The organism is Dyadobacter sp. CY326, from assembly GCF_021390515.1.
GTDB lineage: Bacteria > Bacteroidota > Bacteroidia > Cytophagales > Spirosomataceae > Dyadobacter.
In genome coordinates, this window is the sequence record NZ_JAJUXI010000006.1 from 115344 (window position 1) to 173014 (window position 57671).

Here is a 57671-nt window from a genome sequence, read left to right on the forward strand (position 1 = left end):
TGCAGGATTAATGGGCGCCGGACGGACGGAGATCGCGCGCGTCATTTACGGTCTGGACAAACAGGACGGTGGCGAAATAAGCATTAAAAATCAGTTGATTATAAATAAAAATCCGCGTCAGGCCATTGCAAACGGAATCGGTTATGTGAGTGAAGATCGCAAGGGTTTGGGTTTTATTCCGGGCATGTCCGTCAAAGACAACACCACGTTGGCCAGCATGAACCGGCATAGGAAAGGGATTTTTGTAAATAAGGCCGCTGAAAAAGCTTTCACCGAGCGCATAATCGCCGATCTACGCATTAAAACCGCTGATATGAATCAGAAAGTGACTTATCTGAGTGGAGGCAATCAACAAAAAGTAGTCATTGGCAAAGTGTTACTGGCCACTCCCAACGTCATCATTCTGGACGAGCCAACCCGCGGCGTGGACGTTGGGGCCAAATTTGAAATATACAAACTCATCCGAAGTCTGGCAGATCAGGGAATTGCGATCATTATGATCTCGTCCGAACTGCCTGAAATCCTGGGAATGAGCGATCGGATTTTGGTTTTATCAAAAGGAAAACAAACAGCGATTCTTTCCAGGGAAGAAGCGACACAGGAATTAATCATGAAATACGCCGTCGCGTAGCGCAGCAATATGAATGCAACTTTTGCTTCCCGATTTAAAAATTTTGGTCAATACGGCATTTTTCTGGCTTTTATATTGATTTGCCTGGCACTCGCATTCAGCACGCCTCGGTTTTTTACAGTTCCCAATTTGATGATCATTGGAACACAGGTTTCGATCAATGCATTGCTTGCTTTCGGAGTCACTTTTGTGATCATAACCGGCGGAATTGACCTGTCGCTGGGATCAATGGTTGCTGTTGCAGGCGTAACTACCGCTTTGTTCGCGCATCCGGACACTTATCCGTTGTTGGTTCCGCTGCTGGCTGGTTTGGGTGCAGGGTTATTTTTTGGAGCGTTCAATGGTTTTGTTATTACAAAAAGCAAGGTGCCGCCGTTCATTGTCACATTGGGCACGATGACGATTGGTCGCGGTCTTGCATTGATTCTGAGCAAAGGCCGTCCCATCTCCAATTTGTCTGATTCTTTTAATTTCATAGGAGGCGGAAATGTCTTCGGCATTCCTTTTCCCATCATTATTCTGGTGGTCGCGTTCATTGTGTGTTCCATTATTTTGAACAAAACAGTTTTGGGTCGTTACATGTATGCAGTCGGCGGGAACGAGCCAGCCGCACGGGCCTCGGGCATTGACGTCACCAATGTGAAAATGTGGGTCTATACGCTCTGTGGGCTGCTTTCAGCTGTTGGAGGCATTTTGCTTACGTCCAGAATCACAACGGGGCAGCCCAATGCCGGCGCAGGCTTCGAGCTCGACGCCATTGCTGCTGCCATTATTGGAGGCACAAGCACATCCGGCGGCACCGGCACGATGACCGGAACATTAATCGGCGCGTTGCTGATCGGTGTGATCAGCAATAGTCTGGATCTGCTGAATGTGACGTCTTATTATCAGCAAGTTGTGATGGGCGTTATCATTATCGGCGCGGTTGTGCTGGACAGCATGGGCAAGAAAGATCGCTAAGCTTCAATCAACAGTTTACATTGAAATATGATGGTAAATCCGATGAAATTCATTTTACTAGCAGCATTATCCTTTGCAATTGCAGGTTGCAATCAATCTCAAAAAAGTGAAAGTGATGCAAGCGATTCAGGCAAAAAGCTTGTAGTGGGTGCGACAATGTTGAGCATGCAAAATGAATTCATTGTCAATGTCAGCGATGAAATGGAAGCCAAATCCAAAGAGTTGGGCGTTGAACTGATCACTGTGGATGCGGAACGATCGGCGTTGAAGCAAGTGGAACAAGTTGAAAGTTTCATCGCGCAAGGGGTGGATGCCATTATCATGAACCCCTGCGAAGTCGAGGCCAGTTCACCCGCAGTCAAGCTCGCCATGGACGCCAACATTCCAATTATCAATGTTAATTCAGAAACGTCTGCCAAACCGACCGCATTTGTGGGTTCAGACGACACCGAATCTGCAAGAATTGCCATGAAATATCTCGTTGAAAAATTAGGCGGCAAAGGGAATGTGCTTATCATGCATGGCTTTATGGGTCAGGCAGCGCAGTTGAAAAGGGATAATGGTGCAAAAGAAATATTGAAAGCCAATCCCGGAATGAAGCTCCTCGCCGAGCAAACCGGTAAATGGGACCGTGCCAAAGCCATGTCCTTGATGGAAAACTGGATTCAGTCTTTTGGTCCAAAAATAAACGCGGTTTTCGCGCATAACGACGAAATGGGAATGGGCGCCGTAAAAGCCCTCGAAGCCGCAGGTTTGAAAGACAAAGTAATTGTAATCAGCATTGACGCCATCCCCGACGCGTTACAATCCGTAAAAAAAGGCTCCCTAAACGCCACGATCTTCCAAAACGCTCAGGAACAAGGTGGAAAAGCAATAGAAACTGCTGTCAAAGCAGCGAAGAAAGAGGCGTTTGAAAAAGAAGTTTTGATTCCTTTCCAGTTGGTTACGAAGGAGAATGTTGGGGAGTATATGAAATGATTGAATGAACGATTTGGATTTTGACGAAAACGGATATCTAACCCCGTATGATATCATTGACATTGATTGGCTGCATCTCGAAGAAACGTTCGTGTTTAGTAGTGTAAGGACTACCATTTTTATTCAGTTCAAGAAGTTGGTAGCAGAACTTACCGCAATTGGTGGCAAAAAATTTGATATATGGATCGACGGGTCATTCGCCAGTACAAAGACCAGTCCCAACGATATGGATCTGGTTTGCTTTGTGGATGAAGCTGATTACGACCGATATCAAAAAGAGTTAGTTGCTATGCGAAAAAACTTTTCGCTGCTAGACATCTACTTTGTTAAGGTTTATCCACAAGAGCATTCAAGCTACTTTTTAACTAACTTTGATAAACTGGATTGGCTACATTTCTTTTCTAGAGATCGCCAGAACCGAAAAAAGGGGATACTGAAAATTAGAATTGAGTTATGAAACAATATGATCAGCTTCAAAGCGAAATTCAAATTACGCTGGAAAAGATAGCAAGAGCAAATGCATCTATATCCAGGCACATGGCCCAGGATGACCCGGATGAATTGGCGATCAGTCAGTTTGCAGATTTCAAGAAGCAACTAACCGAACACTTACTTGAACTTTTGGCGGAAATGGATATTAGAGTGAATCTGGCTGCTTGACGCAGAACTATCAAATTACTCCCGCTTTTTTCTTTCATTAAGAAATCTCAAATTAACGCCTTCAAGCTGCCTACGAACAAGTTAATTTTCATCTGCAGGAATTCCTCGGCTTAAGCGTTAACTTATTCTTCCCTAAACGACAAACAATCCTCGCTTGTTTTGGCTTGGTAATATTCTGATTTCATGCTTCATCGATTTCTTTCGCCGTTGAGACGTGGTCGTATCGATAAAGTCACTCTTTCAAATAAAAATTTCTGCTGAAAGTAAACCAGCTTGCCAAATCCCTTTTAATTTCAGCTGAGCTAGTCCTTAACCAATCATTTATTCAATGAACAGTTTTAATATCAATCGCCGGAGTTTTCTTCATGGTGCCACGGCGGCACTTGCGCTTTCTACATTTGGGGCGCGTGGGATGGACCTTATCAATCCTGCAAAAACACTTCGGGTTGGACTTATTGGCACAGGATGGTATGGCAAAAGTGATTTGTTTAGGTTGATTCAAGTGGCTCCGGTTGAGGTGCTTGCGCTTTGTGATGTTGATAAAAATCAGTTGAATGAGGCTGGGAAACTCGTAAGCCAGCGCCAGAAGTCGGGTAAGACGCCAAAGTTGTATGGCGATTATCAAAAAATGCTTTCTGAAAATGAGATGGATATTGTCCTCATCGGCACGCCCGACCATTGGCATGCGTTGCAAATGATCGATGCGGTGAAAGCCGGAGCGCACGTGTATGTGCAAAAGCCTATCAGCGTGGATGTGATGGAAGGGGAGGCAATGGTGGCCGCTGCGCGCAAATATAAAAAAGTGGTTCAGGTAGGAACGCAACGAAAAAGCACACCGCATTTGATCGACGCAAAAAAGAACATTGTGGATGCAGGATTGCTGGGCAAGATCTCTCACGTTGAAATGTGCTGTTATTTTCATATGCGCAACAACGGCAATCCGCCTGTGGAAGCAGTTCCTGAGTTTTTTGATTACGAAAAATGGACCGGCCCGGCTCCGTTACGGCCTTACGATGGCCTTCCGCACGTTCGCTGGTGGCGCACATTTATGGAATATGGAAATGGTGTTACAGGCGATATGTGCGTGCACATGTTTGACACAGTGCGTTGGATGCTCAAACTGGGCTGGCCAAAAAAGATCAGCTCAACAGGCGGCATTTATGTGCAGAAAGAAGGCAAATCCAACATTTCGGACACGCAGTCTGCTATTTTTGAATATGATGATCTGAATTGCGTATGGCAGCACCGCACTTGGGGTACGCCGAATAACCCGGATTATCCGTGGTCGTTTACATTGTATGGCGAAAAAGGAACGCTTTGGGCGAGCACCATGGCATACGATTTCATCCCGCAGGGCAAGGGTGAGAAAATCCATAAAGATGTAGTTTACGAAAAAGAAAAATATCCGGAAGATCTGACCGAAAAGGCAATCGAGCTGAATGCTGCTCCCGCGACGCGGCTGCATATGCTGGACTTTTTAAGCGCCATTGACAACAGCAGCAAGCCCGTTGCGGACATTGAAGAAGGACATATTTCTACGGCAAGTTGTATTCTCGCAAATCTTTCTATGAAAACCGGCCGACCCATTGTTTATGATCCGGTAAAACGCGAAATTGTGGGTGATAGCGAAGCGAATGCGCTTTTAGCCCGCCCATATCGAGATCCATACAAGCATCCAGACTATCGAAAAGTCTGACTTCTTAGCCGTAAAAGTTTGTGGTCCCTATAATTTCCCAGTAAATCGCGTCCGGCTGACCCAGGGCGCTTGTTTGTTTACAACCAATCTTGGTCAAACAATGTCCTACATCAGAAGGCAAGAGTGCAAACGTTTGCATAACGGGAAATAGCTGTTTCTGACCTGTTTAATGTATTAATAAAAACGTTTTTTTAAACTTATATACCAAAAAAATTTGTTTAAAGTTATATGATATTGTTATCCGAACGATTAAACTTTTGCCCTCGGAAACTGTCAGATTATTAATAAAACAAAACGTTCAAACAGAGATGAAAACCATAGTGAAGTTGATGAAATCCACCATTGCGGTGGTTGTGGCGGGTGCGCTCATGATGTCTTGCAGCCAGGCGCTGCAAACAAGTTACGATTACGATTCTTCTGTCAATCTGAAACAATTCAAAACCTTTAAAGTTGAGGCCGAACATAACATGGAAACGGACCCGCTTTTAGGAAGTGAATTGAACAGGAGAAGGCTTGGAGATGCGGTTGTGGAGGTGATGGAGGCCAAAGGTTATAAAATGGACACCAAAAATCCGGACATTATCGTGCGTTTTATGACCGATGTAAAAGACCGTCAGCAAGTGCGTTCTAACAACATGTACTCACCTTATATGTGGTGGTATGGTGGCGGAAACAACATTTCGACCTACAATTATCAGGAAAGCCGTTTTATCCTGAACATTTATCAGAAAAACAGCGACAGGATGGTTTGGCAAGGATGGGCTTCCGGAAAAGTGAAGGCGCCTACCAAAAAAGAAGACCGTGAAACAATGGTAAAAAACACCATGACGGACATTCTGAAAACTTTCCCGCAAGCCACGCAGGACACGTACAGCAGGAACTAATTTTCTTGCGAGCGCTGGCGCGAAGCCCCGCTTCGTGACAATTATTAACAGGCCTCCGGCCGAAGAAGCATCACGCTCTTCCGGCCGGAGGCCTTATAATATCAGCACGAAGCGAAGCTTCGCGCTAGCACGCCAGCGTGCATTAGCATATCATCTACTTGCTTTTTGCAATTCAGCCGCCAGCGATTTGTTATCCGGAAATTCTTGCGGAATCCATCTATTTACGATCTTGCCAGAACCGTCGGTCACCAGAAACGGATAGCGGATGTCTATTGCGTATTTCTCTTTCAGTAATTCAATGTTCTCGTCTGAGGCCCAGAGATGCTTTGCATTTGGTCTGTCCTTGGCATACTGTTTCCATGTTGAGAATGGAATTCCAGGGGCAACGGAAACATACACAAACGTCGCCTTGTCGGCAAGTTGATCTTCCAATGCTTTCATTCCCGGTTCGTGTTGTCCAATGCTGAACGAGAAGACCATACAAACAGGCTTTCCGGCAAGAGAAGAAACGGTTACTGCTGTGCTGTCAACATTAAGCAATGTTACATCTGCAAGCGCAGCGCCAGGTTGCAATGCTTGCTTCGTTGTGATTAGTTTTGAAATGTATTCCGCATTGGGCGATTGCGGAAAAGTTGTTTTATAATCTTCTAAAAGCGCCTGGCTCGTTTCAATGGAAGGAATCGCCGTTGCTGCGTAGTTAAGCCAATAGGTGAGCAAATATTCCTTTTGTTTCGGGTAATTTGCCAGCTTCTCTTTGCTGAATGCATAAACATCTTTCAACGCATCCGGACTGATCTCATAACGTGATTCCGAAGCCAATGGAAATTTGCGTGTCGAAGGAATTAATGCCCAGTTGCGCAGTTCGTCGCGGTAGGACTGGCTTAGCAATGCGTCGTCGGATAGTATTTTGAAATCGGTCAATGTCAAGTCTTCCAGCTCCTTTCGTTGCTTGTCATCCAGTTTGGTAACGCGGTTGCGGCGTAATATTTTCTCCTGGATCAATCGGCGGGTGAGTGAAGGTTCTGTTGCTGTTGTCGCCAAGACATAAGCCTCAAAACCTGGCGCAACCGGGTTGCCTGCTTTAAATTTTTCGAATGCTTCCAGGCGCACATTTTTCAAACTATCGCTTTGCTGAACAACGCTTTTATTGTCAATCTGCGCCGGTTTGTAACCAAAAACAGGCAAATATTGATACTGATTTTCCAGGAAGTAATTTTTCAGGAAAGTCTGATAATTGGCGTTTTTGCCAGAAAACGTAACATCTGCATTGTCAGCAAAAGTAATGGTAAGGTCATCGCCCGGTTGCACAAACAGCATCCACGTTTTATTAATGCTTCCGCCGCCATATTGCAACCGCATCATTCTCGGTTCAGGCAATTGGATAACTGCTTTTTCAGTTGTTTTATCTTTAAAATCTGTTGAAACAACCGGTTCCAACTTGACATCAGCCAGGCCAATGCCCAGATTGGGGTGAAAGTGAACGTCTTCCTGAACCAGCGTTGCAGTTACTGGGCCTTGTTTTGAGTTAGTGAGCGTTATAGTTGCAGTATTTTGAGCTTTTACCAATGCACTGGTAAACAACAGGATCAGTAATGTTACTTTTCTCATTTTGTGTATAATAAGTTGTTTGAGGTTGTTTTTCAAGTGTAAAAAGTGTGCCAATATACGTAAGAAACGTGCGTCATTGCCCGGCACTTCTTTTTAACTTAGCTTTTTAATCCTTGCTTTTTCGAATGAGTCGCGTATCCATTATTCAGTTCAATGACCTCCGCTCCCGCTTTTCCGGCGAGCTTTATTTTGACAATTCTTCTTTGCACGCCGCACAAAAGGCGATCTATGCGACAGATGCGTCGGTCTATCAGGAAATGCCATTAGCGGTTGCGCTTCCGAGAACGGTCGAGGACATTCGTCATTTGATTGAATTTGCAGGGAAAAATAAAGTAACGCTTATTCCGCGTGCAGCGGGAACTTCATTGGCAGGACAGGTCGTAGGAAGCGGCATTGTCGTTGATATCTCTAAGCATTTTGGAAAAATAATTGAGGTCAATGCTGCCGAAAAGTGGGTTAGGGTGCAACCAGGCGTGATTCGTGACGATCTCAACAAGCATCTGGCTGAATATGGCCTGCTTTTTGGCCCTGAAACTTCAACGGCCAGCCGGGCGATGATTGGCGGAATGATCGGCAACAATTCTTGCGGACTGCATTCCATCACTTGGGGTGCCACGCGGGATCACTTGCTGGAAGTAAAAGCATTGCTTTCCGACGGTTCAGAAGCCGTTTTTAATAACCAGTCAACGCAGGATTTTATAACAAAAATATCTCAGAAACAAGTTAAAGGGCAGCGGGAACAAGCGATTCTCGCCGGAATGTACGGCCTGGTTTCTAATCCTGTGGATCAGGAATTGATCAAAAAACAATTTGCAAAACCGACGGTTACGCGGCGAAACTCAGGTTATGCATTGGATGCGCTCGTGCGGGCTTTTGAAAAAGATCAAATCAATCTCTGCAATCTGATCGCAGGGTCGGAGGGGACTTTGTGTTTTGTTACTGAGGCCAAATTGGCATTGGTGGATGCGCCTCCTGCTTCTGTCGGAGTTGTTTGCATTCATACGGAGTCGCTCGTCGAATCGCTTCATGCCAATCGCGTCGCCATGCAGTTTGACCCAAAAGCTTCCGAGCTGGTCGACCGTTACATCATGGATTTTACCAAAGATCACACCGTCTATTCTCAAAACAGGTTTTTTCTGCAAGGCGATCCTGCGGCGTTGCTGCTGGTGGAATTTTGGGGCGAGACCGACCTGGAAGTTCAGTTGCAAGCCGAAAAGCTTGTCCATGCGCTGAAAAATGAAAACCTGGGTTATGCCTATCCATTGCTGTTTGGAGGCGACGCGGATAAGGCCTGGGACATTAGAAAAGCCGGGTTAGGCTTAATTAGAAATTTGCCAGGTGACACCCAGCCCGTTAACCTGATTGAGGACTGCGCGGTGGCGGTGGAGGATTTGCCTGCATACATTGCTGATTTGGCGGATTTATTGAAAAAACACAACCTGCACGCTTCCTATTATGCACATGCCGGAGCAGGCGAATTGCATGTGGAACCCATGATCAACCTGAAAACGGAGGCGGGTAAACAACTTTTTCGGCAGGTTTTGGCAGACACGGCAGCATTGGTAAAAAAATACAACGGATCACTTTCTGGTGAACATGGCGATGGCAGGTTAAGAGGCGAATTCATCCCATTTATGATGGGCGATGAGGTGTATGAAATGTTCAGGCAAGTGAAGCGGATCTGGGACCCGGATGGGATTTTCAATGCCAATAAAGTTGTGGATACGCCGCCGATAAATGAGTTTTTGCGCTATGAACAGGATAAGCCGCAGCCAGAGATCAAAACCATTTTCGATTTTTCCAAACAGGAAGGCATGCTTCGGCTGGCTGAGAAGTGCAGCGGATCGGGAGACTGTCGCAAAACCGAGCTCACGGGCGGAACAATGTGCCCCAGTTACATGGCGACGCGTCGGGAAAGAGACACCACGCGGGCCAGAGCCAATATTTTGAGACAATATCTGACGCCAGTCCATAAAAAAGAGCCGATTGTAGCCACACAGGACATGGTTAGGGAAGTGCTGGATCTGTGTTTGTCGTGCAAAGGTTGCAAATCCGAATGTCCTTCCAGCGTGGATGTGGGCAAAATGAAAGCCGAATTCACACAACAATATTACGAAACCCACGGCGTCCCGATGCGGAGCAGGTTGATTGCCAATTTTTCAAAACAAATGAAATTGGCATCCATTGCGCCTTGGGCTTTCAACGGAATCTTCGGTAATCCGGCATTGCGGAAAATTGCCAACAAAATGGTTGGCTTTCACCCGGAGCGTTCTATGCCGCATTTGCATGCGCAAACATTGCGAAATTGGTTCGAAAAAAGGCGCAAATCAAATCAGTCCTTCGAGCGGAAAGTGTTTCTCTTTTGTGATGAATTCACCAATTATAACGACGTTGAAGTTGGCAAGAAAGCGGTCGAATTGCTTGAAGCGGTGGGTTATGAAGTGATCATTCCCAATCACGTCGAGTCAGGAAGGTCTTATTTGTCCAAAGGTTTTGTGAAAGAGGCGCAGCAGCTGGCAATCAAAAATGTATCGTTACTTAATGATCTGATCACTTATGACACACCGCTGATCGGCATTGAACCGTCCGCAATCCTTTCATTTAGAGATGAATACATTGATCTGGTTCCGGCAGAGCAACGGGAAAATGCTGTCAGAATATCAGAGAATGCGTTGCTTTTTGAAGAGTTTATTGCGCGGGAAATTGACGCCAAGCGAATCACTAAAAGCGTTTTTACACAAAAAAAGCAACTCATTAAGTTGCACGGGCATTGCCATCAGAAAGCATTATCAACATTAACAGCATCCAAAAAGGCACTTTCACTTCCCGAAAATTATCAGGTTCATCTCATTCCTTCCGGATGTTGCGGCATGGCTGGCTCGTTTGGCTATGAAGAGGAGCATTATGACGTTTCGATGCAGATTGGAGAACTTGTGCTCTTTCCAACCGTTCGCCAGCAGCCTGAGGAAGTGATTATAGCCGCTTCCGGGACAAGCTGCCGTCACCAAATAAAAGATGGAACAGGACGTTTATCACAACATCCTGTCGAAATTTTATGGGACGCACTAATCAAATAGCAAACGCTTATTCTGTTTTACGGACATTCTCCATTATCGTGTCGGATGCAACGCTATCCGCAGTTGCCGCTCCTGACGCCTCGGAATTCTGTTCTGATGGAGTTTCAGACTCAGTAAAGTTCTCGTTATGATTAAAAAAGCCTCCCCAAAAAGCAATTGCCATTAATAAGATCCCCACACCCAATATCCACTTCCAAACATTTTTAGTATTCTTTGTGCCCCTAGCTTGATCGTCAGTTTCTTTCCTGTCCATGATTCAATGATTTAGTTTATCCGCACCGTTACCAAATTTATACCAATGGCTTTAAACAGCTTTTACATCGGTTTATATAACATTGTGTTGATAAAATTTCCCCAAACCAATGGATTTGAAAAAAATGTAATAAAACAGGTATGTTTGATGTTAACTTAGTTGAAAATTGGAAACACTCGCAGCAACCTCTTAACGATATTTGGCCATATTTATGAAAATCTCCCTCAATTGCCTTTCGCTGATTATTGCATTTTTCCTAGTAACAAGCATTGAAAGCAAGGCGCAGAACACACGCAGTTTTTTCTCGGTTACAGGCGGTTATAGCTTACCAGTTGGCGAATTAGCTCGTGAGAAACTTGACGATCCATTTGCCGGCTTAACCAGTTCCGGTATTTTTGGGCAGGCCAATTATGATTTTCGTGTTGCACGTTGGATCGGTCTTCGTGCTTCGGGAAGTATGAACATTAATAAGACGAATTCGCAACCGATATTGGACAAAGCCAATGACTATGCCCGGGTTCTGGGAGAAACATTCACCTGGCAAAGCGAGGTTTCGAATTGGAAACTGAATGCATTAATGCTCGGGCCCGCTTTGTACATTAACATGAATCGGGTGCAGCTTGAATTTCATGCACAGGCGGGAAAAGTTTGGGCGAACTCACCAACCGTTGATTTAATAGGAACTTCGGAAGCAGGTGGGGAACCGATTACGGTTAGTCTGAAAAAAGTGTCCACTTCGGCATTTGGGCTTGCCGGTGGCGGAAGTTTGCGTGTGCCGTTGTCAGGTGCGCTATTTTTCCAGGTTAATGCAGATGTGATCGGTGCGGAAGCAGAAATTAAAGATGTTTACATTCGCGCCGTTCGTGGGCCGCTTGAAATTGCGGATAAGATTAGTGAAAAGCGGTTTATCGGTGTGGTGAATGTAGGCGCAGGATTTGGATTTGCATTTTAATAAAGACATTCTCATAAATGAAAACGGGTCGGATGCCGCACGCATCTGACCCGTTTCATTTTACACACTTACCAATCTGCACTTACTTGGCGAACCAAAGTTTCATTTTCATATCATTCTTGCCACCCTGGCTGGCCAATGCCGCCGAAAAATTCTCGTAGTTCAACGATTCTTCCGAGCCTGGGTAAGGCATCCGCGTAGGAATGATATTCTGGTTTGTATTCAAAACCGGCGCTTGCAAAGCAGGAATTCCCGTTCTACGATATTCCGTCCAGGCCTCCAATCCTTGTCCGTAAAGCGCGATCCATTTTTGCTCCATGATTTGCGTAAAACCCGCTGCGCCTGCCTTTAATGCATTGGCAGTCAGATATGCTGGTGCAACCGTTAGCTTATATTGGGCGTGTGAGGCAGTGATTGCATCCGTGTAATTTTTCGCAACGTCACCCGCAGCCGCAATGCCTTTGTAGGCAAATTCAGCTTTCAAAAACAGCAACTCCGCATAACTCATGATCACGCCCGGGGCCGTAGGGGCCACAAAATAAGCGCCTACCCGCGATGTATTTTCCAGCCCCAGCTTGCCCGCCTCTGAGGAAGACAATCCGTTCGGAACACCCACATATGCAGGTTCAAGCGTCGACAGATTGGCGAAAACTGGCAATCTCGTGTCATTTAAAGCTTTGAGTTTGTTAACCAATGTCGCACTCACACGGTGGTCATCGCGCGTTTTGCGGTTAACATTCACGGGATTTTGGTTATTTGTAACGTCCAGATAATTAAGCTGAATGTTTTCCGCCACGGAACCGATTACCGGATATTTAACAGGATCACTCAAAATACGCGTAACTTCTGCTTTCACGTCAACTGGTGCATCCGCTTTATCGATCATGCGGCTTAGAATGCGCAGACTCAATGTGTTCGCAAACTTTTTCCATTTGGTCAAATCATTCGCAAAGAGAATATCACCGCTGATCGCGATGCTTTTGTCCGTTGTGTTAATGGCCTCGCCTGCGGCTTTCAATTCAGCGATCAAGCCCGCATATACATCTTTTTGCTTGTCATATTTGGGGAGCAAATTGCCTTCCAGTCCTTGTAAAGCGTCCTTATAGGGAATGTCGCCATAAGTGTCTGTCAGCAATGTGAAGACCCACGACCGCATAATGATGGCGACGGATTGGTAATTGACATTGTTGGTTTCTACACCGATTTTGTAAATGCGCTGATAATCAGCCAAGGATTCAATGTAAAGTCCCTGCCAACCAGCCGTGTACACGTCGCTTGACACCGTGTATTGGTCAATGTCAGTGTATTGGATCCTTGCCCAATGTTGTGAAAAGCCGTCGCCCACATCCATCCCGAGTGAACCGCCCCAGAAAATATCGACGGCGCTTTGAATGCCATGCGGCAAAAACAGATCCGCCGTTCCGGTTGCGGCGCTGTTGTTGTTGGTGTTAATCTCGTCAAAATCGCCTGTGCAACTCGCAAATCCCAATAAGGAAGCCGAAAGCAAACCTTTGAAAATGAAGGAATTTATATGTTTTTTCATGTCAATTCGTTTGATAAAATGTCTTATAAATTAAAGCTGATGTTGAAGCCCACTGTTTTCGTAGTTGGGATCTGGCCATTTTCGATGCCTTGCAGGTTACCATCATTATAATAGCTGGTTTCGGGATCAATGTGCGGCAAATTGCTTTTCAGCAAAGCAAGGTTACGCCCCACGACCGAAATCGCGATGTCACGGAAAGGCAGCTTGTTGAAAACTTTGCCCGAGATCATATAAGTTAATTTTACCTCACGCAGCTTCACATAACTCGCGTCAAAAATGGTGTTCTCATTATTAGTCAGCAAGTAATATTTATGGTGATATTCTTCTGATGAAATGCGCTTCTCATTCGGCACATATTCGGGCGCAGCAGCAGTTCCTTTATTAACCACACCGGCACCAATAATGCCTTCCTCACGACCCAATGTTGTCTCTTTCAAAACACCCGTGTAGCGACCAATGTTGATCGATTGAGAGAAGATGTCTCCGCCCGATTTGATATCAATCAATGTGCTCAAAGAGAATTTCTTGTAAGTAAATGTGTTGGAAATGCCGCCAATCCAGTCAGGCGTGAAACTTCCCAGCACGCGGCTTACGGGATCGATCATTGGATAACCTTGTGCATCGTAAACGATCTGACCATCCGGAGCTCTTAAAAACCCTTTTCCAAAAAATGTTCCGTAAGGCTGTCCGACGCGTGCTTCTACCGAAAGTCCGCGGAATGAGCTCGTTGTAGTTGCTTGTGTCAGCGAATTGTAACTTGTGTTCAGCTGATAAGTTGTAAGTCCTCCGTCAAGCGAAAGCACTTTGTTTTTGTTTTTGGCCCAGTTCAAACCAATGTCCCATTGGAAGTTGTTAAGCTTGACCGGCGTTGCAGTCAGCTGAATTTCAACTCCGGAGTTTTTGATTTTTCCTGCATTCAATAGTTTTGACAAAAAACCTGTTGCATTGGAAATGTTGACATCCAGGATCTGGTTTTTAGAAACTTTGCTGTAATATGTCACATCAATGCCCACCCGATTTTGCCATAATCTAATGTCCGTTCCAATCTCGTAAGAAGAAGTGATTTCGGGTTTGAGCTCCGCATTCAGCATCGCATTGTTTTCGGACAAGCTTGGCGTGCTTCCCCAGGCATTTTCGTATTTGTAAGTGCTCACGAGGCGATACGGGTCCGTATCGTTACCCACCTGCGCGACGCCCGCCCTGATTTTGGCAAAAGAAAGCACAGAGGATCTTACATTGAACATATCCGTGATAATCGCACTCACAGCCGCAGAAGGATAAAAATAGGAGCGGTTATCCGAAGGCAATGTGCTCGACCAGTCATTTCTGGCAGTAAGGTCTACGAAAAGATAATTTCTAAAACCAAGGTTAGCAGAGGCATAAAGGCTGTTTACAGATTTTTTGATAAAACTGTTTTCACCAACCAGTTTCTGGCGAGAGTTACCAAAATTATAAACCCTTGGAATGGCCAACTCGGTCGCGCCCATGTAGTTGCGTTGCGCGTAGTTTGTCCGGTGATTGCCTCCAACATTCGCAGTAATGTCAAATTCGCCAAATTTGTGCGTGGCATTTAAAAGGAAGTCTGAGTTCGATTCGCGAACAAAAATTTGCTCTTCATTATAAGCATCAAATAAATTAGAAGTTCCTATAACAGCCTGGCGGGCAGCGCTTTTTGTCTTGCGGCGATCTTCGTAAAAGTCTGTTCCCGTTCTTCCGGTCAATGTAAGCCAGTCTGTGAATTTATATGTTGCCGAGAAGTTTCCATAAAGGCGGTCTTTTTCATTGGCCCTTGTGCTCTCGTTCAGCAAATAATATGGGTTAGTCCAATAGTTGTCGTTCCAGTTGTTCTGGTAAATGCTGCCCGGCTTTTTGTAAGCGGTTAATTTATCCATATCCACCTGGCGGCCAAACCAGATGAAGTAAAGGCCGAAGTTGTTGCGGTTGTCGCTTCCGTCCTTAATGTAGTTTCCGGTTGCTCTTACGCTCAGTTTTTTGGTCAAATTCCAGCCCGCATTCAGGGAAACCGTGCGGCGTTTGTAATCTGTATTTGGCAAAATTCCGGTTTGGCTCAAATTGGTAAATGACAAACGAAAATCCGCTGTTTCATTGCCGCCTGTAACGGCAACGCTATTCGTATACGTTTTGCCGGTTTCGAAGAATTTGTCAACATTATCAGGGTGCGCGATCCAGGGCGTCGGCGTTCTCGTGCCGTCGGCTGCAATAGGCGAATCGAACTGAGGCAGCAATCTGCCATCCAATTTTGGACCCCAGCTTTCATCGACACCATCACCTTTTCCACCGCCCTTTCCATCTACATAGGAAAACAAGCCGCCCGCGCCTTGTCCATATTCGTTCTGCCATTCGGGCAACCTGAAAGGACTTTCGAATGCTGTGTTTGTGTTAAATGACACGCCAATTCCCTTTGTCCCTTTTCCGCTTTTGGTCGTGATCAGAACCACACCGTTCGCGCCGCGCGAGCCGTAAAGTGCCGCCGCGCTAGGTCCTTTCAAAACGTTGATCGACTCCACATCGTCCGGATTGATCGACGCCGCAGCATTGCCATAATCCACGCCCGTTCCCGAACCGAAGTTGCTGTTGTCCACCGGAACGCCGTCCACAACGAATAAAGGCTGATTATTGCTTCCGATTGAGCTCGCGCCACGAATGATCATCCGCGAAGACGATCCCGGCGCACCGTTGGAATTGGTTACCTGCACACCTGCAAGCCGTCCGGAAAGTGAGTTAACGAGGTTCGTTTCGCGTGCTTGTGTCAACGTTTTTCCGCTTACTTCCTGCACCGAATAGCCCAATGCTTTTTTCTCGCGCGCTATGCCCAGGGCCGTTACCACAATTTCGCTGAATTGCGTCGCATCCTGTTCCAGCTTAATGTCGAGTGTGGTTTTTGAGCCGATGGGAAGTTCGAGCGTTTTGTAACCAATGAAGGAAACTACAAGCGTTGCGCCAGCTGGGGCGCTCATCGTAAACTCGCCGTTGGCATCGGTTGTGCTTCCGCGGCTGGTGCCTTTAATGAGGATGCTGGCTCCCGGAAGATTTCCGTCGTCAGACTGCACCTTTCCCTTGATGTTCAGGTCCTGTGCAAAGCTTGCTCCGGAGAAGAGCAATAGCATTGACAGAAAGCCTAAAGTAAAGACTTTTCTCATAATTGGATTTTTAAGGAGTGAAACTAGTTAGGCAATATTTACACCGAATTATATTCTATTGAATCTGAAATTGGCACAATAAAAACTTAGATAAAAATCTTTTGGTAAAATATTAGTGGTGTCAATTAAGAATATTTGAAATATTATATTTTTCAAATAGATGTTTATATGGGCGATAATCTTTGAAGTATGGGGCGTCTGAATTGTTATATTTGCAATTCGGTTCAAGCTCCTTGAAGGCGAACCTGTGATCATCTGCGTATTCGAATATAGCTTTAAATGAAGGTTCTTAAATTTGGCGGCACCTCTGTCGGTTCGGTTGACAGCATTAAAATAGTAATCCGTATTCTTGAAAAAAACCTGGCGGAAGGAGAGCGCATTGCGGTCGTTTTTTCGGCAATGGGCGGTGTAACCAACCGGCTTATCGAGATCGGTAAAATGGCTGCTGCGGGCAATGCTGAGTACATGGATTTCTTGAAAGGTGTTGAGGAACGCCACTTTGCTGTTGTCCGCGGACTGATTCCGGTGAAGAGCCAAAGCAGCACTTTTGCTGCGGTAAGGGGCATTTTTAACGAGCTGGAAGATATTTTGAGGGGCGTTTCCTGGATTAAGGAGCTTTCCGAGCGGACTTTGGACCTGATCATGAGCTTCGGCGAGCGGCTTTCCACGCTGGTCATCACCGAAATCCTGAAAAGCAAAGGCATCGCAGCTGAGTTTTGCGACGCACGTCAGATGATTCACACCAATGCAACCTATGGAATGGGTGACGTGAATTTCGAGATCACAAACCGACAGATTCTTGAATATTTTGCAAAAACAGCTGCATTACAATGTGTTACAGGCTTTATTGCCTCCACTGCCGAAGGGGTCACAACGACATTGGGCCGCGGCGGTTCGGATTATACAGCATCCATTATAGCAGCAGCGCTGGACGCAAGCTCCATTGAAATATGGACCGATGTTGACGGCATGATGACGGCGGATCCGCGCAAGGTTGCCAATGCATTTACCATTCCTTCCATTTCTTATTCCGAAGCAATGGAATTGTCGCATTTCGGGGCGAAGGTCATTTATCCGCCGAGTTTGCAGCCTGCTTTTGCTAAAAATATTACGTTAAAGGTCCTTAATACATTTAATGTTGATTTTGAGGGCACTTACGTTCAGAAGGCTGCGAATGGCAAGGATTACGCGATTACGGGGATTTCTTCCATTGATGAGATTGCTTTGGTGAACATTCAGGGAAGCGGGATGATTGGCGTTGCGGGGATTTCCGGACGACTTTTTACAGCGCTTTCCAACAATGCTATCAGCGTGATTCTGATTTCCCAGGCTTCATCTGAACATTCTATTTGTTTTTCTATTGATCCAAAAAATGCCCAACGCGCGAGCGAAGTGCTTGAAAAAGAGTTTGCTGCTGAAATTTTATTGGGTTTTATCGACAGCATTGCCATTGAAAAAAGCCTCTCGATCATTGCTATTGTAGGTGAGGGGATGAAAAAAAGCACGGGCGTTTCCGGAAAGTTATTTTCTGTTTTGGGTAAAAACGGGATTAACGTTGTCGCCACAGCGCAGGGTTCTTCAGAGCTGAACATTTCGGTCGTAATTGCTAAAAGTGATCTTTCCAAAGCGCTTAATGCCATTCACGGTGTATTTTTTCAATCCGAAACGCGTTCGCTCAACTTGTTTATTGTTGGAATGGGGCTGATAGGAGGCACTTTACTAGGTCAAGTCAAGAATCAGACAAAATATTTAAGAGAAGAAAAACTGCTAAACCTGAACATTGCGGGACTTTCCAATACGAAGAAAATGTTGCTCGATCCGGACGGCATTCAACCAGACAACTGGCGCGACCGGGTGATGGATGAAGGTGTGAAAACGAGCTTGCCCGCATTTGTACAAAGAATGATCGAGCTCAACCTGCCAAACAGTGTTTTCGTGGATTGCACATCGGATAAGGACATTGTTCAATATTATCACATGCTGCTGGACGCGAGTATTTCGGTGGTTACGCCAAATAAGGTTGCCAATTCGGGCACTTATTCGGAATATGTTTCTTTGCAACGCACTGCACTTCAGCGTGGTGTGAAGTTTTTGTATGAAACCAATGTGGGCGCTGGCTTGCCGATTATCAATACAATTCAGGGTTTAATGGCTAGCGGGGACAAGTTTCTAAAAATCGAGGCAATTTTGTCTGGAACGCTTTCTTATATATTCAACAACTTTGGACCAGGGATTCGATTTGCGGATGTCGTGCGGGAAGCCAAAGTGAAAGGCTTTACCGAACCCGATCCACGCGAGGATTTGAGCGGGGCCGATGTTGCCCGGAAAATTTTAATTTTAGCCCGTGAAGTGGGGGTTCCTTTGGAAGCAGATGAGGTAAAGATAAAAGCCATTCTGCCAGGAAATTGCCTTAATGCACCGACAGTAGATGCATTTTTCCAGGAGCTTGAAATATCGGACAGCTTTTTCGCCAGCATGCAGGCGGAAGCAGAAGCAAAACAGGAAAAGCTGCGTTTTATTGCCACATTGGAGAATGGCAAGGCAAGCATTGAGTTGAAAACCGTTGACAACCAGCATCCTTTCTATACATTATCCGGAAGCGACAACATCATTTCTTTCACAACGGAACGTTACAAAGACCGGCCCCTGGTTATCAAAGGCCCAGGCGCAGGCGCAGAAGTAACCGCATCCGGCGTCTTCGCGGATATTATGAGCATAAGTAGTTATTTGGGGTAAAGGATTTTAACTTGCATAAAGTGTTTAAGGAAAACATTTGAGCTATGAGCACGAGGAAGATTCCAAAAGAGATATCCGCACTAACACAGGAATTTGTAAGCAAGGTAAGCCAGTTATACGGAAACCGGCTGAATAAAGTGATTTTGTTTGGCTCTTATGCCCGCGGAGAGCAGCATGAAGAGTCTGATGTGGATTATTTGGTTGTATTGAATGATGATGAAATCCGTTCATATACCGAGATCGATGTCTTATCTCCCATTTCGAGTGATCTGGGCCTAAAATACGGCTTTTGGATCTCAGCAATTCCTTACACCAACAAGAAATTATACTCTGGAAATACACCTCTCGGTTTTAATGTAATCCAAGAAGGCATCGAAATATGAGTGGAGTGACGCTGCCCAAAATCATTATGAAGATCGAAGAGTTGATCGAAGCGAGCAAAGACAATTATGAAGAGAAACACTTTGAAGCATGCGTAAATCGCTCTTACTATGCAATGTTCCATTCGGTTCAGGCATTTTTGTTTATTCAAAATTTTCATTCAAAAACGCACGTCGGAGCGCATAGCAAGTTTCGTGAACTTTACATAAAGACGGGCCTCTTAGACACCACTCTTACCGACAAATTGCAGCGATCCTTTGTGAAACGACAGTTCAGCGATTATGATTACGAAGAAGTCACAGAAGAACAAGCTGTTGAGGCTATCGAAGATGCCGAGGCTTTTGTGAAAGCGACTATGACATATTTAAAGCAAAACAACCATTTAAAGTGAATTCAGTAAGAGCTTTTGCGCCGGCTACGGTGGCTAATGTTGCGTGTGGGTTTGATATTTTCGGGTTTGCTATTGAGGCGCCGGGGGATATTGTGGAAATAAAAAAACGTGATGAGCCGGGCGTTGTCATTACCGAAATTACGGGAGATGAAGGCCGTTTGCCGCGCAGTGCTGATAAGAACGCTGTCACCGTTGTAATGCTGCATTTGTTAAAGCATTTGGGCATAACCGATTTTGGCTGTGAAGTCGTTTTGCATAAAAATATGCCTCTGGGAAGCGGAATGGGGTCTAGCGCAGCAAGTGCCGTTGCCGGCGTTGTGGCGATGAACGAACTGCTGGGTAATCCGCTCAGTCGCCAGGATCTGCTGCCGTTTGCTATGGAAGGCGAGAAAATTGCTTCGGGATCGGCGCATGCGGATAACGTTGGTCCGTCGCTTTTGGGTGGTTTTGTGGTGATCAGGAGTTACAATCCGCTGGATATTTTTACGATTCCAATTCCCGATGACTTGTATTGCACGCTCGTTCACCCGGACATTGAGATCAATACAAAAGACGCGCGTTTCATTTTGAGAAACGAAGTCTCACTTAAAAATACAATCGCTCAAATGGGCAATGTTGCAGGGCTTGTCGCGGGCTTAATGAAGTCTGATTATGAGCTGATTGGCAGATCCATGGTGGATGTGATCATTGAACCGGTAAGATCCATTTTGATTCCTGAATTTAAGGAAGTTAAGCAATCGGCCATAGCAAATGGCGCGCTTGGATGCAGCATTTCCGGTTCCGGGCCATCCATGTTCGCACTAAGCAAGGGCGCGACGAATGCGGAAAGCGCTGGAAAAGCAATGCAGGAAAAGTTTGCCAATGCAGGAATAGAATCCAGCATGCACGTTTCGAGAATCAATAAAAAAGGCGCGGCAATTCTGTAACTATGTGCCTTTGCGTGAACTTTATCATTTGTTTCAGACGTTAAATATTGACGAATACAAAACTTAGAAATACCATGGTTACTGTAAGTGATACCGCCAAAAATAAAATTGTTGAACTCCGCCATGCAGATGGTCATTTGGAGGATTATCAGATTCGTGTAGGCGTTTTGGGAGGTGGCTGTTCGGGTTTGACTTATAATCTTGAATTCAACTCCGAGACCAATCCGAATGACATGGTTTTTGAAGATAAAGGCGTGAAAATCATCGTTGATAAAAAGAGCATTCTTTACCTTGCTGGAACCACACTGGACTTTTCTGATGGCTTAAATGGCAAAGGTTTTCAATTCATTAATCCCAATGCAACCCGCACTTGCGGCTGCGGCGAAAGCTTCGCAGTATAACGATATTCTTAAAATATTTTATTTTTTAAAACGCGTTCTGAAAACTCAGGCGCGTTTTTTTTATAAAACCGAATCGCCTTAATTTGTCGCTCCAAGAAGCAGGCATACACATTAAAACAATTTGAATGAAACCAACTCTTTTGATTTTAGCTGCCGGCATCGGTAGCCGTTACGGAGGCATCAAGCAACTGGATCAATTCGGTCCGAATGGGGAGACAATTATCGATTATTCCTTATATGATGCCATACGAAGCGGTTTTGGTAAGGTAGTATTCATCGTGCGTCAGGAAATCAGGGAGAGTGCGGAGGTCATTTTCGCGCCCAAGCTTGAAGGAAAGATTGCATTTGATTTTGCAATACAAGGAGTGCAATCATATGTTCCGGAAGATCTGGGCAAGGTAGACCGTTTGAAACCCTGGGGAACCGGGCATGCAACATTGTGTGCATGGCCCAAGACGGAAACTCCATTTGCAGTGATCAACGCAGACGATTTTTATGGTAGAGACGCGTTTGCGACAATGGCCGACTTCCTGACCAACGATACCAATGAAAAGCAGCACGCAATGATTGGTTATGAGCTCAAACGCACTTTATCCGAAAACGGAACCGTCTCGCGCGGCATCTGCGTAGAAAGAGCCGATCACAATCTTGAATCTGTCGTGGAGCGGACCAAAATTTTCGAAGAAAACGGCGCGATTTATTTCGAGGAAAACGACATTAAAACGAAGCTAGCGCCAGAAACACCCGTTTCAATGAATTTCTGGGGATTCAAACCGGGCATGTTCCCAATCACAAAAGACTTGTTTGAGACTTACGCCAGAGAAAACATTGACACGCCAAAAGCAGAATTTTACATCCCAACCGTGATGACGCACATCATCAAAAACGGCCTTGGCGACTGCCGCGTCTTCCGCAGCTCATCCGACTGGTTCGGCGTAACCTACCCAGAAGACAAACCAGCAGTCCAAGCATCGCTAAACGCATTGCACACAGCTGGGATTTATCCTGAGAAGCTTTGGTAACGTTTGCGAAAGATATCTTTTAACGCAAAAAGACCTCATTTGAGGTCTTTTTGCTGAGCAAAATTTTCTCTCTCCCCGACTATCGGTTTATTGCCACTTTGTGTGACGTTTGCGTGCCATCCTTGCGACTTATTACCAAAATGTAAACCCCAGATTCGAAGCCCTTCACATCAACATGATTTTGAACGGTTTTACAAACTGATTTGCCGGTCGAAGTATAAAGTTGAATGTGACTAGTTAGCTCCGGATTTTCTGTTTCAATAAATAATTTGTCCGAAACAGGATTGGGATAAATGCGAACATTGTCTTTGAATGACTCGACAGACACCGCTTTACGCTTAACTGTTTCCGACATATTATCGACAACATCCTCCGGCGCAGGCGCACTATTATTCCCGACCAGATAAGCAGGTAAGTAGCGCCACGGGCCATAGAGCTGGCCGGTTAGTGCAAGTGCACGATCGTATTTCACTCTCACGCGTATTTTGGTTGAAGGCCCTTGTTTATCGACCAGATTTTTTAACTCCACACCCCCAATTCCCAAGTCCAAATAGGCACTTTGTGAGCTTGTGGACTGCGTGCTAGTGGTAATAACATTATTGCTACCCTTTGAAAATCCTTCACCCTTAGCTTTTGTCTCCCAGAGTAGTTTTCCTTTATTTCTCCCTAGGAATGACCTCGCGTAAAGGCTTGCTCCGAAGTTGGTTTGAGCCTTCTGGGATTGGTTAATTGGGGTTGTGAGATTTGAGTTATACAGGCGTGGGTTATTACGGACGCCTGCTCCATTATTCCCTTTATAAAGGGTCGCCCCATTAATTGCATTTCCAGCGTAAGCAAACATAGACCCAATCAATACATCGGAATAGCCATCTCCATTAACGTCTCCGGCACTAGAAACAGATGTCCCGGCCAATACGCCATCATCATCGCCATAAAAATTTATTAGATTAAGCGAAGAGACACCCGTAGGTGAACCAAAATAAAGAAAGGCGGCTCCTCGACCAAAAGGGGGGTGATTAGGGGCTCCTACAATGATGTCGCCATAGCCATCCCCGTTAAAATCACCTGCCTTTGATATAGAATACCCAAAGACTTCTACCAATCCAATCTCTATCTTGGTTTTCGACGAATTATTATTTATTCCATTCTGTGTGCCGTAGTAAGCGAATACGGCATCGAAATTTGGAGCACTTTCTGACTTAGGACAACCAATCGCAATGTCGGCAAATCCATCTCCATTGATGTCGCCTGCGCCAGATACACTTTCGCCAAAAAATTCATTCAGACTGCCTTCCAGGATGGTTGGGTTATTGGTTATTCCCAAAGCTGAACCATAGAAAAGATATGCAGCTCCGACCCAGCCTGACCCACCATTGTAATTTGCGGCTCCTGCAATGATATCATCAAATCCATCGCCATTAATATCTCCGGCACAGGCAACTGAACCTCCAAATTTTGAGTTTTTTTTGCCTTCCAATACGATTGCGACATTGGTGTTGATCCCTTGCGCGGAGCCATAATAGACAAAAGTAGCCCCGAGCTGTTGATTGGTAACTGGATTTGTATACCATGAATCACCCACTACAACGTCATCATAGCCATCCCCATTCACATCTCCGGCACCTGCCACACTTTCAGCAAATTCACGGTTTGTCTCAGGATTAACAGACCTCAAAATTGACGGGTTATTCTTATTAATGCCTTGACTTGATCCGTAATAAACGAAAGCCCCCCCGCCATCTGTTATGATCCCATTTTTAGGATCATGGTTTTCCTCAAAGCTAGTATCTCCAATTATAATGTCGTCATAACCATCACCATTCACATCTCCGGCGCTAGCAACTGACTCTCCGAAATACTTTTTTTCCGGAATGTTATCAATAATGGTAACACTATTAACGTCGATTCCTTGTGGTGATCCATAATATATAAAAGCCCCACCATAACTATGATATACCCCATTATCATAACCTGAATCACAGATTATGATGTCACCAAAACCATCTCCGTTTATGTCTCCGGCGGTAGTAACAGCTTGCCCAAAGTTACCACTATATGGAGATTCTCCATCTGTATATGGAATTCCGTAAAATTTTGTGGGATAACTATTAACGCCTTCGGCCTTCCCCAACCAAACAAACGCCGCACCTTCATCATTATGGCCATTGTCATAGACAATCGCCCCAACAACCACATCACTGTAACCATCGCCATTGACATCGCCTGCGCTGCTGACGTTGCTGCCAAATTGTGCGCCGGCCTGGTTGCTTTCGAGAGTGGAAACAGGATTTGCTGACAGGCCGGTTGATGATCCTTGGTAAATGAATGCGGCACCTTCATTGCTCTGGTCGTTGTCATAATACATTGCCCCAACAATCACGTCGGCATAACCGTCGCCATTCACATCGCCTGCGCTGGCGACTGAATAGCCTAACTGGGCTTCCACTTGATTCTTTTCCAGCACGACCGCTGGCGCAGCACTTACACCCTGCCCAGAACCATAATGTACGAATGCCACACCTTCATTTGTTTGGCCTTTGTCATACATGTTGGCTCCGAGAATGATGTCGCTGTAACCATCGCCATTGACATCACCTGCAGAAGCCACGGTATGCCCCAGATAAGCATTGGCCTGGTTACTTTCCAATATTGTTGCTGCTGCCGTGTTTAGGCCAAGCGCTGATCCGTGATACACGAAAACCGCTCCTTCGTCGGTTTGACCTTTATCATATGTGCGGGCGCCCACGACCAGATCGCTGTAACCGTCGCCGTTCACATCCCCAGCACCAGTGGCACAAAAGCCAAACATGGATTCGGGCTGGTTCTGTTCAATGAGCACCGGATTGACATTAAGCCCTGCTGCTGATCCATGATAAATAAATACAACCCCTTCATTGGCCTGCCCATTGTCATAGGCCCTTGCGCAAACTGCCACATCGCTATAACCATCGCCATTAACATCGCCAGCCATGCCAACCGCATTGCCCATGTTGGCTTCCGGCTGGTTGCTTTCCAGAACAAGTGATGCAGCTTTGTTGATTCCTTGTGCCGAACCGTAGTAAATGAATGCAGCTCCTTCATTGGTTTGCCCTTTGTCATAAAAGAGCGCCCCAACGACGATATCGCTGAAACCGTCCTTATTAATATCCCCCGCAGAAGAAACAAAAGACCCAAACCGGGCTTCTTTCTGATCTCCTTCGAGCATAACCACCGCTGCCGGGTCAATGCCGGAAGCTGTTCCATGGTAAACAAAGACAGCACCTTCGTCGATCTGACCGTTGTCATATTTTGAAGCGCTGACCAGGATATCGCTGTAACCATCGCCATTGACATCGCCCGCACTGGACACTGCGCCACCCATCCAGGCCCCAGCCTGATTACCCTCAACCGTCGCATTCGCATTGCCGGGATTGCCATTGACAACAATCGGGTCGATGGTGACTGGGTAGGCGGCGTCCTGAACATTGACGCTTAGCTTGACGAGGCCATCTTCGTAGCGTAGTGTTGCCGGAATTACTTTTCCATCTGCGTCCCAGCAGTTAACGTCTTTATAGATCAGACTTGCAATTTGCTCGCCGTTTTTATTTTCAGTAAAGAAGTGCAGTTCGTTGTTTTGCAGGTCATCCACTTTTAAGCCAATGGCTGACAATTTTACTTGCAGCTCTTTTGTGTCTTCGGGCGCGGAATCAATAATGAAATTCTGGCGGACGCCTTCTTCATTGTTGATGAATTCTTCGCTAAAACCTTTGTGTTTAATGACAAGCTTGTTGTCTATATGATCTGAAACTGCATTGGCTTGGGCAGAGAAGATCTTTTTCCCATCGGCCAAGATGCCTTCATTGACCAATTTCAGAGAAAAGTTGTGACCTGCCGAATCCACCCTGTTGTTAACTGTCAGCTCGCCTGGCTTGTAGTAAGCACGCAGGCGTTGCTTGCGGTTGGGGCTTTGGAGCAAGTTTTTTTCTGTGTCCAGCGAAATGTTGTATTCGCGCTTGGCAAGGCTTTGCTGGATGCTGGTGATGGTGCTGTCGTGGACGACATTTTGCTGATCCGGAATGCGCTTTGAATTCTTTGGAACGGGGTTGCCTGAGATGGGTTCGACAGCGGTCTGCCTCTGCATTTTTACTACATAAGCCGCCGTCAGCAGTAAAAATAACAATGCATAGATGCCCCTTTTGTAATGCTGTTTCATAGTCTGAATTTTAGATTCAATAAAAATCCGGAATGACATAAAGCCACTCCGGCAAATGTTATTGAATCAAAACTCTAGACTGTTAACCGATGAATAAACGGCCGTGACCAATGAGCAGAAGGAAAAAGATGCAAATAAAATCTCACTTCTGAACCAACGCTTCCATCATGCGCTCAGCCAAGAACTTGTTTCCTTCGTCTGTCAAATGCACCCTGTCGGAAGTTAGAATGCCTTTTTCTTTATTTTCTGGGTTGTTTTGGATCAGGTAATCCTGGAAAGATTTTCTTAGATCACAGAGTTGCAGGCTGTTGCGGGTGGCGATTTCGCGGATAAGTTTTGAATATTGGTTCAAGTCGCCGTCTTGTGGGTTCGAATTGTCATTTTTCTCGCCGATAACCGTTGGCGTACATACGATGACGCGGATGTTTTGGGCTTTCATTTTTTTGATAAGCGCCTCGTAAAATTTGACATATTTGTCGGGATCGGTTCCGGTTCCTGAGGATGTTTTGTGCCATACATCGTTGATTCCCACGTAAATGAAAACTACATCGGGCTTTTTTGATAGCACATCGTCTTCGAGTCTTAAATAAAGATCATATACTTTATTGCCACCGATTCCGGCCCCAATGAGCTCATATTGAGTGTCCTGACCTTTGGATTTGAGCGTTTCGGTCATTTTGGTGATGTAGCCGGTGGGGCCAACGCCCGCCTGCGTAATGGAATCTCCAAAAAATATAACGCGCAAAGGTTTGTCCTGACGCATTGCAATCAGAGGCAAAGCAAAAATCGCAATCTGCAAAAGTTTAAAAATGAGCCGCATATAAATTGATAAATTGTTTTTTGGAACAAAGGCCGGTGACATTTAAAATTACCCTAAGCAAGTTTTTGATTTGTCAATGTCTGATGAGCGCAACCCGAGCGGAATCAATGGGATAATGCAATGTGAATGTGTTCCCGGAAATCATTTCGGCTTCCAGATTCAATGGTAAAGTCAGTGTTCGAACTTTATTTTCGACCAAGGCGGTCACCAAAAGATGATTATCCAGCTTGACACAGCTAAGCACTTCTCCAAAAATTACAAAATCGCCGGTCTGCTGTTTTTCCCCTGAATATATTTCCCTGGGCGCACCGCGGCGGGCAACTTGGCCATTTTGAAGGATTGCAACCTGGTCTGCCAGCCGGAAAATTTCTGCAATATCGTGCGTGACGATTATGGTTGTAAGCTGATTTTGCTGGTGAAATTTCAAAAGCATATCCTGCAAATGGTAACGCATTTCGTAATCCAAAGCAGCGAAAGGCTCATCGAGGAGCAGTAACTCAGGTTTCCTCACCAATGCACGCGCCATTGCAACACGCTGCTGCTGTCCACCGGAGAGCTGGTTGGGTCGCCGGTTGGCGAGTTGGGTGAGTTCTGTTGCATCCAATAATTCGTTCACAACCCGATCGTCGCTCCCTTTTTTTAGTCCAAAAAGCAAATTTTCCTGAACCGTCAAATGTGGAAACAATGCGTAATCCTGAAAAACGAATCCAATGTTGCGAAGCTGCGGAGGCGTTTTCGTTTCGGATGTGGAATCGAACCAGACTTGTCCATTGAATGAAATTTTTCCGCTTTCTGGGGTTAGTAAACCTGCTATTTGCCTCAATAATGTGGTTTTTCCAGCTCCGGAAGGACCGGTTATCGCGAGCACTTGACCCTTTTTAAGCGTCAATGCAATGTCCATCGGCATAATGCCTCCAACGGTTTGCAGAGAATGCTTGATATGAATGTCAAGAAGGCTGTCGGACACGGAGCAGGCGGTTGTTAACTGAATAGACCAACAGCAAAATAACAAATGTAATCGCAAAAAGCACCATCGCATATTCATTCGCAGCGCCATAATTAAGCGCCTCGACTTCATTATAAATCGCCACAGACGCGACTTTGGTAACACCGGGAATGTTGCCGCCAATCATCAGCACAACGCCAAATTCACCGACTGTATGCGCAAATGTGATCACAAATGCAGTTAAGATCGCAGGCTTGCAATTGGGCAAAAGCACTTTTAAAAAAGTCTCCCATTCACTTTTTCCCAACGTGTAAGACGCCTCTCGCAATGACGCAGGAAGCGATTGCAGACCAGCCCGAATCGGATAAACCATAAAGGGCAAACTATATAAAACAGAAGCAATCACCAGTCCGGGAAAGCTAAAAACCAGCCGCATGCCGAACACATTTTCAATCCAGGCACCAAACCAGTAGGAGGGGCTGAATGCTAAAAGCAGATAAAATCCAATGACCGAAGGCGGCAGCACAAGGGGCATGCCAATCAGCGATTCAATGATCCCACGTCCTTTAAACTTCCCAAAAGCCAGCCAATAAGCCAATGGCAATGCAATCAAAAGCAAGATCAGTGACGTGATCGTTGCGAGTTTGAAGGTTAGCCAGAGGGGTTCGGGGTTCAAGTTAATGTTGAATGATTGAATGATTGAATGAGCGGGCGCCGCTGCGCTGAATGAGCGGGCGCTGTTGCGCTGAATGAGCGTGGGCTGTTGCGCTTAATGTGGGTTATTTGTAGCCGTATCTTTTAAAAATTGCTTTTGCTTTGGTTGAAAATAGAAATTTATAGAATTGTTCGCTGGTTTCTTTTTTTGGGGAATCTTTGCTGTGTTTCAGGAGGATGGCGGCTTGTTCGATGGGTTTGTGGGACGTTGAGTCAATGGTGATGTAACTGCCTTTTCCCTTCATTTCCGGGGATAAAACAATTGATAATGCATTGAAACCAGCTTCTACATTGCCAGAAATAATGTATTGGGCGGTTTGGGCAATGCTCTCTCCGTAGACCAGTTTGTTTTTTGTTTTGTCAAAAAGATTTTTCGCCTTTAAAACTTCAACGGCTGCAACGCCATATGGCGCTGTTTCCGGATTGGGGAGTGCTATTTTTTTAATTTTTGCATCAGCTAAAACTCCGAGGCTTAGCGAGTCTTTTGAAATATTTTTCGACCACAAAACCAATGTGCCTAACGCGTAAATCTTCGGTTGTTCTTCGGAACCGCCGTTTTTGAAGATTTCCAGTGGATATTTTGTGTCAGCCGAAACGAAGACGTCAAATGGGGCGCCTTCCCGGATTTGCGTGGTGAGCTTGCCGGAAGAACCCACAACAATGTCAATCTCTTTTCCAGATTCCTTCTCAAACTCCGCTTTTATCTCCTTCATCACATACTGCACATTGGCCGCGGTGGCAATCACAATTTTTTCGGACGGTTTGGAACAACCTGCCAAAAGCAACGGCAAAAAAAGAAGGAAGCGCTGAATGTTCATCCCGCAATTTAATGGATAAAGCCCGAATGTTCATTGCTTCCCATTGCGTTAAAAATCGTAAATTGCGCGCCATTTCAAATAAAATTTTGAGATGAACAATGGCGTAACCAGCCTCTACAAGTGTAATTAACAGTTAAATAATGATTATAGATACTGCCCAGCGCACCAAGCAGACGTCCGAATACTACTTTTCGGTGAAGCTTGCGGAAGTGCGCAAATTGATTGCAGAAGGACATGATGTCATCAATCTCGGAATCGGAAATCCGGATATGATGCCTTCAACCGAAACGATAAATGCTTTGTCGGAAGCGGCTCAGAAGCCGCAAGCGCATGGTTATCAACCTTATATTGGGACAGCGGCTTATCGGAATGCAATTGCAGACTATTACAATCATACATATAATGTTACGCTGGACCCGGCCGCGGAGATCTTGCCATTAATCGGTTCAAAAGAAGGCATCACGCACATTTCCCTGACTTTCCTTGATCCGGGCGACGAAGTGCTTGTGCCTGAACTGGGTTATCCGGCTTACCGGGCTGTTAGTCAAATGGTTGGCGCTGTGGTGAAGGAATATCCGCTTCGGGAAGATTTCGGCTGGCAACCTGATTGGAATGCGATGGAAGCGCTGGTTTCTCCAAAAACAAAGATCATGTGGCTTAATTATCCGCATATGCCCACGGGAGCGCCTGCCACGCGCGAATTGTTTGAGGAGGCTGTGGCCTTTGCAACGAAACACAAGATTTTGCTTTGCCATGACAATCCATACAGTTTGATTTTAAACAAAAAGCCGCCTATCAGTTTGTTATCAATTGAAGGCGCTAAGGAAGTGGCGATTGAGCTCAATTCCATGAGCAAATCGCACAATATGGCGGGCTGGCGCATGGGTTGGCTGGCTGCTGCAAAGCCTTATATCAATGCTGTTCTGACGATCAAAAGCAATGTGGACTCAGGCATGTTTTGGGCAATGCAAGAAGCTGCGGTGGCTGCTTTGCACAATTCGGATGCATGGCATGACGAGCGCAATGTGGTTTATCAGGGCCGTTTGGACGCTGCGGAGGCAATTTTGGAATCGATAGGCTGCACCTGGGACAAGCAACAGGAGGGAATGTTCCTTTGGGGCAAATTGCCTGATTCGGTTGAGTCGGCTGAGTCGCTCGTGAACAGTCTGCTAGTTGAAAAATATGTTTTTATTGCACCAGGTTTTATTTTCGGACCAAAAGGTCAGCGCTATATCCGGCTCTCGCTTTGCATGCCGAAAGAGCGCATTTGGGAGGCGGTGGAACGGATCAAGGCTTAACACATTGGTGTTCAATTTATAAAAGAATTGTAGAATGATACTCAGTATTATAGGAGTCGGTTTGCTGGGCGGGTCCTTTGCATTAAGCCTTCGCGAAAAATATCCGAATGTAAAGTTTGTCGGCGTCGATAATTCTTTGGTAAATCAAAAAATTTCTTTGGCAAAAGGCATTGTAGATGAGATCCTTACATTGGATGAGGCTTTGCAGATTGCGGAACTGAATGTTTTAGCCACGCCAGTGGACGCGATCAACAAGTTACTTCCCTACATGCTCGATCGCCTGCCCGATGGCCGCACGATCATGGATCTGGGTTCTACGAAGGAATTGATCTGCCAATTGGCGGACACGCATGCGAAACGCGGCCAATTTGTGGCTGTTCATCCAATGGCCGGAACAGAGAATTCCGGTCCCGGCGCGGCTTTCAAGGAGCTTTTGACGGATAAGAATGTCATTATTTGCGACAAGGAAAAGAGCAATCCGGAGTCATTGGGTCTCGTTGAAACATTCCTGCGTGACGTCGGGATGAAGATACATTACATGAAACCAGTGGAGCACGATCTGCATTTGGCCTATGTTTCGCATTTGAGCCATATCAGTTCTTTTGCGCTTGGGTTGACGGTTTTGGATAAAGAGCGGGATGAAAGAGCGATTTTTGACATGGCAAGCACAGGTTTTTCTTCAACGGTGCGTCTAGCGAAAAGCTCTCCGCAAATGTGGGCTCCGATTTTTGACCAAAATAAAAACAATGTTTCCAAGGCTTTGGGAGATTACATTGAGCTGCTGAAAAAATTCAAGGATGCCATTGACCAAAAGGACTTGAACACCAGTCTCAGCTTCATGAACCGCGCCAATGACATTGGACGCATTCTTGCGGGAATTGAGAAAAAGTAAAAATTATGTTTTGATATGTATTTGAAAAACAGCTTGTTATGAGCTGTTTTTTTGGTTTTCGGAACCATTCATGCAAACCGGGCTGTTAAACATGCACCCTTGAACGGGTTAATTCGCATCCGCTCTCAATCGAAAATAGATTATTCAATAAAACGATTAGAAATGACAAAAGCTCAGGCAGTTTTAGTAGCAGTAATGATTGCACTTAGCGTTTCCTTCGGATTAAAAAAATTCGACTCAGTTTCAGACCTCACGACTCCTAAACCAACATTAACGTTAAAGTCGGATTCCACAGCCAGACCACAATGGGCTGCATTGTACGACTCACTCGACCTTAAAAAACAAGGACTTTCGGAAACGGCATTCTATTACGCATGGTATGGATTTCAGAAAATGAAACTCAGCAATTCCGTGCTTGCGATCGCAGATTTTACGCAGTCATCGCGCAACAAGCGGCTTTATGTAATTGATTTGATTAAGAGAAAAGTGTTGCTGAACACCTACGTGGCGCACGGCAGAAACTCGGGTTCTGAGTTTGCAGAGCATTTTTCCAATGATAATTCTTCCTTCCAGTCAAGCCTTGGTTTTTACAAAACACTGGGCACTTATCAAGGCAAGCACGGCCTATCGCTTCGCTTGGAAGGCATGGAAAAAGGCATTAACGATCGCGCTTTGGAAAGGGCTATCGTCATGCATGGAGCGGATTATGTGAGTGAATCTTTCATAAAAAATACCGGAAGACTAGGCAGAAGCCTCGGCTGTCCGGCAGTTTCAATTTCCGATTCTAAGAAGTTGATTAATATGCTTTACAATGGTGCTGGACTATTTATTTATTCCACCAACCAGCAATATTTTAAGAAGTCATCGCTCTTGTCCGGCTTGCCGATCAATGAGCTTCGTCAAACCTTAGGCGATCCTTTTTTATACACATCTTCAAAGTAAAGTAACTCTCCTTTTGCATTACAATCCGCGCCCAAATAAAGCAGGAACACAGGAATTCTGGTTTGTAGTTTATGCCATTTCGGTGGGGTGGAAACGGTGTCTGGCTCGGTCATGAAGTCGTTATCGAGCAGCTTTGTTCCGGCCATGTAATTAGCGAGATCTGTCGGTCGTTGCACGCGCACGCAACCGTGGCTTCTCCATCTTGAATTGCTGTTAAACAAATATCTTGCATTGGTGTCGTGCAGATAAATCGCTAACGGGTTCTTGATTTCAACTTTCAGCAAGCCCAACGAGTTGTCTTCTCCCGTTTCCTGACGGAAGCGATAAGGAAACTTTTCAGCAGTCAGCTCTTCCCAGTTAATTTCCTCAGGATTAAGTGCTTCGCCCTTATTATTAATGATTTCAATGCGGTTTCTCGACAAATATTCAGGATCGCTCATTGCTTTTGGGAATATTTCCTTGATGGCAATGCTTTTGGGAACATTCCAATAAGGATGCGTCACAATGCTCGTTGCGTAGGTGTCGATCGTGGGCGTCTGCGTGTCGCTCTTGCCAACAACCGTCCGCATGGACAGCACATTTTGGCCTACAGAATCCATGGCGGTTAAATATGCGCCACGAATGTTGACCATGACAAATCGTGGTGCGCCTTTTGCCTGTCTGTTGATCCAACGGTAAGCATTCAACGCTTCTGCAACATATGCCGCGCTGTCAGGCTTGTTTTCCTTCAACAAACGCGCGTAATGGACTTTGAGATTGCGGTAAACCGGATAAACAGGTTCCAGCTTTTCCATCACTTTTGCGACCGATTCACCTTTTACCAGTGCCTCGGCAATATAACGCAGACGCGCTGTGTCTGCTGCGATCTTCTTTTCGGTGTAGCGCAATGCGGGTTTGTGGCCATAACCGGCTTCTTCGAGTAATGCAAATACAGGAGCAACGTCACCGCTGAGCGCAAATTTCTCGACGTTAATGCCCGCGCTTTTACTAAATTCGACTAGTTCTTGATAATGTTTTTCGCTGCTAAGTTCTTTTTCAAGTTCTTCCCGGGACATTTCCGTGGGATTTTTCTTGCAGGATTGGAGAATGGCAAGCGTAAAAAGGATGATGAGGGGGATGTATCGGGTGCGTCCGAGACCAGAAAGCATTTGCATTGTTTTGTATTTAGTTTTGATGAATCCCTACAATTGCCATGCTAACGAATGTTTCTACCAGAAATGCGGAAAGCGGCCAATTTATTTATTACAAAAGCCAGATTTCATTCAATGTTCGCAGGATGTAGATTTGGACACTGGGGAAAATAAGAAACAACTGGCGGTGACTTGTAAGGAGGATTTGAGCTGAGGTCACGCTTGAAAACTCCCATTTTATTAGATGAACTTCGGAGTTAGTAACCAAAAAAGCCAGGCATAAACCTGGCTTCAGTGACCGCGACGGGAATCGAACCCATATCTAGAGTTTAGGAAACTCCTATTCTATCCGTTGAACTACGCAGTCGAATTGGGGTGCAAAACTGGCAAAAAATCATTTGAATTACAAATGATTACTCTTCTGTTTCAACTGCTGTATAACCCAAGTCGAGCCAGTTCGGATAAATCGAGAAGTGCCTTTCCTTAACCATTGAAAACAATGTGTCCCTCAACTCTTCAACGTTTTCCTTCTTTTCTGCCGAAATAAACACAACACGATCCGCTTTATCGGCGATGTAACTTTTCTTCAATTGTTCTAAAACGCTTTCGGTCTGTTCAAGTTCCTGGCCCTCGTCATTATCCGCATTGAATGTCGGATTATAAAGGTCGATCTTGTTGAAAACCAGAATCGTAGGCTTATTTGCAGCGCCTATGTCTTCCAGCGTCTTGTTCACAACATCCAAATGTTCTTCAAAAGATGCATGTGAAATGTCAACCACGTGCAGCAAAATATCGGCTTCCCGCACTTCGTCCAAAGTAGATTTAAAAGACTCGATGAGCAATGTTGGCAACTTCCTGATGAAACCGACCGTGTCCGTCAGCAAAAATGGAATGTTCTCCATATTCACCTTGCGAACCGTCGAATCAACCGTGGCGAAAAGCTTGTTTTCAGCAAACACATCGGCTTTGGAAAGGCCGCGCATCAAAGTGGACTTTCCTACGTTGGTATAACCAACAATGGCCACACGCACGAGCCTGTCGCGCTCCTTGCGGCGCGTTGTGCTCTGGCGGTCAACCTTTTCAAGCTTCTCTTTCAGGAAAGCGATCCGATCTTTTACAATCCGCCTATCCGTTTCCAATTCCGTCTCCCCAGGACCACGCATCCCCACACCAACGCCAGACTGGCGACTTAAGTGAGTCCAAAGGCGAGTCAACCGCGGATACATATATTGATATTGCGCCAATTCAACCTGTAATTTAGACTGAGCAGTTTGTGCCCGCATTGCAAAGATGTCAAGGATCAGTAAGCTCCTGTCAATCACCTTAATGTCTTTAAAAACAGCTTCGAGGTTCCTTACTTGTGACGGTGTCAGATCATCATCATAAAGTATCATGTCGACCGGATTAGCGGTCACATAAATCAATATTTCTTCGAGCTTTCCTTTTCCGGTGTAAGTCCGGATGTCGGCTCTTTCCAAATTTTGTGTAAAGGTCTTAACCGTTTCAACGCCCAATGTCGTAGCCAGAAAAGCAAGCTCGTCCAAATATTCTTTGGTTTTTTCAGCCGGTTGTTTTTGTGTACTAACAGCCACGAGCACAGCAGTTTCCTGCTTTACGGCTGTTGAGTAAGACTTCTTTTTATCAATCATGCAGTGTTATTTTTGTAAGTAATCGTTCCGCAGGCCGCTATAATTTTTATGCCAAATTCGCAGGAAAGAGTAGAGAGGCAACGGTTTGCCAGAAGCAAAAGTTCATTCGGCCAGGCCGCGAAATTACATTTACATCTGAATTAATCCACTATTTTGTTTGAATAATAGAAAAACAGTTTTGTATATTTGCCCAAATTCTGCGAAATATGTTGGTGTTCATCCCCGGTTTACAATAACCACAAGCTTTTTCTAGTCCGCCTGCCGGATATCTTTTTGTGACTTTCGCGGGTCACGCAATTTCTTCTATTCATTTCAAAATATTTCATCCATGAAAAAGTGGTTTCAACTGCTTCGTCAGGCTGTTCGCGGCTCCGAAGAAAGTTTTACCGAAGGAAGCATCAACCGTGCCATATTCCTGCTTTCCGTCCCTATGATCCTCGAAATGGTCATGGAGTCCCTTTTTGCCGTCGTTGACATTTTTTTCGTTTCCAAAGTAAGCACAGAGGCCGTTGCCGTTGTCGGGCTTACCGAGTCTGTTATTACATTGGTCTATTCCGTTGCCATTGGATTGAGCACGGCTGCAACAGCGACCATTGCCCGTCGCATTGGTGAAGGAAATCCTGCACAAGCAAGGCACGCCGTTGGACAAGTTATCGTCATTTCACTGGCTGTTTCTGCGGTCACGGCAACCGTGGGGACATGGTTTGCAGGAGACATTTTAAGGATTATGGGTGCTGATCCTAAGGTCATTGCGATCGGGACAGACTTTGCAAGGATACAATTTTTGAGCAGTCCGGTTGTAATTTTGCTTTATTCTCTGAGCGGTGCATTACGCGGAGCCGGTTCGGCTGCCACAGCCATGAGGTCATTGATTGTTGCCAATGGTTTAAACATGATTTTAGGACCAATTCTAATCTTTGGACTTGGACCATTTCCTGAGCTTGGTGTCACCGGCGCGGCTTTGGCAACAGCATTAGGACGTTCAATCGGGGTTATTTACCAACTTTACTCACTGACCTGGGCCAAGAAATCCCTGGGTTTGCTGTGGGCGGATCTTCGTCCCAATCCGGAAACGATTGCGACAATTGTAAAAGTGGCAACTGGCGGCACCGTCCAGTTCTTGATCGGATCGGCAAGCTGGATCTTCTTGACGCGGATTTTGTCGGAGTTTGGCAGTGACGTTGTTGCTGGTTACACCATTGCAATTCGTGTGATCATGTTCACATTGCTTCCGGCCTGGGGCCTGGCAAATGCCGCTGCAACGCTCGTAGGGCAGAATTTGGGAGCCGGCAAACCTGATCGTGCTGAAAAATCCGTTTGGAAATGTGCATCTTATAATCTCATTTTCCTTGTTGGCCTGGCGGTTTTCATGTTTATCGGCGCAGAGCAACTAATCGGGTTATTTAGCCCGAATCCTCAGGTTATTGCCACGGGCAAAATGGCCTTGCGGGTACTCTGCCTCGGTTACGGCGCTTATGCATATGGAATGGTCGTTATCCAGTCGCTTAATGGGGCGGGGGATACGAAAACCCCGACTGTTTTAAATTTGGTCTGCTTTTGGGCAATCGAAATTCCATTTGCGTATGTGGTTGCCGTTATGCTTAATCTGGGGCCGATCGGTGTTTTCGCATCCGTTCCATTTGCAGAAACAATTCTTGCTGTGCTCGGGATCTGGCGGTTCAGACTGGGGCGCTGGAAGTTGGTAAAAGTGTGATGGAAAAGTCAGGGATGACGCCGGTCATCCCTGATAACCGGAAACAAAAGCGAGGCTGTTTTGGTTAACTTCGCAACATTACTTCAAATTATCCTTCATGAAAATAGAACAAATATACACCGGCTGTCTGGCCCAGGGAGCCTATTTCATAGTTTCTAACGGCGAAGCGGCGGTCATTGATCCTTTGCGCGAAGTGGCGCCTTACATTCAAAAGGCTGAGAAGGTTGGCGCAAAGATCAAGTTTGTATTTGAGACCCATTTTCACGCCGATTTCGTTTCTGGTCACCTCGATCTGGCGGAGAAAACCGGAGCAGAAATTGTTTACGGGCCCAATGCCAATCCTGCTTTCAAGGCACACATTGCTGCTGATAATGAGGAGTTTCAGTTAGGCGAGATTACAATTAAAGCATTGCACACACCGGGTCACACACTGGAATCCACGAGTTATTTATTATTTGATAAAAACAAAAAACCGACTGCACTTTTCAGCGGCGACACGCTTTTCATTGGCGATGTGGGCCGTCCGGATCTCGCCCAGAAAGGTGATTTGACGATGGACGATCTTGCCGGAATGTTGTATGAGAGCTTGCGTTCGAAGATTATGACATTGCCTGATGACATCATTGTTTATCCGGCGCATGGTGCTGGATCTGCTTGCGGAAAAAATATGAGCAAGGAAACTTCTGACACGCTGGGCAACCAAAAGCGCTTCAATTATGCTTTAAGGGCAGATATGACCAAGGAGGAATTCATCAGTGAAGTAACCGCCGGCTTGCCCGAACCGCCCAAATATTTTCCTGAAAATGTAAAAATGAACCGCGACGGTTACGAAAGCATTGACGATGTGCTCGAACGCGGCGACCAGGCTTTGTTTGCCGAGGCGTTTGAAGCGAAAGCGAATAACACCGGAGCGCTCATTTTGGACACGCGAAAACCGGAGGATTTTGCGAAAGGATTCATTCCCAATTCCATCAACATTGGCATCGAAGGCGGTTTTGCTCCCTGGGTGGGCGCATTAATTCCGGATCTGAAACAAAATCTGCTGATCGTGACTGAGCCAGGCAAAGAAGAGGAAGTTGTAACACGTTTGGCAAGAGTGGGTTATGATCACACCATTGGCTTTTTGAATGGCGGTTTCGAGGCTTGGGTTAAATCGGGAAAAGAAATTGATTCGGTTGAAAATCTTTCCGCCGACGATTTTGCAAACATTTATACAAATGAAAATCCGGAAGTGATCGACGTTCGCAAACCCGATGAATTTGCTTCCGGTCACATCGAAAGAGCCAAAAATCTGCCGTTGGATTACATTAATGACCTCATGGCTGAATTTCCTAAGAATAAAACGCTTTACGTGCATTGCGCCGGAGGTTATCGCTCCATGATTGCAGCCTCCATCCTAAAATCCCGCGGCATCGACAACGTCATCAACATCAAAGGCGGCTTCAACGCCGTCATCAAAACGAATGTGCCTGTAATGCAGGAGGTTTAGATTTAAACACAATTGATCAAGTGAACTTTTCAACAACTTTACACGATTAATGCTTTGTAATCTATTTAATCTATAATGTTATATGGATGTCCTTGAAATAATTCGTAAACCCTGGCCCTGGTTTATTGCGGGGCCTTTGATTGGGTTGACTGTGCCGGCTTTGTTGTTGCTGGGGAATAAGTCTTTTGGGATTTCTTCTTCGTTGCGTCACATTTGCGCGGCGGTGATTCCGGCAAATATTTCTTTCTTTAAATATGATTGGAAAAAAGGGATCTGGAATTTATTCTTCGTGACCGGAATTATCATTGGCGGTTTTATAGCCGGAATTTATCTTGCAAATCCCGACGAAATTGTAGTCGCTGATGCAACACAACAAACATTGCGCGGACTTGGGTTGACCGATTTTTCCGGTTTAATGCCAAAAGAAATTTTCAGCGCCGCCAACATTCTTTCGCTCAAAGGTCTCATTTTCCTTGTTCTTGGAGGTTTTCTGGTTGGTTTCGGAACGCGCTATGCGGGCGGATGCACGTCGGGACATTCAATTACAGGCTTAGCGACATTGCAATGGCCCTCGCTCGTTGCAACAATGTGTTTCATGATTGGCGGCCTGATTTGCACACACTGGATTTTGCCATTTCTTTTCACATTGGTTCTTTAATTGAGATATGGAAAAGTCAGAAAATACACTTGCCGCCGAGCTTTTGGAAGAAGACAAGGACGGCAGCAACACGCAAAAGTCAACAGAAGGCTTCACCGCAAACTTCAAATATCTGATCATCGGCGTGCTTTTCGGGATTGTTTTTGTGAAAGCAGAAATCGTTTCCTGGTTCAGAATTCAGGAAATGTTCCGTTTTGATTCATTTCACATGTATGGCGTAATCGGCTCTGCGGTGATTGTAGGCCTTATTTCGGTTCAGTTAATCAAGCGATTGAACATTAAAACCACTTCCGGTGAGGAAATCGTTATTCCGGACAAGACGTTCAGCAAAGGCCAAATTTACGGCGGACTGCTATTTGGAGTCGGTTGGGCAATTACCGGCGCTTGCCCTGGACCGTTGTTCGCGCAGATCGGAGCCGGTTATCTGGGCGTGATCATTACATTGCTCAGCGCCATTGCCGGCACCTGGACTTATGGTTTGTTGAGGCCAAAACTGCCTCATTGATCACAGTTTACGAGCAGCCAGGTAAAGCTGTTCATCACCCAATGTGAACGGATCGGCTTCAAGATTTCCGAATGTTCCGACAACTTCGAGTCCGGCAACTTCAAACATATAAGTGATTTCCGAAAGCGTATAAATATGCTGACGCACCGTATGCGTCACTTTTTCCGAGCCTGAGATGAATGTCTGTTCCGCTTCAATGTAACCGGCTTCGGCACGATAATCGTTTTCAGCAAGATAAATGATGTCGTCTTTGACAGGCATCCAGTTTCGTGTTTGGAAATTTGGTAAGATGCTCTCAGCCAGATTTTCGGTATGAATTACGATATGACCGCCTGATTTGACAGCATTGGCCATTTTTGAAATAAATCGCTGCATATCCGACCTCGGGAAAAAACTGAAACTATTGCCCACACAATATGCGGCATCAAAAGTCTTTTCTTCAAAATCACATTGCAAAACATCTTCGCAAATCACCTGCAACGGCAACTTCTGCTTTTTTGAAATCGCCTCTAATTCATCACAATATTCAGCGGAAATGTCAACACAAGTCAGTTTGCAGCCAGCTTCTGCAAGCGGAACCGCATGACGCCCATATCCCGAAAGCAAGTCCAAAACCTTGCTCCCTGCTTCAATTTCAAGCACATCGCGGAGAAAATCCACTTCAAAATCAGTGTATTCTTCGTCTTGATGCAGTTTCCAGGCGCGTTGCGGAAGTCCTTTGAAATATGAATGATACCAAGCCACAAGAGGAGTGATTTAATGAGCCGCAAAACTACAAAAAAAGCCGCCAGATGAATGGCGGCTTTGAACTAATAAACTTTTCAGCCTAATAAAATGCTAATGTGCGGCGGCCGTTTTACGACAGCAACTTGGCAACTTGTCATGCGCTTTTTGGTTCGCCGGCTGGTCATCCGCATCATAGCCAGAGTTCATAATGGTGGCTTTAATGGCTTCCGGAGTGGTTTTGTTCGGGTTGTATTTAACCGTAACCACTTTGTCTTTCAAATCCAGATTAGACTCTTTTACGCCTTTTGACAGTCCCAGGTTGCGTTCAATGCGCGCTTTGCACATTTCGCAAATTGCCGAAGTTTTGATTTTAATTTCCTTGTCTCCTTCGGCCTGAGCAATGTTGAGCCCGATAAAAAAGACGGTTAATATGGTTAAAATGGTCGTTCTCATGATTTCTATTGGTTGAATAATTAATGATTGTGTGCAGCAGAATCCGTTTCTGCCATGGCAACTTCTTGTAAATCCATTTTGCAGACAGGACATTTGCCCGCGTGTGCATAGGTTTTTTCGCCTTCGCATTGCATCGGGCAAGCATATGTTTTTGCAGCTGACACTTTGGTTTCGGTCGATGCATGCTCAGCTTTGTCGTCTTTCGCTGCGCAAGCCATAAAAACAAACATCAGCGACGCACATAGGACATTTTTCATGGTTATTGAAGGTTTTGTTTAATGTCAAATTATTGCCCGACTTTGTCAAGCGTTATCCTTGCCAACTTGCTTTTTTTGAATTCACCGGGCGTCATTCCGGTCACTTTTTTGAACTGATTGCTCAAATGCGCCGTGCTGCTGTAAGACAATCGCCAGGCCATTTCGCTCAATGTCAGCTCGTCATAGGAAAGCCACTCTTTCACTTTCTCAGTTTTCTGTGCAATGATATATTGTTCAATGGTTTGTCCTGTTTCGGTTGAAAAAAGGTTGCTCAAATACGAATATTCGTAACCGATTTTGTCAGACAAATAATCTGAAAAGTTTTGCTGCGCAGGCTTATGACCTTTCAAATATTGCACTTCCTCAATGATAAGCGTTTTAATATGCTCAACAATCGCAAGCCGACGGTCGTCCAGCAAGTCGAACCCATTGACTTCCAATGCTTTCTTCACTGACATTAACTGCTCAGGATCAATGTTTTGTGCCGTTTCAACTTCTCCCAATTCAACGGATGTCAATGTTATGCCGAGCTTTTCGAGCTCTTCCCGAACCACGCGTTTACAACGGTCGCAAACCATGTTTTTTATATGCAATTTCATAAGGCGCCCTGATTATCTAACTATTTTATAACGTATTCCGGCGTAAATCATTCGCCCAACCACCGGTCCCCACGCCATTCCTGTGTCAAAATTTTCTCCAAAAGGATCATTAGCGCCCATAATTGGATTCTTTTGTCTGAAATTAGCCAGATTTTCGCCTCCTAAATAAACATCCCATTTCGGAAAAGTGCGGGTAACCTGTGCATTCAAATTGTAAAACGAGGGCGACATGGTCGAGGCCGCATTGTCCGGAATGTGATGATCCGCAACGTGACCCATGTACGGAATGCGCTTTTTCCCGTTCCATTGCACCGTCGCATCAAACTTCCATTTATCATAAGGCAGCGCATAGCCAGCATTGAAGAGCACGCGGTCGCGGCTAACCATCATTCTCGGCAACAACACATTTTCGTCATACACATTCCGAATGGACTGTTTTACGTCAAAAAGTCGGTAAGCAATTTTGAATTCCAGGCGTTTGACCGGGGTTAAATTCGCCTCAGCCTGAAAACTGTTGGCATAAGCCTTGCCTTCCAAATTGTAAAAACGAATATAACGCGGGTCCTCCAAGTCAGCAACAAGCTGATTATCAAAGTTTGTTCGGTAAAAATCGACAATCAGATTGCCATTCATTTCGCCCAGCTTAAATTCCTGCGTTAAGCTCGCGCCGTAATTCCACGAAACTTCCGGACGAATGCTTTCCCGAAATTGCACAGCCCGCGAGCTAACCAGATTTCCGTAATATTCAGCCAATGAATTTGACACCCGAAAACCTTTTCCGGCCGAAGCTCTGAGCGTGGTCTGATCCGTCAAGTTGTATTTGAGGTGCAAGCGCGGCGTCCATTGCGTTCCATACAAGTTATGAAAATCAACGCGACCGCCCGCAACAAGCACAAACTTGTCCAGATTGTTATAAGTGTATTCAAAAAATGCTCCCGGAACCGACTCGTTTCTGGTCAATACAATGTCTTTATATCGCTCATTATAATTGTCGAGCAGGTAACTCAAACCGGTTTTATATGAATGGTTCGTGTTGCCAATGATCGATTGATAAATCAGATTTGAGTAAAGTGTTTTTTGCGTTCCGTCATAATTATTCAGGCCAAAATAGGACTTGGAATCATGCAATGAAGCATTTAAGATAAAACCCAATCCTTTGTAAGGCTTATCGGGAAAGAGCCTTGCGATCTTTGAAAAGAACTCATAGCGGTTCACCTTCGCACCGAAGCCATAATCTTGCGTGGTGCCTTTCATTTCCTTTTCAAAGCCAGTCTGACCGCCTAACCGGTCTTCATACAAAGCTTTCACGCCAAACTGCGCCATAACCTTTTCACTTTGATATTTCCAGCGATTCACCACATTGTATTGCGTGTAAAGCGGCATATCCAGAAACCCGTCACCGTTTTTGTCAACGCGATTGCGCAATGTGCTCGCATGTGTAAGCAAGCCCGTGCTCCATTTTTCGTTCAACTGCGTTGCCAAATTAAGATTCACTTCTGCGCGCCCAAAATTGTTGAGATAAGTGTTTAAATAAAGTTTTTCGCGCGTGTCCGGTTTTTGCAATTCTACATTGATTTGCCCGGTCATGGACTCATAACCATTCACAACTGAGCCCGCACCCTTGCCCACATCAATCGATTGAATCCAGGTTCCGGGCACAAAATTCAGCCCGAAAGTTGACGCCAATCCGCGGATAGAAGGGATGTTTTCAATGTTGGTTTGAATGTATGTTCCGTTCAATCCGAGCATTTGAATTTGCTTGGAACCCGTCACTGCATCGCTATATGAAACGGACACGGAAGCATTCGTCTCGAAACTTTCGGATAAGTTACAGCAGGCCGCTTTCGCCAATGCGCGGGTTGTTATGATCTCAGTTTGGTGTGGCGAAAGTCTGTCGATAGTCGAAGTGTTACCGCGAACAGTAACTTCATTTAACGTCTGATCGCTTCGCATAACCACTTGAAGATCACTTTCCGAGCCGATTTTAATGGTGTCGTTGCGAAAGCCAACGAAGCTGAAAACGAGCAAATTCGATTGTGTAACGCGCGGGATGCTGAACCGCCCGCTGGTGTCAGTGGATGTTGCCTGCGTCGTGCCGGACCAGTAAACATTGGCACCTGTAATGGGTTTCAAGTCCTTGCTGTCGGCCACTTGCTCATTAACCGAGCCGGTTATACGTTGTGCGAAAAGAGGGGAGGAGATGAGAAGAAAAATTCCTCCTGCCAGATATTTGATCATGATTGCATTGATTCATTGATAACAGAAAAGATGTCGTGCATTGCTTTGAAGCAAAATTTTTGCACCTAACCAGTTGAAAATCAATGAATCATATTAAGTATGACTGCAATTGGCAGCGCATACTTTTCCCATGAAGACGAGAAGAAAAGGAAATGTCGGGATATGGAGGCTTGTAAGCCGGAATTGTATTTTTGTATAAATCAAAAAAAGCAGAAGGCTGGGGAAGCAGATGGTCATTGTTCCAAACCTTCAATAATTTGACAATTTGCTGCGCATTGGAAGTCGTAACTTCTAGCTTTTCAAATGATTGGGTCTCTTTACAGCAATCCGTTTTTTTGAAAAAAGTGCCTTTTGCTTCGTTCAGCTTTTTACTTTTAGCGCAGCACGAAGAGGCCGATTTTTCTTTTAACGAATCCTGTTTTAAATCCGCAACAACCTGAACTGACTTGCCACGCACGAGGCATTCATGCTCAATAAAGGCAAAACCCGTGCTGCTCATCAGGACCAGGAAGGCCATGAAAACAGTGATCGATCGGTGTAAGTTGCTTTTCATTGTGCGTAGTAAGTCAGCTTATATAAGTCAAATATATCAGTTTTCAGGCGATTTCTTCGGCATTGTAACCCGCCGTTTTCATCAGCGCAGCAATTTCCTGAGGTGTTTTGCTGGTCTCAACCTTCAAGATCCGTTCTGGGCTCAGCAAGTCAACATTCCAGTTTTCAATCGCATTATCCTCATTCAAAAATGGCGTTACAGTCGCAACACAGCTGCCACATTTTATGTTCGTCTTAAATTTCAAAGTTTCCATCGTTGGCAAGAGATTGTTTCATTACTAATTATCACAATGCAAATATCGCCACACCCGGCTTGGCATTCATTACAGAATTATACAAATGCGTTACAGAGTTTTTGGTTTGGCAAAAACAGGCGCCTTCCCTAGCCAAAGCTTTATCTTTTTGATCAGATCCACTTTTTTTGGACGGGGTAACGAGTGAATTCAAGAGGGATGAAACAGCGTGCACGACGTTCTTCTATCCGACTCGCTTTCATTTCAAGCCAACCTTGTCCCATTGGGCACTGGGAAATCTGGGCTGGAAAGTATTACTTCTCCGTCGGGCAGTATGAAGCCGGTGGTGAGGACTTCGGATTTGAAATTGGCGATTTGCTTTGCTGGGAAGTTTGTAACGCACAAAACCTGTTTGCCGAGCAGCTGCTCTTTTGTATAGCGCGCAGTAATTTGGGCGGAACTGTTCTTAACGCCAATTTCTGGTCCGAGGTCGATTTTTAGCTTGAATGCAGGTTTTCTCGCCTTTGGAAAGTCGTCAACTTGAATGATGGTTCCTGCTCTGAGGTCAACATTTTCGAAATCTTGCCAGCTGATCGTCTCCATTGGTTTCGGCTTGGGGTGAAAGTGTTGGTTTTAAACTTTTTCAAATATCATTAAAAACCACTGCAACGCCGCTTTCCATTCCAGTTGCTGTTCATTCAAAACAAAAAAACATGAAAAAGCTCTTCACTGTCGTGACATTGTTGATTGCCGGTTTTGCAAGCGTATCATTTCAGGACAAAACCATTCCGTTATACATTGGGACGCAAGATAAAGGTGCAAATTCGTCCGTTTCGTTGTGCGAACTCAACACATCGACAGGTCAAATTACGCTCATTGACACATTTAATAACTGCGTTGGTCCGGGTTATGTGGCCATTTCGCCTAATAAGAAAAATCTGTATGCGGTTGGTGGAGATAAAATCGTCGCTTTCGCAATTGGCGGGGATAACAAACTTACTTACCTGAACAGCGAATTGTCGGCGGGCGCCGGGCCTTGCCATGTTGCGGTGCATCCTTCGGGAAAGTCGGCGTATGTGGCGAATTATGGTGGCGGCAGTTTTACAGCTTACGATTTACAGCCTGATGGAAAAGTTACTGCCCCTGTTTTTACGGAGCAATATTCCGGAACTGGGCCCAATGAAAAGCGTCAGGACAAGGCTCATGCGCATTTTGCCACGGCATCACCTGATGGGAAATATGTTTACGTAACGGATCTTGGATCTGACAAGATTTTGAATTATCTGGCCGATAACAAGGGCGGGGCGCTTAAACCGAATCCTGCACAGCCATTTTTCGCCGGAAAACCTGGCGCCGGACCACGCCATTTGATCCTTCACCCATCCGGCAAATCACTTTTCCTGCTCAATGAGCTCGATGCGACAATCACTTCCTGCTCCATTGACAAAAATGGCGTGATCAAAGCACTGAACTCATATCCAACAATTCCCGCAGATTATTCCGGGCCGACAAACACGAGCGCAGCCATTCACTTGCATCCGAATGGGAAGTTTGTTTATGTTTCCAATCGTGGGCACAATTCAATAACCGGCTTTAAAATTGGAGCAAACGGCGCATTGGAAATGATTGATCAGCAAACTAAGTCAATTGCTACGCCTCGGGATTTCAATTTTGATCCAAGCGGGAAATTCATGATTGTGGCTAACCAAGCGACTGATAATCTGGTTGTTTATGATGTGGATGCGGCTTCGGGGAAGCTGCGTTTTAAGCGTGAGAGCATTGGGGTTAAGAGTCCTATTTGTGTTGCTTTTTTGTAGCGGCCGGAGGCCTTGTAATGGGCGACACAAACCTGGAGGTTTGCGTCAGCGTGCCGTTGCGTTTTATAGTTTTCTTGCTAGTTTGTTTTGGTAATAGTTTAGAAAATCTTCCAGTTGCTCCACGGGCATTTTGCGGGCGATGATCTTTTTATTTTTGTCCAAAATATAGATCGTAGGCGTTGTTACGACGTCAAATTTCTTTAAAAAGTCGATCTGGTTTAATGCGTCAAAACCGTTTGGAACATCTTCCAGGTGATAATTTTTGATGAATGTTTTCCATTCTTCCATATTATGCTCGGTGGAAACGGTCATAATTTTGACACCATTTGCCTTATTCTTGTCGTAAAATGCTTTGAGTTTCGGAGCGGCTTCTTTGCAATGACCACAAGTTGGCGCGTAGAAGAAAATGACGCTGTAATTAGCATCCAGCGCTTGCACGCTAATCTTTTTACCAGTCGGGTCAGTCAATGTCAATGCTGGGAAAGTCTTGTTTACGAGCAAATCTTTTAATGTGTTGACCTTATCAGCAATGCGGACTTTCACATCTTCGGCCGTTCCCATTTCGCCGGAAAGATAATATTTGGTCGCCATATGCACCCAAACTGCCTCTGTTCCAACCGTTTTTGGGTTTTCGTATTGGTTTGTGATAAACAAGACGACCTGCGATTTTACATCTTTGTTAGTCGCCTTTTTCGCGAGCATATCCGCATCTTTAATCAGCGAATCGGGGGTTTGCACGACAAGGTTTTTAATGTAACGGTCCAATCTTGGTTCCAGAAACGGAGTGTTGAGAATTCTTGCGTCGCCAAAGTCGAAATTATCCCAATAATGCGCTTTGTAATAATTGAAAACCCAAACCGAATCCGCTTTTCCATTAGGCAACTTTGGCGCGGCAGGAACTTCCGGGTCGCTTGACATTTTTAGCAGCTTAACAGTGAATGTCTCAGCCTGCTCTTTCAATACTTTTTCGCGATAAGCCGTAAAATCGTCCTGCAAAGCCTTTATTTTATTTTTGGCATCGGCGCTGCCACTCTTTTTCAACGCGTCTATTTCCACTGCGCCGGCTTTCAGTCTCTTTTGATAAGTGTAAAAAAGCTCATTTTCCTTCGAGCCGGTGACTTTCATATTGCCAATTGCGTCAGCTGTATCCGTTTCAATCGAAAAGTTGGTCTCTTTACCGGAATAAACCAGCTCAATCCAGCTGCGGTTTCCCGGAAAAAGGATCACATATAATCCGCCCGGAAGCTCCGTTTTTCCTTCAAACACCATTTTCCCATTTGCATCGGCCTTAGCTGTGTCTTTCGGGACGAAGAGCGTGTTATTCCGGTTGTAATGGCCAATAATCAATGATGAATCCGCAAGCCCTTTGATGGTTGCTTCAATCCGATAACCCGCGCCGGTGCCCTGGGCAAAGCCTGTGGTTGCGACTGCTGTGAAAAGAGCCATTACTAGGAGAAAAGCGCGGTTGTAATTTTTCATCATCGTAAAAGTTGTTTGCTTATGAATGCTATATTTGGCCGGTTCAAACTTCGTGGAAGTCACAAAATTAACTTCACAACGATAACATCTGTCAGCATCTTATCCAAATGTTTTATTTTCTGTCCAAAGCCATAGATTTTATTGTCATGCCGTTGAGCATTGTCTTTTTTTTGCTCATTTATGGTTTGATTGTCAGTAATAACAGAAAGAGAAAATTGCTCGTTGCGAGTGCATTGCTGATCTTGTTTTTTATTTCAAATAATTTTTTGGTAAACAAAGCATTGAATTGGTGGGAAGCCAAGCCTGTCAATTTGAGTGAAGTCAAAGGCGTTTACGACGTCGGTGTCCTGCTATCGGGCGGATTAATGGACGCCAACGCGCCGGGAGAGGATCATGCAGTGCTTGGCAAACGGGGCGACCGTGTTTTGCAAACATTCTTGCTTTATAAAGCCGGAAAAATTAAGAAAATCCTGATCACCGGAACGAGCAACGATCAGCTGATGCTGGAAGGAAAAGGGGAAACGCGGTTGGCAGCTGCTTTAATGGTGCAATGGGGCGTGCCTGCAAGTGACATTTTATTTGAAGAAAAAGCGCGGAATACGCGCGAAAACGCAAAATTCTCTGCGCAGATTTTAAATAAAAAATATCCGGACGGAAAGTTCATACTCATAACCTCTGCATTCCATATGCGCCGGTCGGCCGGATGTTTTGCGAAAGCAGGCATTCAGGCTGCCACTTTTCCGGCCGACTTCTATGGAGGTTATTATGATTTACAATTGCAGGATTTCCTGATCCCAGATCCTGATGCAATCGCCTATTTCAGCATGCTGTGGCATGAATGGATAGGAAATGTAGTTTACAAAGTGATTGGTTACACCTGACCATTTGCACCTACACACTCAATATTTTAACCATTCTCAACAAATCTTCATTAATTGGCTTAGGAAGGCGAATTGTATCTTCAAAGGGCGTGTAAACCAGATCGTTATTGATAATTCCGGCCATTACATTTTTTTGTCCGCCAATCAAACCTTCCAATGCTCCAAGACCCAAACGGCTCGCTAAAATGCGGTCATATGCCGAAGGAGGTCCTCCGCGCTGCGTGTGACCCAATGTTGTTACGCGGATATCTGCATTTTCATCAACCTGCCCTTTGATTTTTTCGGCAACTTCCTGTGCGCTTCCTTCGTCATCGCCTTCTGCAACAATGATAATAGAAGAAGATTTGGAGCGGCTCCAACCTTGTTTTAGCGTTTCAACCACTTCGGAGATCGGCGTCAGCACTTCCGGAACCATTACAAGCTCAGCGCCGCCGGCAATGCCCGACTGCACGGCAATGTAACCTGAATCGCGGCCCATCACTTCAATAAAAAATATTCTGTCGTGCGAGCTCGCTGTGTCGCGAATTCTGTCAATGGCGTCCAAAGCTGTGTTTACAGCCGTGTCGAATCCAATCGTGTAATCCGTTCCGTACAAGTCATTGTCAATGGTGCCGGGAGCACCCACGGTCGGGATTCCATATTCGTTTCCAAATATCATAGCGCCGGTAAATGTGCCGTTTCCGCCAATGGCGACCAATCCTTCAATTCCCAGGTTTTGCAGATTGTCGTATGCTGTTTTTCTGCCTTCGGGAGTCATGAACTCCTTGCTTCTTGCTGATTTGAGGATCGTTCCTCCTCTTTGTACTATATTGCTAACCGAGTGAGACTCCATTTTGTAGACGTCACCGGCGATCATTCCGCTATATCCTCTTCTTATTCCAAAAACTTCGATCCCATGATAGCAGGCTCCGCGCACCACCGCCCTGATGCAGGCGTTCATACCCGGGGCATCTCCTCCTGAGGTAAATACTCCAATTCGTTTCATTTAATTTTGGGTTACTTCTTTCGTTCGCTCTAATAGGTGCTTTAAAATCTTAAAGGCACAATTTCCGCAAATTTATCCGGTATTTTCTTAAAATATACGACGTGATTTCGAATTCTATTAAAAAAATGCGGGATTAAGATTCGGATTTAACACTTCAAACATATATCAATACTTATATATTTGCGGCTGTTAATAGAAATTTAATATCGGATAAAAGGCAATCATCTAAACTTTTAGTGGTTGTAAAGTCATATTTGTGATGTAGCGCACAAGCGCATCACCCAAGAGTTGAAAACCCGTTAGCTTAACATTATTAAAATGAAAAATTTGATTTCTTGGCAGCGTGCCTGGCCTCATTTGGTTGCGGTTGTCGGATTTATGATTCTGTCCATTGTGTACGTTTCACCTGTTTTACAAGGCAAAAAGCTGACCGCACAAGACGATGTTCAAGCCAAGGGAGCTGCACGGGAAGTGCTGGATTATCAAAAACAAACGGGCGTATGGTCAGGCTGGACAAATGGAATGTTCTCCGGAATGCCTGCATATCTGGTCGCGGCCGATTATCCGACAAGCGTCTCGACCAAGCTTGGACAAGCCATTAACCGGATTTTGCCCGCGCCTGCCAATTATTTCCTGATTGGAATGGTCAGCGCGTACATTTTATTTCTTGTGTTGGGTGCCGGGGGCTGGCTCGCCGCAGTCGGGGCGGTGGCTTTTGCATTTTCAGCATTTAATGTCATCAATTTAGAGGCTGGGCACGTTTCGCAGGTGATTGCGATCATGTACGCGCCTGGCGTTTTAGCCGGCGTTATCCTGGCTTTCAGAAAAAACTGGCTGGCGGGTGCAGCATTGACGGGTTTGTTTCTTTCGCTTGAATTATACGCCAACCACGTTCAGATCACGTATTATCTTGGAATCGGGATCGTTATTTTTGTTATTATTGAAAGCGTTTCTTACATTAAAAAAGGACTTGTAAAAGAGCTCACGCTCATTTTAGCAGGGCTCGCTTTTGCTGCTGTGGTGGCAGTGGGCACGCATACAACGCGACTTTGGAATGCATTTGATTATACAAAAGAAACCATCCGCGGCAAGTCAGAACTGACGCCCCTGGCGACTGCAACAGGCGCTGCAAAGGGAACGGGATTGGACAAGGATTACGCTTTTACATATAGTTATGGGGTGGGAGAATTGTTGACTTTGGTGATTCCCAATGCATACGGAGGCACTTCTTACGGGCCACTTTCCAACACATCCGAAACTTTCAAAACACTGACTGGACGCGGTGTAGATGCGGCCTCGGCTCAGAATGTTATTCAGCAACTGCCGCTTTACTGGGGCGATCAGCCGATTATGGGCGGGCCAAATTATGTCGGCATCATTGTCTTTTTCCTGTTTGTCCTCGGTTTGTTTATTGTTAAAAATCCGATCAAATACTGGGCGGGCGGCGTCATTTTGCTCTACATTATATGGGCTTTGGGTAAAAGTTTGGCAGGAATTAATTACCTGTTTTTCGACTATTTCCCCATGTTCAACAAGTTCCGCGCGATGACGATGGTTGTGTCGCTGGCGCAATTGCTGATGGTGCTCGTGGGTGTGCTGGCACTGGCGACCATTGTTCAGAAAAAAGTCGAATGGAAAGAATTTCAAAAGTCATTTCTCATCACATTAGGCGTTACGGGCGGTGTTACATTTCTCCTCGCGCTGATGCCGGGCATCTTCTTTGATTTCCGGGCAGCGGGAGACGGGCAATATGTCGAGCAGTTTATGCAAATGACGCAGGATAAAGCATTTGCACAACAGATTATGAACGCCATAGTACAGGATCGGGCGGGATTAATGAAAAACGACGCGATCAGGAGCTTGATCTTCGTTTTGCTTGCGGCCGGACTGGTTTGGTTTGCGATGAAAGACAAAGTGAAACCGGTTATGCTGTATACTGTCATGCTGATTTTGATCATTTTTGACCTTTTTGGCATTGATAAAAGATATTTGAATGATGAGGATTTCGTAAGCAATTATGCCGCTCAGGGCATTACAACGCCTTCGCCAGCCGATGAGCAAATCCTGCGTGACCCTGATCCAAATTATCGCGTTTACGACCTGAGCTCGCGCCAGGGCCCGTTCAATAGTGCGGATGCTTCTTATTTCCACAAGTCGTTGGGCGGTTATCATGGCGCCAAATTGCGTCGTTATCAAGAACTGTTCGAACGCCAGATCGCAACGCAAAGGCCAAACACGAACATTCTTAACATGCTGAACACGAAGTACATCCTAACTCCGGATCAGCAGGGAAATAAAGTGGCTCAACCCAATCCTGAGGCTTACGGTCATGCGTGGTTTGTGAAAAGTTATAAAGTCGTCCCCAATGCCGACGCTGAAATGGCTGCATTGGATTCGCTAAAACCACGTGAAGAGGCAGTTTTGGATCAAAAGTTTGCAAGCAAACTGACAGGACTCACGTTGCAACCCGACTCAACGGATAAGATCAGCTTAATTAGTTATAAACCCAATGAGCTGGTTTACGAAAGTAATGCGCGGAATGAAGGCCTGGCTGTTTTTTCTGAGGTTTACTACAATGTCCGCGACGAATGGAAAGTTACGATCGATGACAAACCTGCCGACATGTTGCGGGCCAATTACATTTTGAGAGCATTGCGGGTTCCTGCCGGAAAGCACAATATTAAATTCAGTTTCGAGCCGGTTTCAGTTGCCGTGGGAAGCAAAATAGACCTTGTGAGCTCGCTGTTACTGATTTCACTCATTGCCGGAGCCATTTTTGTACAAGCCAGGAAAGATAAAACTGCATGATTATGACAGATCGTAAATATCCAATCGGGCCGTTTGCGCTGCAAGAAGATTATACAAAAGAAGAAATTGGCAATTTCCTCGAAATCATCAAAACGAGTGCTGCCAAATACAGAGAGTTGGTGCAAAACCTTGAAGAAGAAAGTCTTAGCAAAACTTATCGCGAAGGAAGTTGGAATGTTCGTCAGCTAGCACATCACGTCGCTGACATTGCATTGCTGCATTATTTCAGGATGAAAAAGGCAGTGACCGAGCCGGATTATAACGATGTTACGCTGATTAATATGGATGCCTGGGCAGTCACATCCGACTCGCTTGAAATGCCAGTCGCAGATTCATTAAACATTCTAGAAGGAACCAATCAGCGTTATTTCTACTTTGCAAGCGGTTTGGATGAAGAGGATTTTGCAAAAACTTATTTTCATCCTGTCAGAAAAATATGGCTAAATCAAAAACATGCATTGGCCATGTCGGTCTGGCATTTACAGCACCATTTAGCGCACATTAAGCTGGCGTTGGAAAGAGAATCGGCAGCGTAAAAAGGACAAAGGTAAATTCTGACTTTTATGCAAATGCGGCGCGCTGCTTACTTTCTCACAGGCTTCAAACCTTTCATGGCTTTGAGTCCGATTGCGGGCATTTTGACCGGAGGCGTCAGCAATTTTGACTCCTGTTCCGGTTCAATGTGTTTTTTCACGCCTGCTAAATATCGCTCCACAATGAATGCTTCTTCCCGCTCAAACTGAATCGAGGGCTCGTTCATATAGTCTGAAAGGTCATATAGTTTTTTGTGAAAAATCGCTTCTTCCAGGTTTCCATTGAAGTGATAATCATTCTGAAATCCATTGTCAAATTTGAAAACAATCGGTGTTCCGGCATTTGCAACCAGGCTCGCTGGCGCTCCTGTCAATGTGATCGGAATGTATGTTTTCTTGTCGTAAATAAATCCGCCGTGATTTTTCTTGATGTGTTCCCGCATATTTCGCGGCGTATCGCCCACAAAAAGCACATCCGCAAGCAAGATCATTGCCGCAGCATTAAATTGCGCAGTCGTTTCGATTACAGGGAGTGTTGAAATGCGGATTGGGTGGTTTGTCATCGAATATATATTGGAAAAGATAGAGTACGGTCTGCGAAAACAGCTTTTTATTTACCAAATATAACAGATTCAGGATTCGCTCGGTTTTTCCGCTTCCCTCCAGACGGGGTGAATGTCCTCGAACTGCTAATGCGCTAAATACATCTAAGTAAGCAGATCAACTCTGAACACTTCCTATAACGTGTCCAGTTTTCGGCTAAAACTGGACATGAGGCTAAAATCTGTCCATTTTTTAAACATATTAATGACACATGTTCAGTTTTTATTTAAAATTGGTCGTGTTAGATGATTTGTTTGGAAACAGGTGAAGTGAAATACAAGGCTGGCATGATAATGATCGTTTTTTCGCATTAATTACGCGTTCCAAGCACTTTTGAAATTTATAATTAAAAGATCCATGACAGTTAAAACATACAGATTTATAGCATTACTAGGCGACGGCCGAGAGCGTTTCAGTGACAAAGCATTGGACGAAGAATGGCCCACCGAGCCCATCGTCATTGATGCATTCGGCTTTTCGGACGTTTATCGATATTCGGGCGTCGTCTTTTTGAATGAAGAATGGTTTGCGAAATACAGTAAAAACTGGCGCACCAGCACAACTCAAATTGACGATCTCCTTGTTAATTTGATCAAATACACAGCCAAAGACGCTGAATCTGAAAACCTTTCAAAAATCAAAGCTTACCTGGCCTCGCCGCCGGAAACATTGGAAGGAGCACTCGAAGTCTGGAAAGGATTTTATGATCCGGAGTTGAAGGTGATTTGAAATGAGGATGAAGTTTGATTCTATTTGACAATCCCAAAACAACATTGCCCCGGGCTTAAGCCCGGGGCAATGTTGTTTTGGGATGAAATCAAAATTTATCAATTATATCCAGGATTCTGCTTCAACATGGCAGCTCCGTTCACTACACTCATATCGATCTGATATTGTGGGATGGGGAAATAGTTGTTTTTGCCGCTAGTGAATTTTCCTCCCGCGAGGTCGGTGGTGACTTTGGATTCGTAGCCGAAGAAGCTGTTGAGGGTTTTCTCGGCGGTTCCCCAACGAACCAGGTCGAAGAAGCGGTGGCCTTCCATGGCTAGTTCAATGCTGCGTTCGAAATAGATGGCTTTCAACACATTATCCTTGCCTTTTGCGGCTAATGAACCTGTTGGATAAGGTTTTATAACGTAGTTTGCGGCTGGTGTTGTGGAAAAGCCGGCTAGCGGGTTTTTGTTATCAATATATTTGTAAAGCCAACCGGTTTTGTCTGCTGCCCTCGTTCTTACGCGGTTTAAGTATTCCTCGGCTTTGGCCAGACTTCCTGCATTGGCTTCCGCCTCAGCCGCCATCAAAAGCACATCCGCAAAACGAATCACTAGCACATTAATGGCGTTTCCAGGCGCCCAGGAGCTTAAATCTGCATAGAGATCCTGCGTTTTTTGCCTGTGAATGTTCTTCTTCGGTGCATACGGACCGCCATAACGCTGGTCGCGGACCCAGTTCATACCTGGGAATAAGCCCCAGTCGTGGTAAGGCACGTCGCGGCGACCTACCGTCCAGTCGAGGCGTGGGTCGAGCGGGCCTGCGTCTGCTGCGAATGTTGCGGAAGAGGCAACGCCAAGGTCATTTTTTACGGCGTGACTGTTGAAGTCATCCACATAAGGCAACCCATTAGCATCTGTGCGATAGCTGTTTACGAGCATTTGCGACGGCTGGAAAAACCCGCAGCAGGCGAAGGGAGCGCCGGTTCCGTAAGGGAAATTGAGCATGCCACCCATGTTCGCGTTGGTAATGTCCAGAGTCCCGTCGTTGGCCACCATTTGAATTGCAAAAACAGATTCTGCATTGTTTTTAGTGGCTGCATCAAAATTGTCTTTGAACGAAACCAGGTCATATTTCAAACCATTAGAAGTCACGCCGCTGCTGATCACGGTTGCAAAAAGTGCTGCCGCTTCTGCATGTTTGCGCTGATACAAATAGGTTTTGGCAAGATAAGCGCCTGCTGCCCATTTGTTTGCGCGACCAACCAATGTCTGCGTTGCAGGCAGTTTCTCATAGGCAGCTTTGAAATCCGCCTCAATCATTGGCCAGATGTCCTTATCGTTCGGCTGGTTAAAATCCGTGGTGTTTTCATCGATCCACGGCACCATATTCCACATTTTTTTCAACTCAAAATAATAATGCGCACGAAGGAAAAGCGCTTGTCCTTCAATGTTCGCTTTATTGGCTTCGGGAAGGTCTGTTGCTAATTTCAGCACTTTCAAAACCGCATTGGCGCGTGAAACGCCTTCGTAAAGCGCACGCCATTTGGTGTTAAAAAAACCGTTATCCGCACCCGAAGCGAATGTTGCAATGGCATTAATTGGCGTTTGGTCACCGCCATCACTGCCTTTGTGCGCGTCGCCGCCTGGGATGGAGCCGTAAACCCAGTTATCCGGTGGCGCTTCCCAGCCGCTTCCACCATTAAAATCACCTTGTCCGTCCAGGGCAGCATAGGCGCCGGTGAGCAACCCGTCAACGCCTTTTTGGTTGGATAACACTTCGTCGCCCAGCGCACCTTGCACGGGTTTGTCCAAAAAATCGTCCTTGCAAGCCTGAAAAACCGGAAGGCTGGCCGTCAGACAGAGCACAATAATATATCGAAATCCCTTTTTCATGTCAGTCTCAGGTAAATGTTAAAAAGTAAGGTTAAGGCCCACTGTGTATTGTTTTGAAGAAGGATAGGAGCCCTCGTCAATGCCAAAAACGGTCGGGTTGCCATCCGCATTTCTGCTTACTTCGGGATCGAGGCCGGAATAACCTGTTAATGTGAACAAGTTCGTGGCCTGCACGTAAATCCTGAATTGCTGTGTTTTGATTTTTTTCAAAAACGCAGGCGCAAATGTGTAACCCAGCTGAATGTTCTTCGCACGCAGGTAAGAACCATCCTCTACGAAATAAGAGTTGGGAACATTAATGGTGCTGAAAGAACTTGAATTTTCCTGAATAGGCGCTTTTGCATTGTGGTTTTCAGGCGTCCAGGAATTGTAAAGCGCCGTTTGGCTCTTCGCTCCTGATCTTGACGAGTTGAAATCACTCCACCAAAGTGTCTGGTTCCAGATCTGATTTCCCTGAACGCCGTAAAGGAACAGGCTGAAATCAAATTGTTTGTAATTAAATCCAAGATTCAAACCATAGCTGAAATCAGGATTTGGATTGCCCAAAATCGTGCGGTCAGCCGCTGTGATCTGTCCGTCGCCGTTCGTATTTTGGTAACGGAAACGTCCCAATGCAGCGCCATCCTGAAACACAGAATTTTCGTCGCCCGTTTGCGCAACAGCCTGTGCATTGGCAGCCTCAATTTCCTCCTGAGAATTCCAGAAGCCAATCACTTTATAACCAAAAAACTGTCCGATCGAATTGCCAACCTGATTCCTAACAATAGAATGTCCGTCAAATCCGCGGCCTTCCAAATCGAAATAATTGGTGCTGTTGGTCACTTTCAAAATCTTGTTATTGTAAGTCGTGAAAGTTGCTGTTGCATTCAGTTTC

General features: G+C 45.4%; 51 protein-coding genes and 1 tRNA gene (2 of these 52 cut by a window edge). 27 read left to right on the forward strand and 25 right to left on the reverse strand.

Translation table 11 applies throughout. From position 1 onward, the window contains the following. From LZG73_RS13325 to LZG73_RS13355, 7 genes are all read left to right on the forward strand, one after another. On the forward strand, positions 1 to 631 hold the 3' portion of the coding sequence (locus LZG73_RS13325; RefSeq protein ID WP_233850165.1) for a sugar ABC transporter ATP-binding protein. 872 nt of this gene lie to the left of the window's left edge; only the last 631 of its 1503 coding nucleotides appear in the window; its start codon lies beyond the left edge, outside the window; its stop codon occupies positions 629 to 631. Between the two features lie 9 nt (positions 632 to 640). Then, on the forward strand, positions 641 to 1591 hold the full coding sequence (locus LZG73_RS13330) for an ABC transporter permease (protein ID WP_233850167.1): 951 nt from the start codon (positions 641 to 643) through the stop codon (positions 1589 to 1591). Between the two features lie 42 nt (positions 1592 to 1633). Next, complete coding sequence (locus tag LZG73_RS13335) at positions 1634 to 2569, forward strand: sugar ABC transporter substrate-binding protein (RefSeq protein ID WP_233850169.1); 936 nt, start codon at positions 1634 to 1636, stop codon at positions 2567 to 2569. Positions 2570 to 2573: 4 nt separating this feature from the next. Beyond that, the gene (locus tag LZG73_RS13340; protein ID WP_233850171.1) at positions 2574 to 3026 is read left to right on the forward strand and encodes a DUF6932 family protein; all 453 of its coding nucleotides are present in this window, start codon (positions 2574 to 2576) and stop codon (positions 3024 to 3026) included. Further along, a complete protein-coding gene (locus LZG73_RS13345; protein ID WP_233850172.1) occupies positions 3023 to 3229 on the forward strand; it encodes a hypothetical protein in 207 nt (68 codons plus the stop codon). The genes LZG73_RS13340 and LZG73_RS13345 overlap by 4 nt, the downstream gene beginning before the upstream one ends. Positions 3230 to 3557: 328 nt before the next feature. After that, positions 3558 to 4925, forward strand: coding sequence for a Gfo/Idh/MocA family protein (locus tag LZG73_RS13350; protein ID WP_233850174.1), 1368 nt, complete (start codon positions 3558 to 3560; stop codon positions 4923 to 4925). A 308-nt stretch (positions 4926 to 5233) separates the two neighbouring features. Further along, entirely contained in the window at positions 5234 to 5809 is a 576-nt protein-coding gene (locus tag LZG73_RS13355) for a DUF4136 domain-containing protein (RefSeq protein ID WP_233850176.1), read from the forward strand. Positions 5810 to 5959: 150 nt separating this feature from the next. On the opposite strand, the gene LZG73_RS13360 is transcribed toward LZG73_RS13355, so the two are convergent. Next, a complete protein-coding gene (locus LZG73_RS13360; RefSeq protein WP_233850178.1) occupies positions 5960 to 7417 on the reverse strand; it encodes a hypothetical protein in 1458 nt (485 codons plus the stop codon). Between the two features lie 125 nt (positions 7418 to 7542). On the opposite strand from LZG73_RS13360, the gene LZG73_RS13365 reads away from it, so the two are divergent. Then, positions 7543 to 10494, forward strand: a complete 2952-nt coding sequence (locus tag LZG73_RS13365; RefSeq protein ID WP_233850180.1) for an FAD-binding and (Fe-S)-binding domain-containing protein — start codon at positions 7543 to 7545, stop codon at positions 10492 to 10494. 7 nt (positions 10495 to 10501) lie between these two features. On the opposite strand, the gene LZG73_RS13370 is transcribed toward LZG73_RS13365, so the two are convergent. Next, positions 10502 to 10747 (reverse strand): YrdB family protein, encoded by a 246-nt coding sequence (locus LZG73_RS13370; protein ID WP_233850182.1) that lies wholly within the window; start codon positions 10745 to 10747, stop codon positions 10502 to 10504. 211 nt (positions 10748 to 10958) lie between these two features. Between LZG73_RS13370 and LZG73_RS13375 the strand changes: the two genes are divergently transcribed. Then, positions 10959 to 11699 (forward strand): hypothetical protein, encoded by a 741-nt coding sequence (locus LZG73_RS13375; RefSeq protein WP_233850184.1) that lies wholly within the window; start codon positions 10959 to 10961, stop codon positions 11697 to 11699. Between the two features lie 82 nt (positions 11700 to 11781). Here the strand turns inward: LZG73_RS13375 and LZG73_RS13380 are convergent, their stop codons facing one another. Then, positions 11782 to 13242 (reverse strand): SusD/RagB family nutrient-binding outer membrane lipoprotein, encoded by a 1461-nt coding sequence (locus LZG73_RS13380; protein ID WP_233850186.1) that lies wholly within the window; start codon positions 13240 to 13242, stop codon positions 11782 to 11784. A 23-nt stretch (positions 13243 to 13265) separates the two neighbouring features. After that, on the reverse strand, positions 13266 to 16403 hold the full coding sequence (locus LZG73_RS13385) for a SusC/RagA family TonB-linked outer membrane protein (protein ID WP_233850188.1): 3138 nt from the start codon (positions 16401 to 16403) through the stop codon (positions 13266 to 13268). A 279-nt stretch (positions 16404 to 16682) separates the two neighbouring features. Between LZG73_RS13385 and thrA the strand changes: the two genes are divergently transcribed. The 6 genes from thrA to LZG73_RS13415 all read left to right on the forward strand — a co-directional run bounded on the left by thrA (position 16683) and on the right by LZG73_RS13415 (position 22260). Continuing rightward, a complete protein-coding gene (gene thrA / locus LZG73_RS13390) occupies positions 16683 to 19139 on the forward strand; it encodes a bifunctional aspartate kinase/homoserine dehydrogenase I (protein ID WP_233850191.1) in 2457 nt (818 codons plus the stop codon). A gap of 44 nt (positions 19140 to 19183) precedes the next feature. Beyond that, positions 19184 to 19522: a nucleotidyltransferase domain-containing protein gene (locus LZG73_RS13395; protein ID WP_233850193.1), complete on the forward strand. Its 339-nt coding sequence runs from the start codon at positions 19184 to 19186 to the stop codon at positions 19520 to 19522. After that, positions 19519 to 19911, forward strand: a complete 393-nt coding sequence (locus LZG73_RS13400) for a HEPN domain-containing protein (protein WP_233850195.1) — start codon at positions 19519 to 19521, stop codon at positions 19909 to 19911. Before LZG73_RS13395 ends, LZG73_RS13400 begins: the two co-directional genes overlap by 4 nt. Next, positions 19908 to 20837, forward strand: coding sequence for a homoserine kinase (locus LZG73_RS13405; protein ID WP_233850197.1), 930 nt, complete (start codon positions 19908 to 19910; stop codon positions 20835 to 20837). The genes LZG73_RS13400 and LZG73_RS13405 overlap by 4 nt, the downstream gene beginning before the upstream one ends. A gap of 74 nt (positions 20838 to 20911) precedes the next feature. Continuing rightward, the gene (locus LZG73_RS13410) at positions 20912 to 21238 is read left to right on the forward strand and encodes an iron-sulfur cluster assembly accessory protein (protein WP_233850199.1); all 327 of its coding nucleotides are present in this window, start codon (positions 20912 to 20914) and stop codon (positions 21236 to 21238) included. Between the two features lie 125 nt (positions 21239 to 21363). Continuing rightward, positions 21364 to 22260 carry a sugar phosphate nucleotidyltransferase gene (locus LZG73_RS13415; RefSeq protein ID WP_233850201.1) on the forward strand — a complete coding sequence of 299 codons (897 nt, stop codon included), beginning with the start codon at positions 21364 to 21366 and terminating at the stop codon, positions 22258 to 22260. A 79-nt stretch (positions 22261 to 22339) separates the two neighbouring features. On the opposite strand, the gene LZG73_RS13420 is transcribed toward LZG73_RS13415, so the two are convergent. From LZG73_RS13420 to modA, 5 genes are all read right to left on the reverse strand, one after another. Continuing rightward, positions 22340 to 26452, reverse strand: a complete 4113-nt coding sequence (locus LZG73_RS13420) for an FG-GAP-like repeat-containing protein (RefSeq protein ID WP_233850203.1) — start codon at positions 26450 to 26452, stop codon at positions 22340 to 22342. A gap of 142 nt (positions 26453 to 26594) precedes the next feature. Further along, entirely contained in the window at positions 26595 to 27272 is a 678-nt protein-coding gene (locus LZG73_RS13425) for an SGNH/GDSL hydrolase family protein (protein WP_233850205.1), read from the reverse strand. 73 nt (positions 27273 to 27345) lie between these two features. Next, positions 27346 to 28239, reverse strand: coding sequence for a sulfate/molybdate ABC transporter ATP-binding protein (locus tag LZG73_RS13430; RefSeq protein ID WP_233850207.1), 894 nt, complete (start codon positions 28237 to 28239; stop codon positions 27346 to 27348). Next, positions 28220 to 28894: a molybdate ABC transporter permease subunit gene (gene modB / locus LZG73_RS13435; RefSeq protein WP_233850225.1), complete on the reverse strand. Its 675-nt coding sequence runs from the start codon at positions 28892 to 28894 to the stop codon at positions 28220 to 28222. The genes LZG73_RS13430 and modB overlap by 20 nt, the downstream gene beginning before the upstream one ends. A 103-nt stretch (positions 28895 to 28997) precedes the next feature. After that, positions 28998 to 29750 (reverse strand): molybdate ABC transporter substrate-binding protein, encoded by a 753-nt coding sequence (gene modA / locus LZG73_RS13440; protein ID WP_233850227.1) that lies wholly within the window; start codon positions 29748 to 29750, stop codon positions 28998 to 29000. 140 nt (positions 29751 to 29890) lie between these two features. Here modA and LZG73_RS13445 point away from each other — a divergent pair, with 140 nt between their 5' ends. From LZG73_RS13445 to LZG73_RS13455, 3 genes are all read left to right on the forward strand, one after another. Beyond that, entirely contained in the window at positions 29891 to 31048 is a 1158-nt protein-coding gene (locus LZG73_RS13445) for a pyridoxal phosphate-dependent aminotransferase (RefSeq protein WP_233850233.1), read from the forward strand. 34 nt (positions 31049 to 31082) lie between these two features. Continuing rightward, positions 31083 to 31940 carry a prephenate dehydrogenase gene (locus LZG73_RS13450; protein ID WP_233850234.1) on the forward strand — a complete coding sequence of 286 codons (858 nt, stop codon included), beginning with the start codon at positions 31083 to 31085 and terminating at the stop codon, positions 31938 to 31940. A 162-nt stretch (positions 31941 to 32102) separates the two neighbouring features. After that, complete coding sequence (locus LZG73_RS13455) at positions 32103 to 32882, forward strand: murein L,D-transpeptidase catalytic domain family protein (RefSeq protein ID WP_233850236.1); 780 nt, start codon at positions 32103 to 32105, stop codon at positions 32880 to 32882. Here the strand turns inward: LZG73_RS13455 and LZG73_RS13460 are convergent. From LZG73_RS13460 to hflX, 3 genes are all read right to left on the reverse strand, one after another. Further along, complete coding sequence (locus tag LZG73_RS13460; protein ID WP_233850238.1) at positions 32840 to 34036, reverse strand: L,D-transpeptidase family protein; 1197 nt, start codon at positions 34034 to 34036, stop codon at positions 32840 to 32842. The genes LZG73_RS13455 and LZG73_RS13460 overlap by 43 nt on opposite strands. Before the next feature lie 271 nt (positions 34037 to 34307). Beyond that, positions 34308 to 34379 (reverse strand) — tRNA-Arg (locus tag LZG73_RS13465). Positions 34380 to 34425: 46 nt separating this feature from the next. Then, positions 34426 to 35661 (reverse strand): GTPase HflX, encoded by a 1236-nt coding sequence (hflX, locus tag LZG73_RS13470; RefSeq protein WP_233850240.1) that lies wholly within the window; start codon positions 35659 to 35661, stop codon positions 34426 to 34428. 328 nt (positions 35662 to 35989) lie between these two features. Between hflX and LZG73_RS13475 the strand changes: the two genes are divergently transcribed. The 4 genes from LZG73_RS13475 (at position 35990) to LZG73_RS13490 (ending at position 40027) form a co-directional block, all read left to right on the forward strand. After that, positions 35990 to 37375 carry an MATE family efflux transporter gene (locus LZG73_RS13475; RefSeq protein WP_233850242.1) on the forward strand — a complete coding sequence of 462 codons (1386 nt, stop codon included), beginning with the start codon at positions 35990 to 35992 and terminating at the stop codon, positions 37373 to 37375. 97 nt (positions 37376 to 37472) lie between these two features. Further along, on the forward strand, positions 37473 to 38864 hold the full coding sequence (locus LZG73_RS13480; protein ID WP_233850244.1) for an MBL fold metallo-hydrolase: 1392 nt from the start codon (positions 37473 to 37475) through the stop codon (positions 38862 to 38864). Between the two features lie 82 nt (positions 38865 to 38946). Continuing rightward, positions 38947 to 39522, forward strand: a complete 576-nt coding sequence (locus LZG73_RS13485; RefSeq protein ID WP_233850246.1) for a YeeE/YedE family protein — start codon at positions 38947 to 38949, stop codon at positions 39520 to 39522. A gap of 7 nt (positions 39523 to 39529) precedes the next feature. Next, complete coding sequence (locus LZG73_RS13490; RefSeq protein ID WP_233850255.1) at positions 39530 to 40027, forward strand: DUF6691 family protein; 498 nt, start codon at positions 39530 to 39532, stop codon at positions 40025 to 40027. Here LZG73_RS13490 and LZG73_RS13495 read toward each other — a convergent pair whose 3' ends face one another. The 8 genes from LZG73_RS13495 to LZG73_RS13530 all read right to left on the reverse strand — a co-directional run bounded on the left by LZG73_RS13495 (position 40028) and on the right by LZG73_RS13530 (position 45688). Continuing rightward, positions 40028 to 40771, reverse strand: coding sequence for a class I SAM-dependent methyltransferase (locus LZG73_RS13495; protein ID WP_233850257.1), 744 nt, complete (start codon positions 40769 to 40771; stop codon positions 40028 to 40030). A 93-nt stretch (positions 40772 to 40864) separates the two neighbouring features. Beyond that, positions 40865 to 41206, reverse strand: a complete 342-nt coding sequence (locus tag LZG73_RS13500; RefSeq protein WP_233850259.1) for a heavy-metal-associated domain-containing protein — start codon at positions 41204 to 41206, stop codon at positions 40865 to 40867. Between the two features lie 20 nt (positions 41207 to 41226). Further along, on the reverse strand, positions 41227 to 41463 hold the full coding sequence (locus LZG73_RS13505; RefSeq protein ID WP_233850261.1) for a heavy metal-binding domain-containing protein: 237 nt from the start codon (positions 41461 to 41463) through the stop codon (positions 41227 to 41229). A gap of 29 nt (positions 41464 to 41492) precedes the next feature. Then, the gene (locus LZG73_RS13510; RefSeq protein WP_233850263.1) at positions 41493 to 42062 is read right to left on the reverse strand and encodes a helix-turn-helix domain-containing protein; all 570 of its coding nucleotides are present in this window, start codon (positions 42060 to 42062) and stop codon (positions 41493 to 41495) included. Between the two features lie 12 nt (positions 42063 to 42074). Further along, positions 42075 to 44300, reverse strand: coding sequence for a TonB-dependent receptor (locus tag LZG73_RS13515; RefSeq protein WP_233850265.1), 2226 nt, complete (start codon positions 44298 to 44300; stop codon positions 42075 to 42077). Positions 44301 to 44388: 88 nt separating this feature from the next. Further along, on the reverse strand, positions 44389 to 44853 hold the full coding sequence (locus LZG73_RS13520) for a hypothetical protein (RefSeq protein ID WP_233850267.1): 465 nt from the start codon (positions 44851 to 44853) through the stop codon (positions 44389 to 44391). 43 nt (positions 44854 to 44896) lie between these two features. Then, on the reverse strand, positions 44897 to 45106 hold the full coding sequence (locus tag LZG73_RS13525; RefSeq protein WP_233850269.1) for a heavy-metal-associated domain-containing protein: 210 nt from the start codon (positions 45104 to 45106) through the stop codon (positions 44897 to 44899). A 243-nt stretch (positions 45107 to 45349) separates the two neighbouring features. Next, on the reverse strand, positions 45350 to 45688 hold the full coding sequence (locus LZG73_RS13530) for a tRNA-binding protein (protein ID WP_233850271.1): 339 nt from the start codon (positions 45686 to 45688) through the stop codon (positions 45350 to 45352). A 110-nt stretch (positions 45689 to 45798) separates the two neighbouring features. On the opposite strand from LZG73_RS13530, the gene LZG73_RS13535 reads away from it, so the two are divergent. Continuing rightward, positions 45799 to 46902, forward strand: a complete 1104-nt coding sequence (locus LZG73_RS13535; RefSeq protein WP_233850280.1) for a lactonase family protein — start codon at positions 45799 to 45801, stop codon at positions 46900 to 46902. A gap of 63 nt (positions 46903 to 46965) precedes the next feature. On the opposite strand, the gene LZG73_RS13540 is transcribed toward LZG73_RS13535, so the two are convergent. Continuing rightward, a complete protein-coding gene (locus LZG73_RS13540; RefSeq protein WP_233850282.1) occupies positions 46966 to 48384 on the reverse strand; it encodes a TlpA family protein disulfide reductase in 1419 nt (472 codons plus the stop codon). A 104-nt stretch (positions 48385 to 48488) separates the two neighbouring features. Between LZG73_RS13540 and LZG73_RS13545 the strand changes: the two genes are divergently transcribed. Beyond that, entirely contained in the window at positions 48489 to 49262 is a 774-nt protein-coding gene (locus LZG73_RS13545) for a YdcF family protein (protein WP_233850284.1), read from the forward strand. Positions 49263 to 49272: 10 nt separating this feature from the next. On the opposite strand, the gene pfkA is transcribed toward LZG73_RS13545, so the two are convergent. Further along, positions 49273 to 50247 (reverse strand): 6-phosphofructokinase, encoded by a 975-nt coding sequence (gene pfkA / locus LZG73_RS13550; RefSeq protein ID WP_233850286.1) that lies wholly within the window; start codon positions 50245 to 50247, stop codon positions 49273 to 49275. Positions 50248 to 50565: 318 nt separating this feature from the next. On the opposite strand from pfkA, the gene LZG73_RS13555 reads away from it, so the two are divergent. Together LZG73_RS13555 and LZG73_RS13560 are read left to right on the forward strand one after the other, a co-directional pair. Beyond that, positions 50566 to 53055, forward strand: a complete 2490-nt coding sequence (locus tag LZG73_RS13555; RefSeq protein WP_233850288.1) for a YfhO family protein — start codon at positions 50566 to 50568, stop codon at positions 53053 to 53055. 2 nt (positions 53056 to 53057) lie between these two features. After that, positions 53058 to 53591 (forward strand): DinB family protein, encoded by a 534-nt coding sequence (locus LZG73_RS13560; RefSeq protein WP_233850298.1) that lies wholly within the window; start codon positions 53058 to 53060, stop codon positions 53589 to 53591. Positions 53592 to 53638: 47 nt separating this feature from the next. On the opposite strand, the gene LZG73_RS13565 is transcribed toward LZG73_RS13560, so the two are convergent. Beyond that, positions 53639 to 54151 carry a hypothetical protein gene (locus LZG73_RS13565; protein ID WP_233850307.1) on the reverse strand — a complete coding sequence of 171 codons (513 nt, stop codon included), beginning with the start codon at positions 54149 to 54151 and terminating at the stop codon, positions 53639 to 53641. Positions 54152 to 54548: 397 nt separating this feature from the next. Between LZG73_RS13565 and LZG73_RS13570 the strand changes: the two genes are divergently transcribed. Then, complete coding sequence (locus LZG73_RS13570; RefSeq protein ID WP_233850309.1) at positions 54549 to 54920, forward strand: hypothetical protein; 372 nt, start codon at positions 54549 to 54551, stop codon at positions 54918 to 54920. 98 nt (positions 54921 to 55018) lie between these two features. Here the strand turns inward: LZG73_RS13570 and LZG73_RS13575 are convergent, their stop codons facing one another. Further along, positions 55019 to 56797 (reverse strand): RagB/SusD family nutrient uptake outer membrane protein, encoded by a 1779-nt coding sequence (locus LZG73_RS13575; RefSeq protein WP_233850324.1) that lies wholly within the window; start codon positions 56795 to 56797, stop codon positions 55019 to 55021. An 18-nt stretch (positions 56798 to 56815) separates the two neighbouring features. Then, positions 56816 to 57671, reverse strand: partial view of a TonB-dependent receptor gene (locus tag LZG73_RS13580; protein WP_233850326.1) — the 3' portion only. It continues 2663 nt past the right edge of the window; the window shows 856 of its 3519 coding nt (coding positions 2664-3519); its start codon lies beyond the right edge, outside the window; the stop codon is at positions 56816 to 56818.

Bases quoted from the DNA above. Each gene is read 5' to 3' on its own strand.
- LZG73_RS13410 (WP_233850199.1), top strand. From the start codon at position 20,912: ATGGTTACTGTAAGTGATACCGCCAAAAATAAAATTGTTGAACTCCGC.
- LZG73_RS13350 (WP_233850174.1), top strand. From the start codon at position 3,558: ATGAACAGTTTTAATATCAATCGCCGGAGTTTTCTTCATGGTGCCACG.
- LZG73_RS13445 (WP_233850233.1), top strand. From the start codon at position 29,891: ATGATTATAGATACTGCCCAGCGCACCAAGCAGACGTCCGAATACTAC.
- LZG73_RS13520 (WP_233850267.1), bottom strand. From the start codon at position 44,853: ATGAAAAGCAACTTACACCGATCGATCACTGTTTTCATGGCCTTCCTG.
- LZG73_RS13345 (WP_233850172.1), top strand. From the start codon at position 3,023: ATGAAACAATATGATCAGCTTCAAAGCGAAATTCAAATTACGCTGGAA.
- LZG73_RS13415 (WP_233850201.1), top strand. From the start codon at position 21,364: ATGAAACCAACTCTTTTGATTTTAGCTGCCGGCATCGGTAGCCGTTAC.
- thrA (WP_233850191.1), top strand. From the start codon at position 16,683: ATGAAGGTTCTTAAATTTGGCGGCACCTCTGTCGGTTCGGTTGACAGC.
- LZG73_RS13515 (WP_233850265.1), bottom strand. From the start codon at position 44,300: ATGATCAAATATCTGGCAGGAGGAATTTTTCTTCTCATCTCCTCCCCT.
- LZG73_RS13425 (WP_233850205.1), bottom strand. From the start codon at position 27,272: ATGCGGCTCATTTTTAAACTTTTGCAGATTGCGATTTTTGCTTTGCCT.
- LZG73_RS13540 (WP_233850282.1), bottom strand. From the start codon at position 48,384: ATGATGAAAAATTACAACCGCGCTTTTCTCCTAGTAATGGCTCTTTTC.
- LZG73_RS13560 (WP_233850298.1), top strand. From the start codon at position 53,058: ATGACAGATCGTAAATATCCAATCGGGCCGTTTGCGCTGCAAGAAGAT.
- LZG73_RS13480 (WP_233850244.1), top strand. From the start codon at position 37,473: ATGAAAATAGAACAAATATACACCGGCTGTCTGGCCCAGGGAGCCTAT.
- LZG73_RS13555 (WP_233850288.1), top strand. From the start codon at position 50,566: ATGAAAAATTTGATTTCTTGGCAGCGTGCCTGGCCTCATTTGGTTGCG.
- LZG73_RS13385 (WP_233850188.1), bottom strand. From the start codon at position 16,403: ATGAGAAAAGTCTTTACTTTAGGCTTTCTGTCAATGCTATTGCTCTTC.
- LZG73_RS13525 (WP_233850269.1), bottom strand. From the start codon at position 45,106: ATGGAAACTTTGAAATTTAAGACGAACATAAAATGTGGCAGCTGTGTT.
- LZG73_RS13365 (WP_233850180.1), top strand. From the start codon at position 7,543: ATGAGTCGCGTATCCATTATTCAGTTCAATGACCTCCGCTCCCGCTTT.
- LZG73_RS13490 (WP_233850255.1), top strand. From the start codon at position 39,530: ATGGAAAAGTCAGAAAATACACTTGCCGCCGAGCTTTTGGAAGAAGAC.
- LZG73_RS13545 (WP_233850284.1), top strand. From the start codon at position 48,489: ATGTTTTATTTTCTGTCCAAAGCCATAGATTTTATTGTCATGCCGTTG.
- LZG73_RS13360 (WP_233850178.1), bottom strand. From the start codon at position 7,417: ATGAGAAAAGTAACATTACTGATCCTGTTGTTTACCAGTGCATTGGTA.
- LZG73_RS13510 (WP_233850263.1), bottom strand. From the start codon at position 42,062: ATGAAATTGCATATAAAAAACATGGTTTGCGACCGTTGTAAACGCGTG.
- LZG73_RS13330 (WP_233850167.1), top strand. From the start codon at position 641: ATGAATGCAACTTTTGCTTCCCGATTTAAAAATTTTGGTCAATACGGC.
- pfkA (WP_233850286.1), bottom strand. From the start codon at position 50,247: ATGAAACGAATTGGAGTATTTACCTCAGGAGGAGATGCCCCGGGTATG.
- LZG73_RS13455 (WP_233850236.1), top strand. From the start codon at position 32,103: ATGACAAAAGCTCAGGCAGTTTTAGTAGCAGTAATGATTGCACTTAGC.
- LZG73_RS13460 (WP_233850238.1), bottom strand. From the start codon at position 34,036: ATGCAAATGCTTTCTGGTCTCGGACGCACCCGATACATCCCCCTCATC.
- hflX (WP_233850240.1), bottom strand. From the start codon at position 35,661: ATGATTGATAAAAAGAAGTCTTACTCAACAGCCGTAAAGCAGGAAACT.
- LZG73_RS13535 (WP_233850280.1), top strand. From the start codon at position 45,799: ATGAAAAAGCTCTTCACTGTCGTGACATTGTTGATTGCCGGTTTTGCA.
- LZG73_RS13335 (WP_233850169.1), top strand. From the start codon at position 1,634: ATGAAATTCATTTTACTAGCAGCATTATCCTTTGCAATTGCAGGTTGC.
- LZG73_RS13380 (WP_233850186.1), bottom strand. From the start codon at position 13,242: ATGAAAAAACATATAAATTCCTTCATTTTCAAAGGTTTGCTTTCGGCT.
- LZG73_RS13530 (WP_233850271.1), bottom strand. From the start codon at position 45,688: ATGGAGACGATCAGCTGGCAAGATTTCGAAAATGTTGACCTCAGAGCA.
- LZG73_RS13475 (WP_233850242.1), top strand. From the start codon at position 35,990: ATGAAAAAGTGGTTTCAACTGCTTCGTCAGGCTGTTCGCGGCTCCGAA.
- LZG73_RS13570 (WP_233850309.1), top strand. From the start codon at position 54,549: ATGACAGTTAAAACATACAGATTTATAGCATTACTAGGCGACGGCCGA.
- LZG73_RS13400 (WP_233850195.1), top strand. From the start codon at position 19,519: ATGAGTGGAGTGACGCTGCCCAAAATCATTATGAAGATCGAAGAGTTG.
- LZG73_RS13565 (WP_233850307.1), bottom strand. From the start codon at position 54,151: ATGACAAACCACCCAATCCGCATTTCAACACTCCCTGTAATCGAAACG.
- LZG73_RS13485 (WP_233850246.1), top strand. From the start codon at position 38,947: ATGGATGTCCTTGAAATAATTCGTAAACCCTGGCCCTGGTTTATTGCG.
- LZG73_RS13375 (WP_233850184.1), top strand. From the start codon at position 10,959: ATGAAAATCTCCCTCAATTGCCTTTCGCTGATTATTGCATTTTTCCTA.
- LZG73_RS13505 (WP_233850261.1), bottom strand. From the start codon at position 41,463: ATGAAAAATGTCCTATGTGCGTCGCTGATGTTTGTTTTTATGGCTTGC.
- LZG73_RS13340 (WP_233850171.1), top strand. From the start codon at position 2,574: ATGAACGATTTGGATTTTGACGAAAACGGATATCTAACCCCGTATGAT.
- LZG73_RS13575 (WP_233850324.1), bottom strand. From the start codon at position 56,797: ATGAAAAAGGGATTTCGATATATTATTGTGCTCTGTCTGACGGCCAGC.
- LZG73_RS13370 (WP_233850182.1), bottom strand. From the start codon at position 10,747: ATGGACAGGAAAGAAACTGACGATCAAGCTAGGGGCACAAAGAATACT.
- LZG73_RS13355 (WP_233850176.1), top strand. From the start codon at position 5,234: ATGAAAACCATAGTGAAGTTGATGAAATCCACCATTGCGGTGGTTGTG.
- modA (WP_233850227.1), bottom strand. From the start codon at position 29,750: ATGAACATTCAGCGCTTCCTTCTTTTTTTGCCGTTGCTTTTGGCAGGT.
- LZG73_RS13395 (WP_233850193.1), top strand. From the start codon at position 19,184: ATGAGCACGAGGAAGATTCCAAAAGAGATATCCGCACTAACACAGGAA.
- LZG73_RS13450 (WP_233850234.1), top strand. From the start codon at position 31,083: ATGATACTCAGTATTATAGGAGTCGGTTTGCTGGGCGGGTCCTTTGCA.
- LZG73_RS13500 (WP_233850259.1), bottom strand. From the start codon at position 41,206: ATGAGAACGACCATTTTAACCATATTAACCGTCTTTTTTATCGGGCTC.
- LZG73_RS13420 (WP_233850203.1), bottom strand. From the start codon at position 26,452: ATGAAACAGCATTACAAAAGGGGCATCTATGCATTGTTATTTTTACTG.